Raw genomic sequence first — 55,989 nt, 5'->3', positions numbered from 1 at the left:
TGTTGACGCTCAGACACAATCTCACCCAAGAGTTGCTGGCCGACATCCACACGGTTTCCCAGGCCACCATCTCACGAGTGGTGGCGGTCTACACCCCCTTGATCGCCGAGGCCCTCCAAGCCTGGGTGCCCGGTGTGGGGGACCTCGACCGGGACCGTCAGTACATCATCGACGGCACCCTTGGTGTCCTGCTGGTCGTGGCACGACCGTCCCGAGCTGTACTCAGGCAAATACCACACCACAGGGGTGAACCTGCAGGTGGCCTGCACCCTGACCGGACAGCTCGCCTGGATCTCAAAACCATCAGCGGCTCTTCACAGAAGTGAGTGGATCAGGGGTTTGAATCCGCCCGTGTCGGGGAGGCACCGGGCGGTGTAGTTGACGATGCTGCGGAAGTCTTTGGCTGTGCCGCGGAGGTGTTCGAGTAACCCATTCACGGCCTCGGTGGGGCCGTTCGACGTGCTTGGATGGTCGAAGAACGTCAGGATGTCGTCACGGTGGTGTTTCATCGTCTGCCTCAGTGACCGTAACTCCTCGAGGCCGGCCGGGACGCCGCTTTGGATGCTGGTGATGAGCCGGGTCATGATCTTCTTCCCTTCGGCTGGCTGGTCGGCTTGGTAGGCCTCGATCACGCTCTGGTAGAGGCTCCAGGTGACCTTGAACGCGACATGCCGCTGGTCGGCGAACACCTTCGCGAGCCGGTGCTGCTGTTTGGTGGTCAACAGCACCGGCCCGGGTCCGGGCGATGTGTCGGATGCCGTAGAGCGGGTCACCGGAACGCCCCCGATGCCCCAGCGTCTCTTGCTGGACGCGCTGGACGGCAGCGGTCGAGCTTGTCCCCTACCAGGGCCACCACATGAAAGGGATCCATCACGGTGGTGACGGTGTCGATCGTTTCGAGCGCGGCGGTCTTGTAGCCGGTGAACCCGTCCATCGCGACGATCTCGACCCGGTTCCGGAACGCCTTGGTCTGGGCTTCGAGCCAGGACATCGATCGCCTGCTTCGAGTGGCCCTCGACCACGGCCAGAAGGCGTGATGGGCCGGTTCTGGTCCTTGTCGGGGTCAGGGCGATGATGACGGTGACGTACTTGTCGCCGTTTCGGGTGTGCCGCCAGACGTGCTCATCGACCCCGATCGTGGTGACACCATCAAGCCGGTCTGCGCTGTCGACCAGCTCGGCGCCGGCGGCCAGGATCGCATCCGAGGCGGTGTTCCATGCCACGCCGAGGTTGGCCGCGACCCGGGCGATCGACATCCGCATCGACCAAGATCGACTTGACCGCCAACATGATCGCCTCACGCGACAGCTTCCCCTTCGACGGCGCCGCCGCCGTGATGCTGTGACGCCAGATCCGTCGACACGGCCAGCACCGGTAGCGAGGAACCACCACCTCCAGGATCGTCGGTTTCCATCCGAGCGGCACATGCGCCAACCGGCGCAACACCGCATCGTGTCGGACCCCCGGCCTGGCGCAGCCCGGACACGGAGGCGGTGGTGTCGTGGGGCGGCAGCGCAGCACAGTGTGGTCGGGTTCGACGCGCTGGGCGGTCACGGACAGCCCGAGACGGTCCAGACGGCAGAACGTATCGAGGCAGGGTGGGGTAGCGTTTCGCACAAGGGCCCTTGGGTTTTCAGATGTGGCGTAGACACCCTCATCCTGCCAACCCGAGGGCCCGCCTCACGTCACCAGGTCCGTCCGAACTCCAGCCCCACCACCCACCGCCTTCTGTGAAGAACCGAATAAGTTTCAGTGTGAGGGTCTGGTCGCTCTGCTGGGCGTGGAGGTCGTAGAGTTGGTACAACTAAATCTACTTTTATGAGCACGGGTGCAGAAAGGTGGCACGGGATGGTGAAAGATAGTGCCAGTTTAATCGACGAGCCGCGGTGGCATTTCGGCGCCGGGGCAGATGGTAAGCCCCGCTCCTACAACCAGTGGACCGCCGACTGTCGCAACGCCAATGGTGATGAAATCTGGCCCTACGAGGGCGACGGCAACGTGCGGGATGGCATGGACTCTGGTACGGTCGAGACGTTCTGGCGGGTCGATGACTACTTGGAGAGATTTGGAGTCCGACTGGATCGAGTCGGCGATCCGCGTGGAGCATATCTCTTCGTCGTCAGCGGTCTGCGCCCTGCGGCTTTCGCGGAACACTCCATTAGCCCGAACGCTGCGAGGCTTCCTTACCACAGGTATCGTGTGGCGGGACGGGAGATGTCATCCGGCTGGCGGATCGAGACGGGCCAGGTGGTTTGCGCCCATGGAGCCCGGGGGGAGGCCAGCAGGTGCTGTTTCGTGACTCCAGCAATCAGCTGGTCAGCGTCGAGGAACTGACAGGGTTGGGTCTTCTGGAGGAGGTGCGGGAACGTGTCTGATTGTTTCGAGCGGCTGGTGTCGGTACTCAACAATGCAGGCGTGTCCGTGTTTGATGCCGGAGGCTCTCGGCTTATCGGGCGTGAGAGTAACGCGCGCACCGTCGTTTTCTGGGAGAGCGCCGGGAAGTGGCGTGTAGATCATATGGACTGGGTGGATCAAAAGCCCGTCGCAACTTTTTCCACCGCTGATCGTGACATGGCATTGCGGTGGTTGGTCTGTTGCGTTGCGAATCAGTACCGGCACCGGATGGGGTGGCCATGGTTGTTGCCGCTGCGAGCGGTGCCGGGGTTCGCGAGAGGTTGGAGTGCGAGCCGCGTTTCGGAGGATATAGCTCCCATTTAACAAGATGTCGTTGTGTTTGGTGTTTTCTGGGGTATTACCCAAGATTTTGCTGCGGGGGCGGCATGTCGTGTTGCATCATTTTTACCGGAGCGCTTGAATAAGAGTTGTGGAAGGATTCGCTGCCGGATATGAAGAACTTTTGCAGGATTATCAGGTGAATGCTGTGTATCCGTCGATGCGGAAACGAGCGATGGGGCTGTTGATGCTGCATGTCGGGATCCCGGTGGAACAGGTTTCCAGGGTGGTCGGGAAGTCCGAGAGGTCGTTGCAGCGCTGGGTCGCTGAATGGCGTGATGAACGGATGGCCTCCTTGTACACCGGGCACATCGGGAACCGGAATGCAGCGAAACTGTCCCAAGCACAGCATGACGAGGTGATGCGGGTACTGCAAACCCCTCCCACCGACCCTGACGGGCTGCCGGTGGGGTTCTGGAGTCTGCCAAGGTTGAAGGACTACATTGCCACCGAGTTCGAGGTCGTCCTCGCGTCGGACTCCTCCTACCAGGTGCTGCTCCACCATGCTGGACTGTCGTTCAAGCAGCCCGCCGCCCGGGACCAGCGCCGCCCCGCCGAGGAGGTCGTGGCAGCCCGTGTGGAACAGATCCGCGACCTGGTCGATCACGCACGTGCGCAAGGGTATCTCGTGTTCGCAGCTGACGAGGTGCGCATCGAACACGAAGCACTCACCCGACGAGCCTGGTGCCGCCGAGGGGTACCCACCGTGCTGGAAGTGGACCGGCAACGCCGCTGCCAGTCCTACATCGGGTTCCTCAACCAGGCTGACGGGAGTGTGGAACTCACAGCGCTGGACTGGCAGAACAGTCACACCATCATCGATGCCCTCACCCAACTCGTCGACAAACATCCCGGCCAGAAGATCACGATCGTGTGGGACAACGCCGGATGGCACAAATCCCGGGAACTGAAACAACACCTCGGTAAAGGAAACAGGTTTGCAGACATCACCCTCCTGTGGCTGCCACCCTACTGCCCTGACCACAACCCCATCGAGCATGTTTGGGGCGAAGCAAAAACCCACATCAGCAACCCCCAACGCCCCCACTTCACCGACACCCGAAACGCATTCGAAACCTACATACGAAAGAAGAAATTCCCGTACCGCCTATAAACGACATCCTGTTTCAAGACTGCTATAGTGAGAAACGTGGCATCCGGGCGATGGGTCAGCTGATTCGGCCTGACGGGGTGTCGGTGGAGGGGCAGATGCGTACCGCATTCCCGTCAGCTGTCGAATTGGCGGCCCTGTCGCATCTCATGGACTTGAGTCCCGACCAAGTGCTGGATTCCTATCTCGCCCCGGAGGGTGGCGCTCTGGAGTCCTTGGTGGAGTCAGAGAACCCGGTGGCGGTTATGGGAGAAGGTTTTCGACGGATGGTCGCAGCCGTTGATTTCCGGGTGGTTGCGGACGAGGATGGTTTTCACTGGTCGGTGCCGGGCATGGTGTTGCACGTCTGGATAGAGGATGGCTGCTGGTGTTTTGGTCACACCGAACGCGGTGAGGAACGTACCGTGGATCTCGTCAGCGTCGACCGCGATCTGGTGCTCCGTTGGATTGCCTATGAATGGTTGAACGGTGTGCGTCGCAGCCGCGGCTGGCCGCAGATTATGGCGGGATACTGGAAGCCGGTGATGGCGCCCGGCTGGAGTCAGCAGCAGCTGGGCGATCGACACGGAATTTTGATAGGGCCCGGAGGCGATGCGACCGAGGTTATCCTGCACGCTTACTGGGTCAATGCCTTGGATGTGTTGTCGCATCTGATGAACCTGGACTTGGAGCAGGTGGTTGATTCTTTCTTGGCCGAAGATGGCGGCCTGCTGCGCGAGGTCGTCGATTCTTGGCCGAAACGCAGTAACCAGAGCGTGTTGGACTATGTTGCTCAGTATGGGGATCGTCTCGACCGAGTGGGCGATCCCCGTGGCAGCTATTTCTGCGCAGTGCCTGGTCCTAAACCCTACTCCTTCGAGCAACGGTCACTTCCTCCGAGCGCGGTGAAAGAACCCTACTATCGGTACCGTCTGCTGGATCTACCGCCGTATGTGACCTTGGTCAGTGGCATCATTGCTCCGTGGTTCGGCCAACCGGGCGGTGCTCGTCAAGTGCTCTTTCAAGTCGGCGAGATCCTGTTGACAGCTGAAGAGTGTATTGACCTGCACATTCTGGAAGGAGATTCCTGATGTCAATCATGGATGAGCTAGTATCTTACGCATCAGAAGCCGGTGCAGAGGTGGCAGACACTCCCGACGGGCATTCCATGAGTTGGAACGGCGGGCTTTATGCGCATCATTTGTGGCGCACGGATGATGAGTGGTTCTATGGGTACAGCGAGCGAGGTCGGGAACGTGTCCCGACCATGTGGAGTCCGTACGATCAGCTCACATACAAATGGGCAGCAAGCCGGATCGCGATCGACGCCCGGGCTGCGCTGGAACTCCCAGCTATTAATCTGCCTAATACTATTGAGACTTTGGGGCCCGAATGGCAAGTTGGTCAGCTGACCTTGCTGACGGGATGTCTGATTTTGGAAGGCGAACGAATTCCTGCAGAGGTGAGGGCTATCTTTCCACAGTGCCGGCACCTCGTGGAGTATTCCTACCTGATGCGGTCGTCTTATGATGAAGTTTTGGAATCATACAGGACATCCGACGGTGCCCCGTGTCTCAGTTCATTCGTATCGTGGTGATCGTCACGTCATTCTGGAGGGTCGCGCGGTGTGCGCGCTGTACAACCCCTCAGGGATTTGGCTCGAGCATGGAGTGCAGGTGTCCGCCGTCTTCTGTCAGGAGACTGTTGATTTCTTGTGTGAGGGTGAGGGGCATGAGGTGTGAGAGTGTGTTGAGTTTTTCGTGACGGGGGAAGACTGTGCGCATGACCATTGGTAGGTGGATGTTGTCTGGGCTGATGAGGCGCCCGTAGTCGTCGTATAGTTTTTGGACCTGCCATCCGGGTAGGAGGGTTGGGTTGGTTTTGTAGATGAGGATGCTTGGCCATCCTTTGTTGAAGCGTACGATATTTAGTAGTTCGAGGGCTATCCAGCGCAGCACTATGTCGCGGTCGGTGCTCAGTATCTCTGCTGATCTCTTCTCGCCGCGCTCGGTGTGTCCAAAGCGCCAGCAGCCATCCTCGATCCAGAAATGTGGAACCCAGTCAGAGTATGTGTTTGGGAGGATGAAACCGTCCTCGCGGGGTGAGGTGCGGCCGCCCCGGACTCGGAGAATGTGTTGGAAATCCTGCCCCATGGTGGCGACGGGGTCCCCATGTTCGAGGAGGTGGTTCAGGGGGCCGCCGTCGGGGGTGAGGTAGGCGTCCAGGACCTGGTCGGGGGCCAGGTGCATGAGGTGGGAGAGGGCCGCGAGTTCCGGGGTGTGGGGGAAGGTGGTGGTCATGTCCATCTCGACCGGGGTGCCGTCGGGTCGGACGAGACGCCCGGTGGCTTTGATGGTGGTGGTGATGGTTTGTTCTGAGGTTTGCTCGGCTGTCCAGCCGTTCGCGAATCCGGGGATGTTTCGCAGGGGAAGCAGGTAGGGCCATTCCTGTTTCTCGCGATATCTGTTGGCGATGCGGCAGATCAGCCAGCGCAGGGCCACGTCCCGGTGCGGGGTGCTCAGCGTGGCGGTGGGGGTTTCGTCCCGCATGTCCCGGTATCCGATGTGCCACAGGCCGTCGGTGTTCCAGAACATGACGCCGCGGACGTTCTGTTCCCGGCTGAAGAGCAGAATGCCGTCTCGGTCATGGACGCCCATGCCCATGTCGGTGAGGGTGGTGATGAGTCGTTCAAGGCAGTCCGACAAAATCGGTGGCCCCCTTCAGAATTCCTGCGTCCAGTAGTTCGTTGACACTCAGGGCTCTCCCGGAGGGGCCGAAAATCTGAACCTGCGATGCTCCTCCTGCAGTTCCGTGCCAAGGATAGACGATACCCCTGTCTATCCTGTGTCCTTCGGGCAACTCGCCCGTGAGCTCGTACTGATAGTACGACTGCTTCACTGATTCTGGGGAAATGGCACGTTCCTCGAAGGTGGCCACTCGGCCATCGTCGATTCCGCCGAGGTAAGAGCCAAAAGGCCCTCCCACGCGATCAACCCTGGTGCCATGTTCTGATATGTAATCATCGATGTTGTCGTATCTTTCGATACCTTTTGTCTTGTCCAGCCCGTTCTCGACGGGAAGCTCTTCCGGATCTGGCCACTTGGGGCTTCCCTGTTCGTCGAGGTACTCGTTGGCCCAGTCGTTGTATGAATTGGGTTTCCCGTCCGTGGTGCCGAAAATCTCCTTGGGGTTGTCAACCAACCCGGTGCTGTCATCCATGACCTTTCCGACATCCGCATTGGGGCCGTCGTAAGGTCGTGGTTCCCGAATTACCTTCAGGGCGTCATCGATGGTTTCCGGGGGCTGGTTCCGGAGCCTGTCCAGCTCGGTGTCTGTGCCGTCATCGCCGTGGTTGTTGTGGTCGTCTCCTCCGTCGTTGTTGTGGTTGTTGTGGTCGTCTCCTCCGTCGTTGTTGTGGTTGTTGTGGTCGTCTCCTCCGTCGTTGTTGTGGTTGTTGTGGTCGTCTCCTCCGTCGTTGTTGTGGTTGTTGTGGTCGTCTCCGCCGCCGCCGCCGTGGTTGTTGTGGTCGTCTCCGCCGCCGCCGCCGTGGTTGTTGTGGTCGTCTCCGCCGCCGCCGCCGTGGTTGTTGCCGTCATCTCCGCCGCCGCTGCTGGTTTGTGGGGGTTCTTCGGCGTGGCGGGGTTCTATTGTGACGGGGTCGGTTGGGTGTGTGGTGGGGTCGTCGTCGAGGGCGCGTTTGGGGGTGTTGGGTTCTCCGGTGGTGTGTCCGGGGGTTCCGTCTGGGGTTGTGGTGTTGCCTGTGTGGGGGGTGTTGTTGTTGGTTGGGGGTGCGCTGTCGGCGGTCATTGTGGCGTGTGAGCCGTCAGCGTGGGTGGGGGTGTTTGCTCCTCCGCTGGTTGGGTTGGTGTGTCCTGTGCCGCTGTTTGTGTGAGAGGAACTGCCGTGTGGGGATGTGACGTTGTTGTCGGCGAGGTGTGTGTTGGCGTCTCCGGCAGGGTGGTGGGTGCTGTTGCCGCCCCCGAGGCTTGAGCTGCCGAGGTTTTCGCTGGAATGAGCGGAAGGTCCTTCGGGGGAAGTGGCTCCTACGGAAGAGTTTGATGTCACACCGGCGGAGGCGGTGTTGTTGGTTTTTCCGTCTGAGGGGTGGGGGGTTCCTTTGGAGTAATCGGCGCCGCTGCCCGTGAGGGTGGCGCCGCCACTGGTTGAGGTCGCGCCACCGGTGGTTCCTGTGGTGTTTGTGCCGCTGGTTGGGTTGGTGGTTCCTGTGCCGCCACCGGAACCGGCGCCCCCATTGCCGGCCGTGTGACCTGCGTCACCGGCTGCACGGCTGGTGTCGCTGAGGTTGTTTGTGTGGTGGCCGAGGTTGTGGAAGAGGTCGTCGAGTTTGTTTTTGAGGGTGTGGAATAGTGTTTTGAGGTCGCCGAGTTTCTTGACGAGGTTGCGGGCGCTGGTGACGAGGTTTTTGACGTTGCGGCCGACTTGGCCGATGAGGGATGCGATGCGGGTGGCGATTTGTTCGGCGACGATGGGCCAGGCCAGGCCGACGGTGGCGATGAGTTCTGCGGCGTAGGAGAGGATGGAGCCGACGACTTCGCTGATGGCGTCGCGGACGAAGTCGTGGACGAATTGGACGATGAAGGCGGTGACCTCGAGGGCGGTGCCGATGGCGCCGGCCCAGGTGCCGGCTGCGTTGATGACGCGTGTGATGTCGCCGGCTGCGCCACGGTAGGCGGTGATGGTGGTTCCTGTCATGTCGGCCAGGTCCGTTTGGACGGTCGAGGTCATGGCCTCAGCGGTGGCGTGGAGGTGTTGTTGGACGTTTTTCCAGGTGGTGGCGTGGGCTGTGACCTGGTCGGCGTCGCCGGTGAGTTGTTCGAGCTAGGTGGTGAAGGGTTGGACGTGGTCGAGGACCCAGCCGAGTCCCATGGCGATGAGGGTGCCGATGGGGTCGGAGGCGGCTGCGGCGGCGTCGAAGGCTCCGCCGACCACGGCGAGGCCGCCTGCTACCCAGTCTTTGTTGTTGATGGCTTGGACGAGGGCTTCACCGTCTTCGAGGAGGAAGGTGCCTGCCAGGGGGGTGGTGGTGTCTTTGCGTTCGGCGACCAGGGGGTTTGTTTCCGGCATCCTGTGATCACCCGCCCATCCGGGCTGCCAGGCCTGCGCTGTAGCCGCGACCCGCACCGCCTGTAGTAGATGGTATGGCGGTGGTGGGGGAGGCGTAGGTGGTGTGGGTGGGGATGTCGGTGTTGCGGAAATCGTGCATGGTGCCGGTTTCGGAGGCTTCGAAGTCTGCTGCGACTTCCTGGACTTGGGTGGCCAGTCTTTCTACCGTGTTTCCGGAAGACGAGATCGCTAATCTGGCTAGTTCTTCGACTAGGAGTAATGGTGGTGTGATTAAGGGGCCGATCATCATTCCCAGGCAGCCATCGGAGATACTCGCTTGTCCAGCCGCGTCGAGGGCTTGTTCTACCGCGTCGCTGACCTGCCCTAAATGGCCGGCGTGGGAACGTAAACCCTCAGGAGAAACCTGAAGCCCATCCACCACACACCCTCCCAAAAACATACAACAATCAACAAAACACCCATCCGAGAGCACAATGCTCGAGACAAGCTCCACGGATGATTATAGGTGGTCCGCAGAGGCGGGTGGGGCAGGTCCACAGAATTTCTTCAGGCACGCGGGATGGGGCGCGGCAGCGTGTGGTGAAGCCCCGTCGGGGCTGCCGGACGGGGTCTGGAAATCTGGTGGTTCCTCGCGAAGTTGCCGAATGTCGGCTCCGAGGACCTGTTCGGTGGCTAGACTCCACACCAGAAAGGCCGCGCGTGCGCGTTGCCGTGGCGGTCCCCGACGAGTACGCAGTGTTGGAGGCAGTGATGAACCTGGGCAGGATCGTACGTGGCCTGGCTGCGGCAGCTTCAGCGGTTGTGCTGAGCCTGTCCCTGTCGGCCTGCTCCTCGGGCGGACCATCGGCACCCGCGTCGCAAGGGGGAGCGGGCAACGGGGCGGCGGGAGAGGCCGATGGTCTCGTCAAGGAGTTCCTCGACAGGGACCTGGTATTGCAGGATCGGTACGAGGAACTGAAGGACAAACCCTTCCGGCTGAACTCCGACGGTACGGTCACCGGGCCGTCCGAGACCCTGCTCTACATGTCGAAGGCGACGAACTGGCGATTCCAGGACGGCACCCTTGACCTGTGCACGTCGCAGGACTGCACCCACTGGTCGGCGTGGACCGTGGCCACGGGTGAATCCTCTCCTGTCGCCACGGGAAAGGTCTACGTACTGACCTTGGCGAACGCGGAAAAGGACAATGGAGCCCCAGTGACGCGCACGCTCATCGTGGTGGGGTGATTCGACCGATGGTGGTCCCGACCGGGACGGGGACCACTGACTATCGCTCCGGGGTTTCTTCGTTCATACGCTTACTGATCGACTTGGTCTGGACGAAATAAAAGATGGGTGCGACCGCCGGGGTCGCACCCATCAATTATTCGCAGGACGCGCTACTTCTTGTGGTAGCGGGGAGAGGTGGCGTATTCGGAGATGTCGGGGTAGTTGGTGACAATGGTGTCATCCACTCCACGATACACGTAGGAGCTGTCGCCTATGAGGGTGACGGGATCTGTCAGGCCATCTTGGTAGTCCGCTAGCGTCTGCTGATTGGGCAGGGCGCCGGGTATTTTCTCCCACAGGGGGTTGGTGTCCTCCAAGGAGGTCGGATCCTCGGTGAGGAACTTTACCGGATCGATCAGTCCCCACCCGTACTCTTCATTCCATCCCTGCCCGTTGTTGTTGGCGGTGTTGATGAGGGAGCGAAGCAGCTGGTTTCCACTTGCGTTGGGCCATTTCTGCTTTCCCAATGCCAACAAGCCGGCAACCATGGGGGTGGAGTAAGACGTCCCTGCGCCTTTGCCAAGCTTCGTCAGATTGCCGCTGGAGTCCGGTATGCGTTCGGCGATACCCTCGCCAGGAGCCATGATGGTCACATGTTTCCCGCGGGAGGAAGTTTCGGCCCGCTTTCCTTCTAGATTGGTGTAGCCAACCGCTGCCACCGTGTTGAGATTGCCGAAACTCCGGTTCGTATCCCCGACGGTGTTGTCGGCGCCAGCAATGACGGGGACTCCCATCTGTGCGGCCCGAGCGATTGCCGGTGCAATGCTTTCTTCTATGGGGGAAGCTATAGACAGGCTGATGATGTCCACCCCGTCGCTGAGAGCCCGATTGATCTGCGCATACACCTTGTTGCTCTCACTCAGCCTGCTCTTGCAGTTTTCTTCGGGGATTTCTTTGGTGCCCTCGGTTGGAACCCTGTAGTTGATGATCTTGGCTTCGGGAGCCCATCCCCAGTCTTTGTTCGCCAGAATTGAGGCGACCGTGGTCGAGTGGGAGATGGTTTCGGGGACTGATTGGAAGGGACAGGCCTCGCGCACCTCGATGTTCGCCCCCTGGAGCTCGGGTGTGCTCAGATCGGGTTTGTCCTCCACGTAGGCGATGGTCACACCCTTGCCGGTGTAGCCCTTGGCGTGAAGGTCCTTGAGGCCCAGCATGTCGGCGTAGTCCTGATGGGTGATCGCATCGTCGGCCACCGCGGTGGGAACCCCTGACGGGGGGAGCGCCAGCGACACCAGGGCCGCCAGCACTCCCGCCCGCCGCAGGATTTTCCTGCGGATGGTCACCACTTGTCCTGTTCCTTGGTGTCCAAGGGCTGCAGGGAGGAGGCGTCGCCCGCGCCGAAGTGAGAGGAATCCACGGGCGTGGCGTCCTCGTCGTCGTCGATGCGCACCACCTGGTAACCCACCAGGTTGCGGGACTTCTTGTTGTCCTTGCCGCTCCCCGCGCCACCGCCGGCGCCGAAGGCACCCATCCCGGCGCCACCGCGGGCCGCGGCACCGGATGCGGCTCCACCCGCGGCTCCCGCACGGGCCGCGTTTGCGGCGGTCGTTCCCGCCAGGCCGCCGGCCGTGCCGCCAGCCCCCGTGCCGCCGACACCACCGATTCCGCCGACACCCCCGATACCTCCGATGCTGCCGACACCGCCGATGCCGCCGATTCCACCGGCGCCGAGGGCGCCCATGCCGCGGGCGGCCAGGGCTCCGGCACCGCCGCCTGCGAGGGCGCCGATGCCTGGCGTGAGCATTCCACCCGCGATTCCGGCCTTGGGCTCACCCACTGACCCGATGGCGGGATGCGAGTAGTCGGAACGCCACCGGGGATCATTGGCGTTGCCCACATCCGCGGGCAGGTAGCCGCCCACCGGGCCGTCTGCAGTCATGCGGGAGTTGATGGGGTACTTGAGCGCGTCCTGGGGCCACTGGGCGTCCTTGAAGGACCCCACCCCGCCGGAAGCGGAGGGAGATGTGGTGCGCATGATGCCATCGGCACCCGAGTGCAGGCCGGAGGCGTACTTCGCCGCGGCGGCAGCACCGGCTCCTCCCGCCCCGATTCCGGAAATCACACCCGCTCCGCCGCCGGGAATGCTGCCCCCACCAGCGCCCCCGCCTCCGGAATCTGCCTACCTGCGCCGCCGCCACCTCCGGGGATGCTGCCGCTTCCAGGTGTGCTACCGCTTCCAGGTGTGCTACCGCTTCCGGGATTGGAGCCGTTGCCACCGGTCGGATCAGGTGTATGGGGCGAATCTTCCGTGTAACGTTTGATGTCCGGGGAATTGTTTTGCAGAGCGTCTGCCATGGTGTCCAGGGCTTTTCGGGAGAGTTCCTCGCGTTTCAGGTTGTTCTGCTGGGAGACTCCCTCGAGGTACTTGTCCACGGGCATGAGAACGCCCGCCCACTCCACCTTCTCGGTGATGTTCTTGATGCCCGATTCCAAGGGGGAGAGCAGCTCCGGCGAGAGATTGCGGAAGGTCTCCCCCGCATCGGCTATGGCCTTGCGGGCGGCCTCATGGCTTTCCTTCAGGTGCTTGATGTTCTTCTCGTGCAGATCGTAGGCGCTCAGGTAGCTTCCGAGCTGCTTGTCGATCATCTCCCCGACCTTTCCGGTCAGGCCGGGATTCTTCTTGACATTCGTCACCAAAGTTCGCGCCTTCTCGAGGGCGAGTTCCACTTGACGCTGGTTTATGGTGTCGAATATGCCATCGAAGAAGCTGATCAGCTCCGAGACATTTCGCAGTCTGTCGTAGTAGGGGCTGTCTGAAGCCGTGCAGACGTTTCCTGACATGGTGTCAGCCTTCCTGGGACGTGGAGGTGTTGATCGGGGGGAGGGAAGCCGTGGGCGCGTTGTAGGAATAGGGGCCCGATCCGGTCGTGGTGGTGGAAGGCATCGCTGCCGCCTGGAGCTTTGTCTGCAGGTTCGCCTGGATGGCTTCGGCATCCTGCTCGTCGTTCTCCATGGCCTTGACGGTGTCCTGGAGGGCCTCGACGAACTTGTCGATGCGCTCCCCCAACGTCTTGAACTCGTCGCTCATGACGAGCAGGTTGGCCTGGTAGCTCTTCCTGTAGCCGACGGCGGCCATTTCGACGCCCCACTTGCTCTCGGTCTGGGCGTCGTGCATGCGTTCGAACTGCTTGGCGAGATCGTAGTTGGCGGGACTCGCCTCGTCCCGCATCGTCTTCTCGGTCTGATCCGTCTGATTCTTGTCGTAGCTGTACCCGTCGCCACCCGCGCCGTACCCATCGCTTCCCGCTTCACCGGCTGGGGCCGAGGTGGCGGAATAGGCCCCCGCGGGCGGGGCGGCGGTGCCGTTGCCGATCGGCTGGGCCGTCTGGGGCGCAGAGGCGGTGCTGTTCGATTCTTCGGCAGAGGGGGTGCTGCCAGTTCCCCCATACGTGGGATGCGACATCTGATGCTCCTGCAGGGATGAAATTTGAGGTCTCGTACATCATAGGTGCTAGACGGGTCGTGCTGAAGCGGTGAGCCCTGCACACCAAGGCCTTATTGGGACCAGCGACGAGGTCTCGAACCCCCGGCAGCCGATCACGAGGGCAGGATGACGGAGGGGCTTTCTTGGATGGTGTAACCCACCCCCACCTGCCGGTCGCGCGGGTAGAGTGATGCATCGTCGTTGGCGCCAAAATTGCGCCCGAAGCAGCCCATGAGACCGGAGCCGCCCATGCAAGTCGACTACCACAACCTGGAACTCGCACGACAGGTGCTGGACCGCCAGGCTAACGACCACCTTCCGGCCATGAAGGACCACCTGGGAACCTGGGCCAGGCTGGAATCCAGCGATCTGGGAATGATCCTCCAGGTTTTCAAACCCGCCAATGACATCCTCGTGGACGTCGGGGACACGGTGCTGGAGACCGTGCAGAAGATCTACTCGCAGGGAGCGAGCAGTCTGGACGGGGTCATCAACACCTACCTTGACGCCGACAAGCAGGCCCACGAACTCCTCTAGGGGCTGGCCGCCACGATGGGACACCACCTTCCCTCCTACCAGGATCCCCGGGACAATCCGCCATCCCTGGGGGCGGCGCGGGACGATGCCGGTCCCTACTACCGGGCGGGAAACCCGAACCTCTTCCAGCGCGCCTACGAGGACGGCTACCGGGCCGGTGACACGGTCAGGAACGACGTCATTGAGGGCGCTCCCGAACGGGTGGGCAGAATGCTCGGATCCAGCGCCAGCGTCGCCGAGGAGGATGACGTTCAGTCCTACCTGGTGACGCCCACCGGTTCGTTCAGCGAGCTGGAGAACCTGCGGTGGAGCGCAGGTCTGATTCTGGGCTCCCTGGACTGGGTGTTCGAGAAACTCTTCGGGTTCTCACTGCTCAACGAAATCGTCTACAAGCCCTTCGCAGGGGACTGGAACCGGGTGCAGTGCGCGTCGGGTGCCTGGAAGGTCGCTGGTGATGCCATGGGAGCGATCTCCAAGAACACCACGGGGATCCTCCCCGGGCTGGCGGAGTGGACCGGCAAGGGCTCCGAGGCGTTCACCTTGGCCACTGCCGCCATGGCCTACGTCGACAACGCCATCTCCGGGGTCGCCGGCACCATCTCCACGGTGCTGAAAGGATTCGCCTACCTCGTCAAGACGATCTCGAAGAAAATAGGCGAGAAGCTGAAGAAAATATCGTACAAACTGGCACGCATTGCTGCGGAAGCAGCCGTACCGGCGGTGGGGTGGGCGATTGCCGTGTTCGAGATGGCGAGCACCGTCCAGGAGATCTACGACGATTTCATGTGGGCCTACAAATGGATCGGCCGGATCTACAACTTCATCTCGAGGATCATTGCGGCGAAAGCCACCATCATCGACACCTACCGCCAAGCAGCTGATGTTGTCGAGGCGCTGGGACGAGGGGCGGTGGCCCGCGCATGAAGGACAAGGAGATGGAGGAGGACTTCCGGGTCGCCGCCAAGCAGTTCCCCGAACTCGCGTCGATGTTCGACGAACTGCACGACGTCATGGACGAACTCGAACGCTCGGACGAGGAAGACGCCCGCCGGGAGCAGGCCCGGGAGGACGCCGGCAAAGAGGCCGACGAAGAACGCGCCGAAAAGGCGCGCTCGGGAGAGCTCGGCCCGGAATGGCAGAAGATCCAGAAACGGATCGACGATGGAAAAACCACCCTGATCGATGTGTTCACGGGCGAGGATCCCTCCCCCGAGGCCCAGAAGCTGCGCGACCGGGCCAACACGAATCTGGGACGCCTCCACGACCAGTGGGCCAAGGAAGCCGAAGAAGATGACGCGGAGAACCCCCTCACCCGGATTCGCGCTGCGAGACAGGCCCAGGCCGACCACGTCCTGTCCATGCTGGAGGAAGCGCGGGGCGAACATCCTCACCGGTTCTGAACCGACCAAAAATTGTCTCGCGAGATGCCGTCCGCGAGGATCCGCGCGGTCAGCCGGACGACCCCACAACCGAGCAGGAAGAGAGAACGACCATGGTGGACCTGAAAGTTGACGACGGTGTGCTCCACACCCTTGCCGGCGACCTCCAGAAATCCGCGGGCGACATCGACTCGACGTTGTCCCACATGCAGACGGACATGGGTGCCCTGCAGGGGGAGTGGACAGGCGAGGCCTCGGACAGCGCATCCGGCTGGCATCAGAAGTGGGAGGAGGACATGCGCACCCAGGTCGGTTATCTGAAGGAACTCGCGAAGATCATTTCCGAGATCGACGACATGTACACCACGGCGGATCAGGACGCCGCGGCCTTCTGGCCGTTCTGAAACCGTTTCACGACGAAGAGGAGTTCTCGAGAATGGCTGACCGGTTCAGGATATGGGGGATGCTCGATGCCACCCCGACCGCGCGGATGGCCGTTCGGGGAATTGACCCGGTTCCTCTGGTGGAGTTCACCCGGGCGACCCTGGGCGGCCTGAAGTGGGGAGCCCGGTACCGGGACGCGAAGATCCAGTGGCAACCCGCCCTGCCCGACGACTCCCCGTGGCTGGTGCACGTCATGGGCCGGGGTGAGAAGGCTGCGTGGAAACCGAACTGGACCGATCTGCTTCCGGAGGATTTCAACCTGATTCCGGGCATCCGGGAGCACATGGGGGAGCAGCGCGTCATCCTGGCTGCTCGCTCCCTCGAGCCAGCTCTCACCGACTTCATCATCTCCATCGAACAACGCTCCGAGACCACCAACAAGACCCTCTTCGCCGAGAAGGCCCTGGAGGCCGTCGTGAAGGCCCTGGAAGCCCAGGGCCACAGGGTGGAGCAGATGCACGCGGTCAAGCCCAAGGATCTGGAACAGGCGTGCCCCCTCAACCGGAACACCCGCGTCCTGGTGGAGAAGCAGGCCAAGCGGCTGAGGAAGACCGCGAGAAAAGGTTTCTGACGGTGTGGCGAGGGGTTGTGCCGCACATGCGCGGCACAACCCCTCGGCGGATATGACGGTGCGAGACCAGGCCCGGGTGCTACCTGTTCTTGCGCTCGTCGATGATGATGGCGATGACGATGATCCCGCCCTTGACCACCATCTGCCAGTACGGCGAGACGTTCATCAAGCTGAGGCCGTTGTTGATGACGCCGATGATGAGGGTACCGACCATGACACCCCAGACGGTGCCGATGCCGCCGTTGAAGGAGGTGCCGCCGATGACGGTGGCGGTGATGACGTCGAGCTCCATCATGTTGCCGTAGGCCGGGGCGCCGGAACCGGTGCGGGCGGTCAGGATCACGCCCGCCAGGCCGGCCAGCAGGCCGATCAGGGCGTAGATCTTGAGGTGGGTCTTCGGCACCGAGATCCCGGAGACCTTCGCGGCCATCTCGTTGCCGCCGATGGCGTAGACGTGGCGTCCGAAACGGGTCCGGTTCAGCACGAACCACATCACGACGGCGGCGAGCGCCAGGATGATGATGGGTGTGACCCCCTGCCCGATGAGGTTGAAGTTCCACGCGGTCCCGGAGATCGGGCGGCCGTCGGTGTACAGGTTCGCGGCGCCGCGGGCGGCGGTCATCATGCCGAGGGTGGCGACGAACGGTGGAATCCGGAAGACCGCCACCAGGCTGCCGACGATGGCGCCGACCAGCGTGCCCACCGCCAGTGCCGCCAGCACGGACACGAAGATCGGCAGGGCGGGCAGCCCCGGGATGAAGGTGCTGGGGCCCGGGGGCTGGGCCAGGGACGCGGCGACGACGGCCGCGAGGGCGGCCGTGGCGCCGACCGACAGGTCGATGCCCTTGGTGATGATCGCCGCCATCATGCCGAGGCCGATGATGCCGATGGGAGCCACCTGCACGACGACGTTGAGGAGGTTCTGCAGCTGCAGGAACCGGCCCTCGGTGATGATGCCGAGCAGGATCACGAATCCGAGCAGGATGAACACGATCGAGTACTTCTTCAGGAACTCCCCGAAATCGAAGCTCGAACGGGTGGTGGTTGCGGTTTCAGACATTGGGGTTTCCTTCACTCGCGGCGACCTCGTCGCCGCCGGTTGCCAGGTGCATGACGGACTCCTGGTTTGCCTCCTCACGGGAAAGCTCACCGGAGATGCGTCCCTCGTGCATCACGAGGATGCGGTCACTCATGCCGAGCACCTCTGGCAGCTCGGAGGAGACCATGATGATTGCCTTGCCCTCCTGGGCCAGCATGGACATGAGACGGTGAATCTCGGACTTCGCGCCCACGTCGATGCCGCGGGTGGGTTCGTCGATCATCAGCACGTCCGGGACCGTCAGCAGCCAGCGGGAGATCAGCGCCTTCTGCTGATTGCCGCCCGAGAGGTTCTTGATCAGCTGGTTCAACGACGGGGTCTTGATGCGCAGCTTCTCGCGCTGCTCCTCGGAATCCTTCCGCATCTCGCCGACGTGGAGGAAACCGTGGGGGCTGTAGCGGGGCAGGGCCGCGGCCGTGATGTTGTCGCGCACCGACAGCACCCCCATGATCCCGTTCAGCTTGCGATCCTCCGTCAGCAGCGCCATGCCCGCCCGGATGGCGTCCGAGGGCTGCCTGATCCTCAGCGCCTTGCCGTTCAGGACGACCTCACCGGAATCGGCCTTCTCGATGCCGAAGATGGTCTCCAGCACCTCGGTGCGGCCCGCGCCCATCAGCCCCGCGAGCCCGAGGATCTCGCCGCGCCGCAGCTCGAAGCTGACATCCTTGACCAGGGTGCCCCGGTTGAGACCCTTCACCGAGAGCACCACCTCGCCGATCTCGGCCTCCTCCTTCGGGAACAGGTCCGTCAACTCGCGGCCCACCATCAGTTTGATGAGCTTGTCGCGGTCGAGTTCCTTCGCCGGGTAGGAGCCGACGTGCTTGCCGTCGCGGAAGACGGTGATGTCGTCGGAGATCCTGAAGACCTCATCCATCTTGTGGGTGATGTAGATGATGGCGACGCCGAAATCGGTCAGGCGCTTGATCATCCCGTGCAGGTGCGCCACCTCACGTTCCGGAATGGCCGAGGTGGGTTCGTCCATGATGATGATCTTCGCGTCGTAGCTGATGGCCTTGGCGATCTCGACCATCTGCTGCTTCGACACCGTCAGGTCCTTCATCCGGGCCCTCGGGTCGATGTCGATCTTCCACTCGTCGAAGAGCTCCCGGGTCTTGCGGAACATGGCGGCGGGGCTGAGCAGCCCCAACGTGCCGCGCGGCTCGCGGCCCAGCCAGATGTTCTCCGCCACCATCATCTCGGGCACGGGGGACAGCTCCTGGTGGATCATCGAGATGCCGTGCTCCAGGCCGTCCTTGGTGTCCTTGAACCTCACGATGTCGCCCGCCAGCTCGACGGTTCCCTCATCGGGGGTGTACATGCCGATCAGGCACTTCATGAGAGTGGATTTGCCGGCCCCGTTCTCGCCCATCAGCGAGTGCACGGTGCCGCTGCGGACGTCGAGATTGACGTTGTCCAACGCCACGACGCCCGGGAAGGTCTTGCGGATGTCCTGCATCCGCAGAATTACCTCTTGCATTGGTTCTCCCTGCTAGAGGGGACGGGATCCCCCGGCCCCTGCGTCGTCACTGCTGGAACTGGCTCATGTTCTCGGGTGTGACCAGCTGGTAGGGGACGTTGATGACGTCCGGCACCTCGTCGCCGTTGATCATCCTGATCGCGGTGTCGACCCCCGCCTGTCCCTGGCCCTTGGCGTCCTGGAAGACGGTGACCTCGAGTTTGCCCGCGGCCATGGCGGTCAGTGCGTCGCCGGTGGCATCCACGCCACCCACGAGCACCTTGTCGAGCATGCCGGCGTTCTCGAAGGCGTTGATGGCGCCGAGGGCCATCTCGTCGTTGTTGGCGCAGATGACGTCGACCTGCTGCCCGGACTGGATCAGGTTCTCGGCCAGTGCGAGCCCCTTGTCGCGCGCCCAGAGGCCGGTCTGGTTGAACACGACCTTCATGTTGTGCTTCGCGGCGACCTCCTCGCAGCCCTTGGTGCGCAGCTGGGCGGCCTCCTGGGTGGGATCGCCCTGCAGGATGGCGACGTTGCCCTGGTAGTTCGACAACTTCGCCAGCTGCTCCATCTCGAGTTGGCCCGCCACCAGGGAATCGGAGCCGACGTAGGGCACGCCCTTGGGCAGGTCCGCGGGGCGGCGGTTCACGTAGACCAGCGGGATGTTCGCCGCCTTGGCCTTCTGGGTGATCTGGGCGGTGGTGGCGGTGTCCTGGGGCAGGACGATGAGGGCGTCGACGCCCGAGGCGATGAAGTTCTCGATCTGGTTGAGCTGGACCTCGATCTTCTCCTCGGCGGAGGTGACGCTGACCTCGGCACCGGCGGCCTCGCCCCGCGCCTTGATGGAGTTGGCGACGTTCTGGAGGAACTGGTCCAGCAACGGGAAGGAGGCGCCGATCTTCACCTTTTTGCCGTCCTTCGGTTTGACGACCTCGGCGGGAGCGTAGTCCTGCGTGGTGACGGCCACGGGCTGGCCGTCCTCACCCGTGGTGCCCGGCAACGGGTCGCTGGTCATGCCACACCCGCTCAGCGCAAGCATCGCGCTGAGCGTGAGAACGGCGAATCTCGGTACTCGCTTCATTACTTCTCACTTCCTCGTGTCGGTGTCCCCGAACAGGACCTGGAAGTCGCCTCCCTGCGACGAGTTGATCCTGTCGCAAAAAGGCGCGGAATGTCAATACAAATGACCGGATGCCGAAGTGTGAGACGCTTCAACCGTCTCGGGGGTCACTCGTACGGAAGGTAGCCGCCGTTGCGGTGGATCTCCTCCAGGTCCATGCGGGCCCGCAGGATCCGGGCGGTCTCATCGCTGATTCTGCGTTCCCGGACGAACTGGCCCAGCAGTTCCCGTTTCCGGGCGAGCACCGCCACGTGGAGGCGTTCGAGGGCGACGATCTCCGCCACGTCCTCCTCCTCGTCATCGTCGGCGCCGATGTGGGCGGCGATGTCGTCGAGGCGTTCCTCCATGGCCTCGGCGATTCGCGGGGCAACCCCCGCCTGTTCTGCGAGGGCGGGCAGTTCAGGGCGAACGGCCTCCAGGATTGCGAGACGTCCCTCGGTGGCGAGCTGTTCCTCGGTCAGCTCGGCCTCTTCGTCGTCGCCGGTGTGACCGCCCTTCGCGGCCCACGCGATCACCTTGGGCAGCAGCGGACCCTGCACCGCCATCCCGATCACGATCGCGAGGGCGGCGACGAGAACCACCTCGTCGCGATAGGGGAACGGTGAACCGTCTTTCATGGCCAGGGGGATCGACAGCGCGATCGCCAGGGAAACCCCGCCGCGGAAAGCCGAGATCGCGCTGACGACCCGGGCCCGGTAGCTCAGGCGCCGTTGCCGCTGTTCAGGCCGGCGGTCGAGGGCGCGGATGATCATCACCGTGATCTGCAGGAACACGAAACGGGAGACCACCAGGGTCACGGCCACGCCGACCGCGATGCCCGCCAGCGTCAGGAGTTCGGAGAAACGGAAGTTGACTACCAGCAGGCGCGTCTCGATGCCGATCAGCAGGAACAGGGCGCCGTTGAGCAAGCTGGTGGCCAGCGGCCAGAAATGCTCCGCCTGGGTCCGCGACTCGGGGGTGCTGAGCTGGTTCGACAGCGTCGAGATGATCAGGCCCGCCACCACCGCCGCCAGCACCCCGGAGGCGTGCACCAGTTCCGCGGCCAGGTAGGCGGCGTACGGGGTGACCAGGAGGGCCATGTTGATGGTGATGGGTTCGTGGAGGCGACGAAAAGCCGGGTAGGCGACCGCGGCGACGGCGATCCCGATGAGGATCCCACCGAAGAACGAGACCACGGCCATGCGCGTGATGTCCCACGGGGTGTACTGTCCGCCGAGCGCCAGGCCGACGGCGATGGTGTAGACCACCAGGGCGGTGCCGTCGTTGGTGAGACTCTCGGCCTTCAACAGCATGAACTGGCGGCGCGGCAGGCCCTTGGCCAGGGCAGCCGCGGCGGTGGCGTCGGGCGGGGCGACGGCGGCACCCAGGATCAGGGACGCCTCCCACGGGATTCCCAGCGATGACGCGATCCACGCCACGGCGAAGGCGGTGGCCACCACGAACACCGTCGAGGTGATCAGGATGCCGCGCAGGTCGTGCCGGATGGCGTTCTTCGAGGTGGTGAGGCTCTCCCAGAACAGCAGGCCCGGGAGGAACAGCAGCAGCACCACCTCGGGGGGCATGTGGAGGCTCTCCATGCCGGGCACGAAGGCCAGTGCGAACCCGAGGAGGACCTGCGTCAACGGCACCGGAAGACGCAGTTTGGGGGCCAGGGCATTGCCCGCCACCACCGCAATCCCGACTCCGACCGCGATGATGAGACCCTCCATGCGTCACCCTTTCCTGGATTCCCTCGGTAAATCGCCCGGCGGTTGGAGCCGGGCCGGTTGAATTATCCCTCATGTTCCCAAAGCGCAAAGCCGGTTGAGCCGGCCTGCGAGCGGCAGCGAGTGGGCCGTGTCGAAACCAGGGCGAGGGTGGTCGGTGGTTTCGACTCGGACTGCTCCTTCGTCGCGGTCCGGCTCAACCGGCTTGTGGGGAGGGCCTGGGCTACTTCGCGAACTCCTTCTCCAGGCGTTCGCGCATCCGCACGTGGATGGCGTCGGCGTCCTCCTCCCAGCCGAAGACGCACACCGACAGCGGGCCGTCGTAGTCGATCTCCCGGAGGTATCCGAAGACCTCGTCCCACGGCACCTCGCCGTTGCCGATCTCGTTGTGCTGGTGGACGCGGGCGTCCACGCCGGGAGGGTTGATGATGTAGCGGTTCCCGACGTTCGCGAGATGGTTCCACACGTCCGCGACGTGCACGTGCCGCAGCCTCGGGCCGGCGTACTCCATCATCGCCCGCGGATCCCCCCGCCCCTCGGACAGGTGGAACATGTGCGGCAGGCAGAACTCGTAGTTCAGCCACGGCTTGTTCACCCCGCGCACGATCTGCACGGCCCGGTCGTTGGTCTCGACGAAATCGTAGGGGTGGGCCTCGATGGTGCACTCGATGCCGCGTTTCTCGAAGTCCGGGATCAGCTCCTCGATGGACCTGTAGAACTGGTGCTCGGACTTGAGGGGCTCGTTCGGGTCGCCCGAGAACTCGGTGGCGATCAGCGGCACCTCCAGCTCTTCGGCGATCTCCAAGAGACGACGGAAGTTGCGCACCTGGGCCTGGCGTTCCTGCTCGTCGGGTGACGACCAGTTGAACACCGGGTTGAAGGTCCAGATCTTCACGCCGGAGGCGGTCATGGCCTTCTTGACCTTCGCGACCTCCGCGTCATCGACCTTGGGATAGTGGTGCCACTCGTGGAAGTCGGCACGCGGCGACAGCTCGATGTACTCGTAGCCGAGATCGGCGGCCTTGAAGCATTCCTCGGCGACGCTGAGGTGGGGATGGTACATCGACGGATCCAGCAGGATTTTCACCATGGGGGTTCCTCCTCAGGCGTAGAACGCGGGCTTGGGCATCATCTCGACCGCCACCTCGCCGTCGGCCTCAAGAGCCTTGACGCCGGCGTCGCAGACACAGGCGGCCGCGTAGCCGTCCCACGCGGTGGAGCCGGTGTGACGGTCCTGCGCGACGGCGGTGATCCACTCCTGCACCTCACGCACGAAAGCCTGGCCGAAGCGCTGGTTGTGGTCCATGGTCAGCCGGTTGCGCCGCCCCTGCAGGTCGGCGCGCTGCACCAATTCCTGGTCGCTGAGCCGCACCGCACCGTTCTCGCCGACCAGCTCGCACTGGATGTCGTAGCCGTACTGGCAGTTGACGAAGATCTCGTCGTCGACGCGCACCCCGGAGGTGGTGGTGAGGATCAGCACAAGCGGGTCCTGCAGGTGCGGGAAACGGTTCCTGGTCTTCTTCGGCTTGTCGACGCGGGCCGAGACGAACTCCTCGCCGAGCAGCCAGCGCATGGTGTCGATCTCGTGGATGGCGGTGTCGTTGATCGCCATGTCCCAGGTGTAGATCTCCGGCACCGTCGGGTTGCGGTGCGCGTTGTGGACCATGAGGGCCTCACCGATCTCGCCGGCGTCCAGGATGGCCTTCATCTCCCGGTAGGAGGCATCGAAGCGACGCATGAAACCGACGGTGACGAGCTTCTTGCCCGCCTTCTGCTCGGCCTCCATGATGCGCGCACAGGCGTCGGCGGTGGGGGCGAGGGGTTTCTCGCAGAAGACGTACTTGCCGGCCTCGACGGCCGCGATCACGTCGGGTTCGTGGGCGGGGCCGAAGCTGCAGATCATGACGGCGTCGACGTCATCGGAGGCGATGAGGTCGACGGCGCTCGGGAAGGTCGTCGCGCCGATCCGGTCGGCGACCTTCCGGGCGTTCTCGGCGTTGAGGTCGGTGACGGCCACCACCCGGCCGCCCGCGATGACGCTGTGGATGCGTTCGATGTGCGCCTGCCCCATGCCGCCGGGGCCGATCATTCCGATTCGCAGGGTCATGGTGTCGCTCACTTCACTCCGAGGCCGATGGAGGCCAGGTATTCGCGGACCTTGATGGCGTTGGGCAGCGGGTAGGACGGGTCACAGCCGTACATGTCCTGCTCGCAGATGACGTAGAGCTCCTTGTCGAGGTCGGCGAGGGCCTCGACGAGGCTCGGCATGTCGGGTTCGCCCTCCGGCGGCGGCACGGAGCAGCCCGCCTTGACGGCCTTCACGAACGGCCAGTCCTCGTCGTGGGCCTGTTTGACGAGCTTCGGGTCCATGGCCTTGATGTGGACGTAGGAGATGCGCTCCGGGTAGTCGCGGATCAGGGAGGTGTTGTCGGCCATGCCGTAGACGATGTGGCCGGTGTCCAGGCAGAACCCGACGTACTCGGGGTCGGTGGCCTGGAAGATGCGGTCGATGTCCTCGCGGGTCTCGATGTGGGAGTCGCCGTGCGGGTGGAGGACCATCGTGAGGCCGTAGTCCTCCTTCATCATGCGGCCGAGCCGGTTGGCGTTGGTGATGTACAGCTCCCAGGCCTCGCCGTCGAGGTGACGCATGTCGGTGAACTCGCCGGTGTGCTCGTCGCGGAACATCGGTGGCAGGTGCACCACGTACTCGGCGCCGACGGCGGCGTGGGTCTCACCGATGGCGCGGAAGGTGCGCTCCGTGTCGGCCCAGGCCTCGGCCTTGTGGAGGATGCCCCAGCCGGTGCCGGCGACGACGCGGAAACCTCGCTTGCCCATTTCCTCGGCCAGGCGCTTGGGGTCGGTGGGGAAGTAACCGAAGGGACCGGTCTCCATCACGGAGAAACCGGCCTCGGCCATCTCGTCGAGGGCTTTCTCCCACGGGATCTGCGCCGGGTCCTCGGGGAACCAGACGCCCCACTGGTCGGGACAGACGCCGATGGTCAGCTTGTTGTATCGGGGCTCGGGGTTGCGGGACTTGTCGGCCATGAAGGTCCTTTCTGGCGCGTCGTTGGGCACGATCCAGCCTAGGTTCGGCCATATGTCCTGTCAATTGCCCGAGGGTACTAATTTTTGTGATGGAAGTGATTCTCGACACGGTTTTGTGGGGTAGCGGGCGGTGGTGCCCCGGGCCCAACGGGCGGATCGCACATCCGGTCTGCCCGGAGGTCGCGCCAGCTAGGATGCGGTCCATGGACACTGCCTTGTTCGAGGAGCGAGTCAAGGAGATCCCGAGGTTGCGAAGTTGCCTCTCCGGCGGTCGGGTCGAGCGCTGGCCACGAAAACAAGCGTTGCGTGACATGCTCTTCGACATCGTCGTCGACTGCATGCGCGAAGGACCTACGTGGACGGAGCGTGAGATCACCCAGGAGCTGGCCGCGATCACGGCGGACCCCGTGACCTTGCGGCGCGCCCTCATCGACGAGGAACGACTGGTGCGCTCACCTGACGGAAGCCAGTACCGACTGGCGCTGAAGGCTGCATCCGGGTAGCCGCTTCCGGAGGACAGGCGTGCCGGGACTCAGTCGCGGCTCACCAGGGCGCGGATGCTGAAGATCACGCCGAAGGCTGTCCATGCGCTGAGGACGAGGACGTCCTGCATGTCAACCGGGTAGGTGTCCGACAACAGCCCTGCCCGGATGAGGTCGCCGGCCGGCCGGAAGGGCAGCACGTCGTGCAGCGCCTGGAACCAACCCGGAAGCTGCGAGGCCGGGAAGGTGACCGGCGAGAACAGCATGACGAAGAAGACCAGCACCTGGCTGATGAGCTGGGCCAGCTGCGGTGACAGGAGCACTGCGAGCGCGTAGCCGACCGAGGTTGCCATGACCGTGACCAGGAGCCATCCGCCGATCAGCGGCAACCAGGCGAAGCTGTAGTCGAACCCGTAGCGCAGGTGTGCTACCAGGACGGTGACCGGGATGGCCGGCGCCGCAATCAGGGCCCAGACGACCAGGTCGGAGATGAACAGCAGCAGCCGGGGCACCGGCAGTGAACGCAGGTAGGTGAACTGGCCGCTGGTGCGTGCGTGCGCGACGCCCTGGGGACACAGGACCAGGCCGATGACCATGATCATGACCGTGGGTGCGCCCGCGGAGAGGAACTGGGCCGTGGGCACGTCGATGCTCGGGATCAGGAACCCGAACCCGACGATGACGGCGCCGGCGACCAGGGCCTGCACCAGGGTGAACAGCGGAAGCATCGCCCCGTTCTGGGCGAGATTCCAGCGGAAGAGGACGTCGTTGATGGTCCAGTGGCTGACCGGCTCGGGGACCGGTCGGACTACTCGGCTGGTTGGCTGGGCCGTCAGCTCAGACATTCGCGAACTCCTGATTCGAAGCGGTGGCAGTCACCGTGAGGTAGGCGTCTTCCAGCGTCACGGGGGTGAGGGCGTAGCCCTCGATATAGTCGCGCGAACGCAGCTCGTTGGCCCAGGACACAGCCCGTGCTGCGTCGTCGGCGGAGACGTTGAGCATCACGCGCCGCCCGATGCGGACGCGACGGCTCACGGCGAAGGGGGAGGAATCCTCGGTGGGGTCGATGCCGTCGGGATTGAGTGAGACCTCGAGGCGCAGGTCGGCGTCGATGCTGGCGCGCAGCGACGTCGGCGACCCGGCGGCCACGACACGGCCACGCTCGAGGATGTCGAGTTCGTCCGCGAGGCGCTCGGCCGCGGCGCGGGCATCCGCGCGGGACATGCCTCGAAGCTCACCGGCGATCTCGATGGCCGATTTCGGCGTGAGACCGTCGAGAGGCGCTTGGGCCTGCGCCTGGAGGGCGACACAGCGTCGCACCGTGGCCGGGTGTGCCACGGCGTCCACTCCGGCGACCCGGATGCTTCCGCTGTCCGGGCGAAGAAGGCCGACTACCTGCGAGACGAGGGTCGTCTTGCCTGCGCCGTTATGGCCCAGCAGCCCGACGACCTCGCCGGCACGAACCCGGAGGTCGACCCGGTCGTTGGCCACGACATCGCCGAAACGCCGCGTCAAGCCGTCGACCTCTAGCACTACATCGCTCATGATGACTCCCTGCATAGTGACCCGACCAACGGCCCTTCAGGATCCATACCGCCGGTATCGTGATTCCGGTGGTATGCCACATACCGCCGGTATGTCAAGGGGCCGACGACACTCACGTAGTTTCCCCCGGGAAACGGTGGGATGGGGCCACGATGGGGTGTGGAGGTTGAAGAGAGTCTGTCGATGGCAGCCAGGATCGAGATCACTGAGAAGTACGCCCGGGCCTATGCCGAGGCGCCGAAGAAGGGCAAGACCCAGATCCTGGACCAGGTGGTCGAGGTCACGGGCTGGAACCGGGACCATGCATCCTCGAACACGCGCACGGTGTTGGGGTTCCTCTTCCCCAGTTCAGTGGTGGCGAACTCGTCAAGGGCAGCCCTGGCCGCGCCCGCGTCTGAGGCCTGGTAGACCGGTTTGAGCGCGGCCGCGGTGATGCTCGAGGAACGACGCATCCGCCGACGGATCGACCTGCCCCGCTCAGTCGTGCGGCGGCTCGTCGAGCAGGTTCATGATCCGGTCCACGTCGGCCAGCGGAGTGGAGTGAGCACCATCGGGGGCCGGCCCGCTCGTGTCGAGGAGCAGCCGGCGGAGGCCGTCTCGCAGCAGCGGGCCGTCCACGTCGGAGACGCCACTCAGGAACAGGAGCGTGGCCCCCTGATCGAGAGCGGCCATGAGGTAGCCGATCTGGCGGGAGGTGAGGGTCTCGCCCTCGCTGCGGCGTCGGTCGGCGAGGCGGCCGTAGGCGTCCAGGTGGGCGCGCATTCGCTCGCCGAGGGCGCTGGTCAGGGAGGGGTCACGGGCGGCAGTTGTGATGAACTCGAGGGTTGCCAGACCGAAACCACGGACCAACTCGGCGGGGTCCATGGAGATGGACTCGTCGATCTGCGCGCCGGTGGCCCGGACGGCAGACTCGAACGGGTCCCAGTCCTCGCCGCGCAGCGCGCCCAGGTTGTAGTCCATGACCGCGAGGAACAACTCGGCCTTGCTGCCGAAGTTGGAGTATACGGCTCCCTTGGAGAAGCCCGCCTGACCAGCCACGGAGTCGAGGCTGGCGCGGTTGTAGCCGTCACGACTGAACGCGACCAGAGCGGCTGCGATCAAAGCGTCTCTGGTCTGCTGCTTCTGCTCGGCGCGGGTCCGTCGGGGGGGAGGGCAACCACTCACGCAGTTTCCTCACGTAGTACCTCACTGTCAAGTTCCCGGGAAACGAGGGCCTTACCTCACGTAGTGGAGTGCTACACGTTTTGTGGACAGTGACGAAAACCTGGCATGTGGTGTGGGTTGCCGCATCAGTTGTTTCCATTCCTGGTGGAGTTCGTTCGGGGTGCAGCAATCGGACGTGGGCAAGGGCGCGACGGCAGGAGCGGGACGATGTGGTCGTCGGCTGTCCGTCAGTACTTCACGACGGCCTTTCGGAGTCTTGGTCGGGTTTGGAGGAATCATGGGAGACAGATGCGGCACCGACCACGGGAATCGCTACGACCCGACCGGGCCGGTTTTCATCTCGTACCGGCAGAGCGACGGCACCGAGCTCGCCAAGTGCTTGGACCGTTTCCTGCGTGCCGGCGGTCTCGTGCCCTGGCGTGACCTCGTTGATCTGCCCCCCGGTGAGACCGCCCGCCGCGTTCACGAGGCCTTCGAAGAAGGTATCGCGGCCGCCGTTCTCATCGTCACGCCCGAGATCCAGCAGAGCCAGTTCGTCCCCGCTGAGGAGCTTCCGGAACTGCTCAAACTCGAGCAGGAACCCCACGACTTCAGCCTTCTCGTCCTCAACACCATCCCCAAACAGGACGAGACGGCTTCCAACGACAGCCGGTCGCAGGAAGACGGCGTGGATGCCGGGCAACCCTCAACCGACGATGCTCCCGCCGATCACCCGCTCGGCGGGTGTGGGCGATCGGATGAGGCCATCGACGTGAAGGCTCCCGGCCGGCTGCTGAAAACCACCGGCCAGCCGCTGAAGAAGCTGAAGCAGTACGGTCTCGGTGAGTGCCGTCAGCTGTACCGGGACCTTCTCCACCGCCGGCTCGGGCATCTCATGAGACCGGCGGAGCGGTACCTGCCGATCGGCCTGCCCACGGGTGTCGTCGCGGCGATCTCCAGTGCCCTCGGGTGGTTGTTCGGCGACGGCGAGGTCACCATCCAGACACAGACCCGCCCGATCCCCGACGCCCACACGCGTCGTTCCGGCACCACCCGTCTCGGTCGCGAGCACGACCTCGCCGTCCGGCTGCGCCAGGATCCGAGGACCGGCATCCCCGCCGTTGAGGACTACCGGCATCTGAAGGAGACGCTGCCGATCATGGTCGATGCCCTCTATGCGCACGGCGTGAGTGGTGTGACGCTGACCGGTGGCGGTCATTTCAGCCTCGGCTGGGCACTCGGCACCGCCCTGCCGATCACCCGCCAGGGCGGCCTGCGCGTCATCGACCTGCAGGGCAACGAGTGGACCGACGCCAGCCGCAGCGACGACCAGAAGACGTTCCACGCGGTCGCGGGGTCGTTCGCCGAGCACACACCCCAGGATCCCTCACTCCAGGAAGCCGACCGCTTGCACCGCGTCGCCGTCCTGATCCGCAACCAGAACGGCCAGAACCAACAGCCCTTCGACGAACTCAAGGCCACCTGCGACGAAAGTTTCGAGATCGTCATCGAGGGCAGCGGCGTCCACTTCTACCCGTCCAACGAGGGCGCCCGCCTGGCCACGGAGATCGCGAACGAGCTGCGCAAACGCGGCGCAGGCAGGGAACTGCACATCGCATGGTCGACTGCGACTTCACTCGCGCCGCTGGTCGCGCGTCGCACCAACACCCTCAACTGCGTGCTCTACGAGTTGACCCAGAATCCGCTCGTGGCCAGGCAGCGCTACCAGAAGGTTCTGCGTGTGGCCGCGGGCATGCCACACGGCCCCATCGTCGAGGTCTTCGACAAGGTCGCTCGACCCAGCAAAACAACACGTGTGGAAGGAGAAACGCGTGACTGATTTCGTCAACCCCTACACGTTCGTGCCGTTACCCCGGAAGGTGGTGTGCAGACAGCCACCCGGACACGACCCCGGCCCCGACGAGGCGCCGGAACGCTACGTCGGCGCGCTGGAAGTCACGTGGCACATCCAATCGCCGATCGCCATTCCGACGGAGGAGTGGGGCGGCATCGGTGGCGACGTCCGCATCCCCGGCAGCTCCATCAAGGGTGCGGTCCGCAGCACCCACGAGATGTTGTTCGGCGGCTGTCTGCGTCAGGTCGACCTGGGCTACCGCCCCACCTACCGGCAGCTGCCCAACATGGACGCGCTCAAAGACTGGCGGATGGCCGTCGTCCTCGATGACGACGAGGTCCTGCTGTGCGAGGAGGAGAAGAAGCGGTCGTCGGTCGACTCGGAGACGCTGCGCCAACGTCTTGGAGGAAAAGCTCGAACCGGTGACGTCATCGCAGTCAACTCCAAGAACGATTGGAAGGACAAGCCGGAGCGGCGGGTGGCGGAGCGGTTCCAGGTCCGTGACCGTCCCGCCGACGCGAGCGGGTACGAGGACCTGGCCGGCTGCTATGTCGTGCTGATCGCCAAGGAAGGTGCGCGTCACGAGACGGCCATGGTCAAGGGAAAGAAGGTGCGCACCAAGTGGTACTGGTCGCTGGGAAAGCTGACCCGGGAGCGCGCGACCATCTCGTCGCAGGCCACACGCGACTTCAGCTGGGCGATGATGGAGGCTCGCCCCGATGGTGAGCGGTGGATCGACGTGTTCCGCGGGAAGACGAAGCTTGGGCAGGCGCGCGGCAACAAGCATGCGCTCGAGCCCGGCAGCGTCATCTGGGTGAAGGTGCTTAACGGCAAGGTCACCGCCATCAAGCTGAGCCAGTTCTGGCGCGAGCGGTCCAAGGAGTGTCTGGGAAACCGGATCCCGCAGGAGACCCAGCCGTGCGACGACAAGAATCTGCGACTGTGCCCGTCGTGCTCGGTGTTCGGGTCGGCCGACACCCTCAACGACAAGCCCCAAACAGATGAGCGTCGCCGCGAGGGCGACCAGCGCTCCTACGCCGCGCACGTCCGGTTCGGTTCGGCGATCGGTGTCGACCTGCAGGGCGACGAGGTGACCTTGGCTCCGCTCGGGCAGCCGCACCTGGGGGCGGGTCTGACCTACCTCGAACCCACGTCGCCGGCGGCCGCCCCGGCCTCGCGCGATGAGCGCTGGAGTCGCTGGGACAGCGACGGCAAGCAGAAGCGCCAGCTGCGGGGCCGCAAGTTCTACTGGCACTCCGACCCGGAACACCAGCTGGAGCACCTGCGCCGAGACAAGGGTGTCGGGAACCTCCCCGGACGGCACCTCAAGCGCGAGCACCACGGCGACGACATGTGCACCAAGGCCCAGCTCGTCACATCCGGTACGTTCCGGCAGCGCATCACGTTCGACGGTCTGGACAGGTTCGGCGTCGCATCGCTGCTCGCGGCGCTCCAGCCGGGGCGCGTCCTCGGCGATGGCGAGTTCGCCCTGCACCTCGGGCGCGGCAAACCGCTCGGTCTGGGCTCGGTGACCGCCGAGATCACAGCGGCGAGGATCACGACGGTGGCCGCCCGTTACGGTGACAAAGCGGAGACCCCGCTGGAGGCGTTCGTCATCGATCCCGCGGAGGTGAAGGACCGCTGCGGCGACCTCGACGCCGTCCACGCCGGCGCCCGGAAGGTGCTCGATCTCAAGGGGCTGGGCGAGAACTGGTGGAAGGTCACCTACCCGACCACCCAGCCATGGAAGCAGTTCGGTTCCAAGGAGTTCGACGAGTCCTTCAACTTCTTCAAGGATTTCGGCGGCCCGGCCCAATCCGACGGCAAAAAGAACTTCAGCTGGAAGCCCGGAGCCTGGAAACCGATGCCGGAGATCACCGACCACGACCAGAGTGATTGGAGCGCGAAGTGACAACCTACGTCGTGATCGGGGCGAAACGGATCCAGCAGTGGATCGCTCGCACCTCGTGCCTGGCCCTGACCAAGGGTGCCTCCCACGCCCTCACCGATCGCACCCGCCCCGACTACCTGCGCGACAAGCTCCCCGCAGGCCTGAAACCGAGCGATGAGGTGCCCGACATCGCCGGCGTCGTCGTCCTGGAATCCGACGAACCGGTCGCCGATGACGTCGTCGACGCGGCCCTGACGGTGGTCGCCGAGGGTCTGCCCGGGTTGGAGTGGAACGCCTGGGTGCAGGAGGCCGGCAGCTACGTCGAGGCCTACCAGGCCACGGGCGGCGGGCAGCGCTGTACGCGGGTGCGGCACCGGGTGCCGTCGACGCGCCGACTGCCGATGCTCACCGAGTGCGAGGGCTGCCACGAGGAATCCGCCGAGATCTCGGTGGCCGTTCCCGAGGGCAGGGACAGCTATGGCGCCGACTGCGTCGTGCGGCGGGAGGCTTTCAACCAGTGGAAGCGCGACCTGAAGCCGCGCGAGGACGGCGTCGCGGAGCCGGAGATGTTCGAGCACCTCACGAGGATCGAAGAGCCGGGCGACGACGACCACCCCGTCCGCGCGATGGGTCGCCGCGACGCCGACAACCACCTGGCGTTGATCTGCGCCGACGGCAACCGCATGGGTGACTTCTTCAAGAAGGTCGCCCAGCTGAAGGATCCGCAGGCACACAAGGCCTTGTCAAAGGCCCTCGACGACGCCACCCGGGAGGCCGCCGAGCAGGCCCGCGAGGCCATCATCGCCACGATGGTGAATCCCAAGTTCTGTCCCGACGTCCTGCACTACATCGGAGGCGACGACGTCATGGCCAGCGTCGCCGGCCGGTTCGCCTGGATCTGGGCGGTAAACCTCGCCAAGGCTTTTGAAACCGGTTTCCAAGCTCGCGTCGGCGAGGTGTGTGCCAACCGCGGCCCACAGTTCCAGGCCGTCAGGACAGCGGCGGGCCGGGCGAGCCTCGGCGTCGGCATGGTCTTCACCCACTACAAGGCGCCGTTCGCCGGCGCCCGGGAGTTGGCCGAGGAGATGGAGAAGATCGCCAAGAAGACGGGCAAGGGCGAGAAATCGTACATCGCCTGGGCCGATACCACCGCCGACCACCGAGCCCTGAAACACCACGTCATTGACACCCCCGAGGCCGCCAGGCAGCTCGCCGAAGGCCACGTCCTGGGCGGGCTCACAACTAGCGCCCGCAGTGCCCTGAAGCAGGAGCTCGATGCGGGGCGGGAAGCCGTCGCCTGGGCCACGCGCACCAAGCGGGACAACGTCGAATACCTGAAGCAAAGCTCCGAGGGCCAGATCCGCGCCGATCTGGATCGTGCCCGCTGGTGGCCGGTCTTCGGGGAAACCAAGGAGGGTGAGAAATGAGATTGAGGTTCGACGTGGAGTTCCACACGCCGTTCGTGATCAGCTCCGGCAAGGCCATCGACGGTCTGGACCACACGATCGACGAGGAAACCCCGTTCCCCAGCTCCGCGGTCAAGGGGCTGCTGCGCGCCCATGCGTTGCACTGGCTCGGCCTGCCGAGGCCCCTCGTGGGCGAGGTGTTCGGAACCGCCCGCAGGGGCAGCGACTGGATCTTCTCCGATGTCGCCGTGGAGCGCGTCGGCACCGGGTCGCTGAAGCACGGCGTCGAGCCGTCGCTGTGGAACCGGGTGCGCGTCGACGAGCACGGCCGCGCCGAGGAACGCGCCCTCGTTGCGGGCCAACAGTGCTGGGCCGCAGCGGGCGAGTTCACCATCGCCTGGGACGGCCGGGGCGAGCCCCCGAAGCTGCTCGTCCTGGTGCTGCGGGCCGCGGCCCGTGACGTCGTGAGCATCGGGCTGAACCGGCGTCGCGGTTTCGGCTGGGTCACGATCCGCGACGCCGAACCCTGGACCGACGACGACAGTCGCGCCTTGCTGACCGTGAAGGAGGAGTCGTGAGATACCAACTGACCCTGGAGTTCCAGACGCCGTTCAGCATCGGCATCGGCAACGAGTCGCTGTTCCACACCACCACCCAGCGGGTGATCCCCGGAGCCACGCTGCGGGGCGCCCTGGCCGCCCTGTGGTGGCGCGGGTGCAATTCCGCCGACGACTTCGCCGCTCTGTTCGATCACGACCTCCTCGTCACCCAGGCCGTCCCGGACGGGGCGAGACTGCGGACCACCTCCGAGGTCATCTGCAAGTACCGCGCCACGACCGAATGCGGGGAGGTCATCTACGACCGTGCGCTGTTCGTCGCCTCGGGTGAGACCCTGGACGCCGGGGTGTGCCCGCGCTGCGAGGGCCCGCTGACGGCCAGGCCCGGGTGGATCGACCTGCCCGACCCGGTGCGGCGCGGCCGCGTGCAGCTCCGCGCTGACGAAACCGCCGAGGACGGGCGGCTCTACTCCCGCGACTACGTCGGGAAGGGCGCGCGCTACATCGCCGAGATCGAGACCAGCGCCGACGTCTCCTGGCTCCACGACGCCACCGTCCGGATCGGGCAGGGCCGGTCGCAGGACCGGGGCCGCGCCCTCGCCACCGTCGCGCCGCTGGAGGAGAAACCGTTGACGTGGCACGACCGCCCCGTCGCCATCCACCTGACCAGCCCTGCGATCATCACCGACGAGTGGGGCGCGCCGAGCCTGGACCTTGGCGACGTCGAGCGCGAGCTGCAGCGGGTCAGCGGCGACGAGAACCTGACTCTCAACCGTCGCCCCGAGTGGGTGCGCAGCGAGCTGGTCACCGGCTGGCACGGGCGCAGCAACCTGCCGAAGGTGCCGGACTGGGCGCTCGCGCCAGGGGTGAGTTTCGTCGTCGGCGGTCTCACCGCCGACGGCTGGCGGCGGCTGCGCCGATGCGGCATCGGATGGCGTCGTATCGATGGCTACGGCCAGCTTGCGCTCACCGGTTGGGAGCCGACCAGCCGGCCGTCGTTTGAGGTCACGGCCGAGTGGTGGGAACAGGAGAGCGCCGAGCTGCGGAAACACAAACGATGGAGCGACGTCAAGGGGGAACTGTTCGTGTCCTGCATCAGCCTCTCGGATACCAGCGAGGTGTCTGAGGAGAAGACCCGGCGCAACTTTCAAAGAGTGCTGGACAAGGCTCCGTCCCAGTTCCACGACAAAATCCGGGAGCTGCTCAGCATGGAGCCTCGGCAGCTGGGGCAGCTGGCCGGGCTATTGCGGTCGGGCAGCAAGAAGAAGAGCAGGAACAAGAAAGGAAGGAGGAAGTGATGCCCCGCTACGCGACCTTGATGCGGTTCGACCTCACCATCGACACCCCGTGGGCGGTCGGCGCGTTCACGCGCGCCGGGACCACTGGTGAGGATGCGGTCCAGGCGCCCATCCAGCGCAGGCCCGACGGGTCGGTGTACCTGCCGGCGACCTCCCTCGTCGGCAGCCTGCGCGACCACCTCGGCGAGGCGGCCTCCCGTTATCTGGGGGCCGAGAAGGGCGGGGAGACGTCGCCGTCGCAGCTCCGGGCCCTCGGTGCGAACGTCGTCGAGGCGAAAGCGCCCGAAGAGGCCACGGGAGTCGCCATCGACGGCCACCGGCGCGCCGCCAAAGGGGGCCACCTGTTCACCCGCGAGGTGATTCCCGGCGGCACGCGGGTGCAGTGGTGGCTGCTGTGGGACCGCGACGACGCCGAGACTGCAACGCTCGACGCCTTCCTGGACCTGGCGGCCACATGGCGGCCGGTCGTCGGGCGGCGACGGACATCCAACCAGGGCTGGGGCACCCTCCACGCCATCCACCACCGCACCATCGACCGCCGCGATCCCGCCGGCCTGACCTGGTGGCTCCAGGAGCGACGTGCCTGCCTCGCGCCCGATGCCGAACTGACCGGCTGGGAGATGCGGCAGGGCGAATCCCCGTCGCCGAAGCCATCGATCGAGTATCGCTTCGAAGTGGTTGACCCGCTGCACATCGGAGACGGCAAACCCCCGCGGGATGCGAAACCGGGCAAGAACAACGTGCTCTACACCAAGACCGAGATGCCCGCCGACTCGTGGCGCGGTGTTTTCCGGCACCGCGTCGCCCACATCCTGAAGGTGACCGGCCGGGAGGAGAAGGGAATCGACGAGCGACTGTTCGGGTCGGCGCGGACGGAGGGGGAATCCCTCGACGGCGGGAAGCGCGGGATCCTGCGGTTCGAGTCGTCGCCGGTGCGGCTGCCCGGTGGCGGCGAAGCCGGGTCGGCGGGGTTGCCGTTCCTGACGCAGGTCGCGATCGACCGCATCTCCGGCGGCAGCCTGATGAACTCGCAGACGACGGCGGATGCGTCGCACGGGTCGCTGTACTCGGTGCAGTACCTGCCGCCCGGCTCCACCCTGAGCCTGCGCATCCACGAGCTGCAGCCGCTCACCGACGAGGAACGCGACCTCCTCAGGGCCGTCGCCCGTGACCTCGACGAGCAGATCATCGGAATCGGCGGCGGCACGACCCGCGGTTTCGGCTCCCTCAAGCGGAAGGACACCGACAATGGCTGACTGGTTCGCGCGCCCCCTCACGGCACGCCCGGAAGGGGAGTTCACCGCCTACGCCTGGGCCGATCACACCGGCTGGCATTTCGCGCCCGAACCGCCCGAACACGTCATCCCGACCGGCCACGTCTGGGCCTGGGGCGGGAACGACTGGGCGGCGTGGCGGGAGGAGACCGACCGGTGCGCCGGCCTGTGGCTGCGCCGCGCCGACGTCACGCCCGGCGACGACTGGAAGCCGGCCACCGTCGATGTGCTCGGCTCGCTTGGGGAGGGAACCCTGCCGTCGCTGCACCGCGACAAGCGGTTCTTCCGCAGCGACGACGGCAACGCGAACTGGCACGGTCTGCCGGCGCACATCCTGCGGGTGACGGCCCCGGCGCGCGTGGACCTGTTCGACTGCCCTGAGGCGATGAGGCGATGAGGTGACGTCATGGCCTGCCCCTCCTGCACCGCCGAGTGGTTGAGCGCCGCCCGGCAGGAGGGGCCGGCCGATGACCTCGACGAAACAGTAGGCCAGTTCCGAGTCGTGGCGGCGCAGCAGGGCGATGGCGTCGGTGGGGCTCGTGAGGTACTTGCCCTCGGGGTCACGTCCCAGGGCCTGTTGCAGGTCCTCGACGTGGAGGCGGCGGCTGAACCCTGAGGGCATGAGCTCGCGGTCGAAACGCTCGACCACATAGGCGCTCTGGTCATCGAAGTGCGCCACGCGGGCTCGCGGGACTGCGAACCCGGCCCGTCGGACCAGGTCCATTGCCCGGGCCTCGAATGCCTCGATGTGTTTGTTCCGGGCGGCACCGGGTTTGACGATGTGGGTGGACGGGGTTTGCGCGTCGGGCCGGTACCAGCTGCCGCCGATGCGGGCCAGGGCGAACTTGGCCTGGACACCGGCCAGCGAGAACCGCAGTGGCCAGTCGCCGGCGAAGGCCGAGGCCGTGGGCCTGGCCTTGATTCCGGCGATCCATGCCCCGATATCGGCCGTGGTGGCGATCAACGGTTCGTGGTCCGGATCGCTTCTGGGCTCGCTGCCCGGTGCGGTGAGCTGCACGGCCCCGGCGACGTCACCGCCGACCTGGCGCAACAACTCGAAGGTGTCGGTGCTGGTGGCACCCGAGGCCCTCATCATGTCGCGCAGCGCCACCGGGTCCTCGGGCAGCAGGCCACGCAGGTAGTGTTCGGCCGCGCCGTCTGGGGCCGGAGCGTCGATCGGCAATGACAGCGAGACGACGCGGGTGGCGTCGGCGTCGTAGACCAGCCGGGCAGCGCGACCGGTCTGTCTTTCGAAGCGTCCGACGTGATCGCCGTGCAGCCAACACTCGAGGACCTCAAGCATCCTCACTACCTTGCACCCGGCCCACGTCCATGTGCGCGGCCCTGAGGATGAAGGCCAGCTGTCCCGGCCGCGGGGGCGCCGCGCCCTCCAGTACCCGGTTAACACTGGCGGGTGTGATCCGCTCGTGCGTACTTGGCCGGTCGAACAGGTCGTCATGATCCGCCACGCGCAGTCGTTCTGCCTCCTCGGCCAGGGCCGTTGCATCCAGGTCGAGGATCTCCATCATGTCGCGAAGCCGGCGGGCGACCTGAGGGCGGGTCAGGCTGGTGGCGGATCCCAGGTGACGCAGGCGGTCGCGGGCGTGTTCGTCGGCCACCCGGCCCCCGCGGGCGAAGGCACGCAGCAGGGTCGGCTTGTGGTCCCAGTGCTGTCCGAACCGTTCGGGGCGGCTGCCGCGGGTGAGGTGCTGGGCCACCACGCCCGGCTGGTCGCTGTTCAGCATCCGACGCAGCGCCGCGGTCACGGCCGGCCGGTGTTCGGCCGCCACCCGCTCCAGTCCATGGTCGAGCAGAGCGGTGAGCAGGGCGTCGACACCGGCCTCGTCGATCATGGAGGTCACGCCACCCACCCTACCGGCGATGTCGGCGTACGCATACATCCACGTGGCGGTCATCCATCCTCGCCCGGTCGGCGCGGGAGCCAACGGGGCGGTTGGCTTCCTGCCGTGGCCGGGGTTTGGGTTTGGCAAAGGATCCGCAACAGGAGGCTCTTGGTATGTTCGGACATGTGGGTCGCCGCAGGGGCCGGCCCCTGAACCAGGGAGAACAACATGAGCAAGCGGATCGGTGTGGGGGTCATCAGCCTCGGGTGGATGGGCAGGCTGCACGCCCGCAGCTACCGCGCCCTGGCGGAGCGCTACCGGGGCCTGGGGGTCGAGGTGCGTCTCGTCGCCGCCTGCGACCCCGTGGAGGAGGCCCGCGACGAGGCCGTCACTGCCCTCGGCTTCGAACGGGCCTACGCCGACTACCACGAGCTGCTCGCCGACCCCGAGGTCGACGTCGTGAGCATCTGCTCCCCGAACTTCCTCCACCACGAGATCGCCCTGGCCGCCGTCGCCGCCGGGAAACCGTTCTGGATCGAGAAACCCATGGGGGTCTCGGCGGCGCAGTCGCGCCAAATCGCCGAGGCCGCCGAGGCCGCCGGGCTGATCACCGCGGTTGGCTTCAACTACCGCCACACGCCCGCCATCGAACGCGCCCGGCAGCTCATCCGCGACGGCCGGATCGGGCGCGTCACCAACGTGCGCTGCTGGCTGATCGCCGACTACGGGTCGTCGCCCGACGGGCCGCTGACCTGGCGCCACAGCCGCGACAAGGGTGGCTCTGGTGTCATCGGCGACCTCCTCAGCCACGGCGCCGACCTGGTGCAGTACCTCGCCGGGCGCATCGAATCCGTGACCGCGACGTCGGCGCAGTTCATCTCCGAACGCCCCATCCCCACCAAGGCCGGCATCGGGCACTCCGGCTGGGAGGTCTCCGACGAACTCGGCCCCGTCGAGAACGAGGACTGGGTGGCGGTGCTGGCGCGCCTCGAGGGCGGGGCGGTCGCGACCATGGAGGCCAGCCGGGTGGCGGTGGGGCCGCGCGCCGAGTACGTCGTCGAGGTCTACGGGACCAACGGGTCGCTTCGGTGGAACTTCGAGCACCTCAACGACCTCCTAGTCTGCGCGGGCCGCGACCAGGAGTTCCAGGGCTACACGCGCGTGATGGCCGGACCCGACTTCCCGTCGTTCAGCATCTTCCAGCCCGGGGCGGGCACGTCCATGGGCTTCGACGACATGAAGACCGTCGAGGCGGCGCAGTTCATCGAGTCGGTGCTGACCGGCGAGCAGCTCGCCCCGTCCGTGGCCGACGGCTGGGCGGCCGCCGAGATCGACGAGGCCGCCGTCGCCTCGGCCGCCGACGGCCGCTGGCACGACGTCCCGGAGGTGACGGGTCGCACCACCTGGGGTTCGTGAGGGTCGGCCCGCCCGTGCGGCGGCCGGTCGCCCCGCGAGTCGCTGGTCCTGTCGCCGAGTGCTGGCCTTCCCTCCGGGAACGCCAGCCCTGTCGTCGTCCGCCAGCGCTACAGCGCAGGCGTTCGCCCGCAGGGCTGGCGTTTCGGTTCGGGCGGGGCGGGGCTCGTGGGGCGGGCGGTGTGGACAGGTGTGCATCTCGCGCGTTCAGAGCGAACAAAACACCAATTTGTCTAGACATTTCGTGGTGACGGGCGTAGCATCTTTCGAACCCCTGCCGGGAAGTAGCGAAGGAGCTGTGATCCCCATGACCCCGACCATCCCCGAGACGATGAGAGCCGCCGTCCTGCGAGACGTCGCCGACGGCATGAAGGTGGAAACCATCCGCACCCCGCGGCCCAGGAACGGCGAGGTACTGGTCAAGGTCTCCGCCTGCGGAATGTGTCACTCCGACCTGCACGTCATCAGCGGGGCCATCGCCTTCCCCACCCCCTGCGTCCTGGGCCACGAGGTGGCGGGCGAGGTGGTGGAGATCGGGCCCCACAACGAACACGCCGGGCTCTCCGTCGGCGACCGGGTGGCCGGGGGATTCCTGATGCCCTGCGGGCAGTGCGAATCCTGCGCCGCCGGCCGCGACGACCTGTGCGAGCCGTTCTTCTCCCTCAACCGGCTCAAGGGCCGCCTCTACGACGACACCACCCGCCTGTTCGACCTCGACGGCAACCCCATCTGGATGTACTCGATGGGCGGACTGGCCGAGTACTGCGTCATCCCCTCGACCTCCGTCGCGAAGCTGCCCGGCGACGTCGACCCCGTCGCCGGGGCGATCCTGGGTTGCGCGGCCATGACCGCCTACGGCGCGGTGCGGCGCGGCGCCGACCTGCGCTACGGCGAGACCGTCGCGGTGGTCGCCACCGGCGGCGTCGGGTCGAACGTGATCCAGATCGCCAAGGCCTTCGGGGCCCGCCGGATCATCGCGATCGACGTCGCCGACGACAAACTGGAGGCGGCCGTCGAACTGGGCGCCACCGACACGGTGAACTCGGCGAGGGTGGACGCCCGCGAGGCCGTGATGGGGCTGACGGGAGGCCGGGGCGTCGACGTCGCCTTCGAGGTGCTGGGGCGGCCGCAGACCTGGCTCACCGCGCTCGACGTGCTGCGCGACGGCGGCCGGATGGTGCCGATCGGGCTGGGCGCCGGGGTGCAGAAGGCGGAGGTGGAGATCAACCGCACGGTGCGCAGGTCGCAGTCGATCATCGGTTCCTACGGGGCCAGGACCCGCCGCGACCTGCCCGAGGTGGTGCGGATGGCCGCCGCCGGTGTCATCAACTACCGGCACATCGTCAGCCGCCGCTACGGCCTCGACGAGGTCGCCGCCGGGTACCAGCAGCTCCACGACGGCCAGATCACCGGCAGGGCGGTGGTCGACATGTCGCTGTGACGGGTGGTCGCGTGGATTCCGGGTGATCCGCGGCTCAGTGCAGCAGGTACAGCGACGAGACGATGGTCAGCGCGATGATGATGCGCGTGAACCACGTCTCGTCGATGCGGCGGATCACCACGCGACCCAACCAGGTTCCCAGCAGTACGACGGGCGCCAGGACCAGCAGCGGCACCAGCATCTCGCCGCCCAGCAGCCCGAGGCCGAGCGAGAACGGCAGCTTCGCCACGTTGATGAGGAAGAAGAACCACGCCTGGGTGCCGAGGAAACGGATCATGTCGAAACGGGCCGCCAGGAAGTACAGCGTCATGACGGGGCCGCCGGCGTTGGCGGCCATCGTCGTGAAACCCCCGAGGGCGCCGTAACCGATCCGCGCCGGCGCGCCCTGCGCGGCGTCGCCGAGGCCGCGCCGCATGCTCCACAGGGTCAGGGCCGTCAACGCCAGCAGGATGACGCCGATGGTGCGCCGCATGGTGGTGTTGTCGGCCCAGGCCAGGAACGTCGCCCCCAGCACCAGCCCGGCGATCACGGGGGGCGCCAGGCGCAGCAGGGTCCTGAAGTCGGCGTCCCGGCGGTAGACCCAGATCGCGACCAGGTCGCCGGTCATGAGCATCACCAGCAGCACCGCCGTCGACTCGCGGGCGGGCAGCACGGCGGCGAACATCGCGGCGACGAAGGTCGCGAGCCCGGGAAGCGCGGTCTTCGCCACCCCGACCAGCAGCGCCCCGGTAACCAGCACACCCCAGGTCAGCGCCGTCAACTCGATCACCGGGCCAGCTTAGGACACCCCCGCGCGGCGGTGGTCGGCGGCCGAACCCGGTTCCGCTGCACTCAACCCGGTTCGGACCGCTCCGGGCGCGATGTGGGGAGCTGAGTGCTGCGCAACCGGGTGTTCCGGGGATGGCCCGGTCCCCGGTCGCAGGGTTTGGGGCAATTCAGACCCGGACCACCCGGAGCCCATCGGGGAGGGAGGCCAGGTGGTCCTCCGGGGTGTCCCGGTCGAGGATGGCCACGTCGTAGTCGGTCAGCGGCGCCACCCGGTGGAGGGCCCGGCGCTCGAACTTGCTGTGGTCGGCGTAGAGCACCCGCAGCGACGACGAGTCCAGCATGGCGCGCTTCACCTCCGCCGCCTCTGCCGTGGGGTGGTAGACGGCGCCGTCGGTGATGGCCGACGCCGACATGAACACCGCGTCGGCCCGCATCCGCCGGATGGCGTGGACGGTCATGGGTCCGAACAGGGCATCCGCCCAGGCCAGGTACTCGCCGCCGGTCATCAACAGCCGGATGCCGGGGTGTTCCTCCAGTTCGCGGGCGATGGGCTGGTAGTTGGTGATCACCGTCAGCGGCGTGCGGCGCGGTAGTAGCCGTACCAGGGGCAGGCCCGTCGACGAGTCGTCGAGCATGATCGCCGACCCCGTCTCGACGAAATCGAGGGCGGCCTCACCGAGCCGTCGCTTGACGTCGACGTCCCGGCCCATCCGGTGGCGCGACGAGGCCTCCTGGAGGTTCGAGGCGGCGGCCGTGACCACCCCCTTGACCCGCCGCAACAGCCCCAGGTGTTCCAGCTCCCCGAGGTCGCGGTAGACGGTCATGGTGGACACCGACGCGAAGCGGGCGATCTCCTCGACGGTGCGGCTCCCGGCCTCGCTGACGAACTCCTGGATGGCGCGCTGTCGCTGCCGCTGGCCGGCGGCGCTGCCGCGTCCTCGGCGCGTGGTTGCCATGATGCCCCTCCCTCGCATCAGGGTATCGCAGGAAGCGTGGGAAACCATGCCCCAAGCCACGTATTTTGTGATATTCTCCACGCATCATTGGTTGTGAATCACACAAAGGGGTTTTGATGAGCACCATCACGATTCTCGGCGCAGGGGCAATGGGATCGGCCATCGCCACTCCACTGGTCGACGCCGGACACCGGGTCCGGCTGTGGGGCACCCACCTGGACGACCACCTCGTCGCCGCCGTGCGGGCCGGCGAGCCGCACCCCCGCACCGGGGTGGTGGTGCCGCCCGAGGTCACCCCTCACCCCTCCTCCGACATCGACGTCGCGCTGGCCGGCGCCGACGTCGTCGTGCTGGCCGTCTCCTCCCCCGGGGTGGTGGACATCACCCGGCTGGCGGCGCCCTTCCTAACAGGGGTACGCGCCATCTGGCTCACCTCCAAGGGATTCGCGCCCGACGCGGAGGGCCGCGTCCAGCTGCTGCCCCAGATGATGGAGGAGGTGCTCACCCAGGAGGCGGTCCCCGCCCCGCCGGTCGTCGCGATAGGCGGCCCCTGCACGGCCAACGAGGTGGCCTCCCGCCACCCCACCGCCCCGATCTTCGCCGCCGCCGAGTCCCCCGAACGCTGGGCCCGGATGGCCACCACCCGCCAGTACCGGGTCGCCCACAGCACCGACCGCGACGGCGTCGAGCTATGCGCGGCCCTCAAGAACGTCTACGCCATCGCCCTCGGAGTCGCGGACGGGATGGGCGAGCTGGGTGACCAGCCCTTCCACGACCTCAAGGCCGCCGCCTTCGCCCGGGCCCTGGCGGAACTGCGGCTGCTCCTCGACGCCGAGGGGGCCGACCCGTGGACCGCCCTCGGGCTGGCGGGCGCGGGCGACCTGGAGGTCACCGGGCTGTCCGGGCGCAACAAGGTCTACGGGATGCGGATCGGCGGCGGCGAACGGGCCGACGAGGCCCTCGCCGCGATGACCGCCGCCGAGCAGACAGTGGAGGGCGTGCCCGCCGTCGAGTTCGCCCTGCGATTCGTCCAGCAGCGCCACCCGCGGCTGATCGACGACCTCCCGCTGCTGGTGGCGGTGCACGCCGTCGTGCACCAGGGGCGGACCACCGACGAGATCAGGGAAGCCGCGCTCTCCCTCTGAGACCCAATACCCAGGCAGGTGCCACATGTCCGATTCCCCCGTCATACTCGCCCTCGACTCCTCCACCACCGCGACCAAGGCCATCGCCTTCGACCTGGACGGGTGCGCCGTCGCCCAGGCCCGCCGCGAATATCCCCGCAACACCCCCAGGCCCGGCTGGCAGGAGCAGGACGCCGGGGACTGGTGGCGGGCCACGTCCGAGGCCATCCGGGAGGTCACCGGGAAACTGGAGGGCAGCGGGCGGGAGATCCTGTCGCTGTGCATGACCCACCAGCGGGAGTCCTTCGTCCTGCTCGACGAGAACGACGCCCCGATCCGGCCCGCCGTGCTGTGGCTGGACACCCGTGCCGGCGACCAGATCGCGCGGTTCGGCAGCGACCAGGTGCACGCGCTGTCCGGGAAACCCCCGTCCACGACCCCCAGCCTCTACAAGCTGATCTGGCTGGCCGAACACGAACCGGATGCGATGCGCGCGGCCCGGCGGGTCGTGGAGGTGCACGCCTACCTCACCCACGAACTGACCGGGCAGTGGGTGACCAGCTGGGCCACCGCCGACCCGATGGCGGTGCTCGACATGAACTCCTTCGGGTACTCCGAGGAGCTGCTGGCCCTGGCCGGCCTCGGCCTCGACCGGATGGCCGCGCTGCGGCCGCCCGGCAGCGTCATGGCCACCGTCACCGACGAGGTGGCCGACTCGCTGGGCCTGCCGCGCGACCTGCCCGTCGTCGCGGGCGCGGGGGACGGGCAGTCCGCCGGGCTGGGCGCCAACGTCACCACGGCGTCGCGGGCCTACCTGAGCCTCGGCACCTCCATGACGATGGGAATCCACTCGGAGCAGTACCTGTACTCGCGGGCCTTCCGCACCCTGTCGAGCCCCATCGCGGGCAGCTACACCCTGGAGGCGCTGCTCAGCTCCGGCGGGCTGTGCATCGCGTGGTTCCGGGACCGGCTCTCGGGGATGGACCCCGCCGACGGGCCGATCGAGCCGCGCCTGGAGGAGCTCGCCGCAGGGGTCCCCGCCGGTGCGCGCGGGGTGCAGTTCCTGCCCTACCTGACCAGCGCGGAAACCCCCTACTGGGACGCGAACGCGCGCGGGGCCTTCGTCGGTTTCTCCGACACCCACGGCGTCCCGGAGCTGTACCGGGCGCTGCTGGAGGGCCTGGCCCTGGAGGAACGGGTGTCGCTGAAACGGGTGGAGAAGGCGACGGGAACGCCGGTGGAGCGCCTCGTGGTGATGGGCGGCGCCACGAAGTCGTCGCTGTTCAACCAGATCCTCGCCGACGCACTGCAACGCCCCATCGACGTGTGCGCCGAGACGGAGACCACCTGCCTCGGGGCCGCGATCCTGGGGGCGGCCGCCGTCGGGGCGGGCGGGGTCACGGACGTGAAGGAGACGGCGGCGAGGATGAGCCGGGTATCGCACACCGTCGCTCCGCAACCCCACCTGAAGAAGCTCTACAAGAAGGCCGCGAAGGCCCACGCGGCCCTGTACCCGGCGCTGCGCAAGGTGTTCCCCGTCATCGCGGAACTGCGCGAAAAAGCGAGCTGAACGCCCGGTCGCTCAGGAAACGCCACTCGGGATGTCGGTGTGCGTGAAATCGTTGCCCTTGAAGAGCAACGGTTCGCCCGTCACCTTGGCGGCCGCGTAGCTGAAGCAGTCGCCGAAGTTGAGTTTCGCCGGCGAGCCCGAACCGCGGCAGAACCGCTCGTGGGCCCGGATGGCCTCGTGCAGGTGCTCGGCATTGATGTCGAGCACCTCGATGCCAGTTCTGGCGATGAACTTCTCGGCAAGCCCCGGGCGCTCTCTGAACACGATCGCGAGTTCCAGCACAGAAGCAGCCGACATCCTGATGTTGTCCGTTGCGGTGAGAATTCTCTTGAAGGTCTCCGCCTCGGGCTCCTCATTGAGGATTGCGACACCTACAGATGTGTCGACTATCACTTCGGTAGTCCATTCTCGTCGTAGATGTCGTCGTCGGTCAGGAAAAGATGCCGGTACGGTGCAGCTTCGGCCTGGAGCTCCTCGATGGCGGCCAGCCGGTCGAGTCGTCGTTGTTCCTTCTCGGTGAGCTGCTGCTCGACCGCGTCCCGGACCACCTCCGTGGCCGTGACTCCGCGTTGCTTCGCGAGATGGTCGACCATGGCCCGTACGCGGGGATCGTCGATGATGAGGCTCGTCATGAAGCAAGTTTAAGAGGTCGCCAACGTGTGGGAGCTGGCGAGCAGGGAGCGGGTCAGGTCGGGTTGAAGGTGGCGACCGGCTGGTTCGTGAAGCGGGAGTAGTGGCCCTGGAAGAGGGCGTCGATCTTGTCGAGCTGGCCGTTGCGGTGCTTGAGGATGTGGAAGGCGGCCTGGCCGCGTTCCTCGTCGGTGGGGTTCTGGGTGTAGAGCTCGGGGCGGTGCAGCATGATCACGATGTCGGCGTCCTGTTCGAGGGACCCGGATTCGCGCAGGTCGGCGAGCTGCGGCACCCCGTCCTTGCGCTGCTCGGCGTTGCGGCTGAGCTGCGACAACGCGATCACCGGCACTTCGAGCTCCTTGGCGAGGAGCTTGATCTGGCGCGAGAACTCCGAGACCTCCAGCTGCCGGGATTCCACCTTCTTCCCCGAGGTCATCAGCTGGATGTAGTCGATGCAGATCAGCTGGAGGTTGTTGCGCTGCTTGAGGCGACGGGCCTTGGCGCGGATCTCCATCATCGTCAGGTTGGGGGAGTCGTCGATGAACAGCGGTTTCCCGGAGAGGGTGACGGAGCGGTCGGTGATGCGCTGCCAGTCGTTCTCGTCCATGCGGCCGCCGCGGATCTTCTGCAGCGGCACCGAGGCCTCCGCGCTCAGGATCTTCATCACGATCTCGGTGCGGCTCATCTCCAGGGAGAAGAAGACCGTGGCTAGGTCGTTGTGGATGGCGGCGGCGCGGCAGACGTCGAGGGCGAAGGTGGACTTCCCCACGCCGGGACGTGCGGCGACGATGACCATCTGGCCGGGGTGGAGGCCGTTGGTGAGGGTGTCGAGCTCGGTGAAACCGGTGGGCACCCCGGACAGGGCGTCACCGGAGTTCGCGATGGCCTCCATCTCGTCGAAGGTGGGTTCCATGAGTTCGTTGAGCGACTTGTAGTCCTCGCTGGCCCTGGAGCCCGTCACCTCGAACAGCGTCTGCTGGGCCTCGTCGACGATCTTGTCCACGTCGCCCTGCCCCTGGTAGCCGAGCTGCGAGATCCGGATCGACGCGGTGACGAGGCGTCGCAGGATGGCCTTCTCGCGCACGATCTCCGCGTAGTAGGAGGCGTTGGCGGCGATGGAAATGGATGCGAGGAGGTCGTGGAGGTAGATGGCCCCGCCGACGCGCTGGAGGTCGCCACCGCGGCCGAGTTCGGCGGCAACGGTGATGGGGTCGGCGGGCTCCCCGCGGCCGTAGAGGCTGATGATCGACTCGAAGATGGTTTCGTGCCTGGGCTGGTAGAAGTCGCTGCCGCGCAGCACCTCGACCACGTCGGAAATGGCGTCCTTGCTCATCAACATGGCCCCGAGAACGCTCTTCTCGGCCTGCGGATCCTGCGGGGGAGCATGCCCCACCGGCTCCTCGGCGTATTGCTCCGACATGCATCCCCTTTCCGACCCCCGCCGACGCACACACGGCAGGGCTAATCAATGTAACCCGACGGACTCCTGGTCCGCCGGCTCTCCCGCCCCGAGACCGCCCGACCTGTGGAAAACTCTGTGGACAGCTGTGGAAGACCGGTGGGGAAGCGACGACAACGCTGGCCGGAACCGGGGGAAAACCATCCGGAATTGTTATAAAACCGTTATCTTTGTGGATGGGGGTCGCCCTCCGGTGGGGTTTCCGCGCGTTTCGCCTGCCTTGCCGTCGTGTGCTTGCGCTGTAGCGCTGGCGTTTGCCCGCAAGGCAGGCGTTCCCGCCGGGAGGGCAGGCGTTCGGCGGGAAGGCAAGCGGGCCGGGGGCGGGTGAGCGCTTGAACCGGCTACCCCTGGGGGGTATAGTCCCCGGTGTGGAGAACGGGCACGACGGCTGCCGGGCGCAGCACGGATACACCGCCGACAAGCAGGCCTACCTGCGGCGGCTCCGGTTGATCGAGGGGCAGGCCCGCGGGATCGCCCGCATGGTGGAGCAGGACGAGTACTGCATCGACATCATGACCCAGATCTCCGCCGTTACCAGCGCCCTCAAGGCGGTGTCCATGGCCCTGCTCAAGGACCACCTCGAACACTGCGTGGCGGCCGCCGTGCGTGAGGGCGGGGACGCCGCCCAGGAGAAGTTCGACGAGGCCATGACCGCCATCTCCAGGCTGGCCCGCTGAGCGTGGAACCCCCTCCGGCAAGGGCCGGAGAAAAATGTCAGACCCCCGGAGCACACTGGGGACCGGAAAGGAAACAACCATGAAGACCGACTACGCCGTCGCCGGGATGACCTGCGGACACTGCGCCGCCCACGTCACCGAGGAGATCCAGACGATCAAGGGCGTCACGGGCGTCGACGTCGACTGGGAATCGGGCCGGATGGTCATCGAATCCGACGAGAAGATCCCCTTCGACGCGGTCACCGCGGCCGTCGCCGAGGCCGGCGACTACACCGTCACCGAGGCCTGAGACGCGGCGACGAACCGAACAGGACGAGCAGGAGGTGAACAGCAGATGACCAGCACTGGAGTCACGCAGCGGGGCCCGTCCGGGGCCGCCAGGAACTCGGTGGCGATCTCCCTCGACCTGACGGGCATGACCTGCGCCTCCTGCGCCAACCGCATCGAGAAGAAACTCAACAAGGTCGACGGGGTGCAGGCCACCGTCAACTACGCCACCGAGAAGGCCAGGGTGCAGGCCCCGAAGGGCACCACCGCCCAGGACCTGATCGCGGTGGTGGAGGCCGCAGGCTACGGGGCCCGCGAGACCACCGTCGAACCCCGGGAGGAACGTGCCGACGTGCTCCTGCCGCGGGTGCAGCTGGCCTTCGCGCTGGCGGTCCCCGTGATCGCGGTCTCGATGGTGCCCGCCCTGCAGTTCCCCGGCTGGCAGTGGCTGGCGCTGCTGCTGACCACCATCGTCGTGTTCTGGTGCGGACGCAGCTTCCACAGGGCCGCGCTCGCCAACGTCCGGCACGGCGCCACCACCATGGACACCCTGGTCAGCCTCGGCACCTCGGTGGCGTGGCTGTGGTCGGTGGTGGCCATGTTCCTCGGGCACGCCGGTGCCATCGGCATGACCCACGAGTTCACGCTGACCCTCGGCCACGCCGACCCGATGGGCAGCGTCTACTTCGAGGCCGCCGCGGGCGTGGTCGCCTTCCTGCTGCTGGGCCGCTGGATCGAGGCCCGCTCCAAGCGGGAGGCCGGATCGGCGGTGCGGGCGCTGCTGGAGGTCGGGGCGAAGGAGGCGACGATCCTGCGCGACGGCGCCGAGGTCGCGATCCCCGCGGGTGAACTGTCGCTCAACGACCTCATCGTGGTGCGGCCCGGCGAGAAGGTGGCCGCCGACGGGGTGGTGGTTGAGGGCAGCTCCGCCGTCGACGCCGCCATCATCACGGGCGAGTCGCTGCCCGTCGAGGTCGAACCGGGCTCGGCGGTGGTGGGCGGCTCCGTCAACACCACGGGCCGCCTGGTGGTCAAGGCCACTGCGGTCGGGTCGGCCACCCAGGTGGCGCAGATCGCGCGGCTCGTCGAGGAGGCTCAGACCGGCAAGGCCCGGGCCCAGCGCCTGGCCGACCGGATCACGGAGTTCTTCGTGCCCGCCGTGCTGGTGCTGTCCATGCTCACCTTCGTGGTGCAGCTGCTCGTCGGCGCCGGCCCCACCTTCGCGCTCACCGCCGGCATGGCGGTGCTCATCATCGCCTGCCCGTGTGCGCTCGGGCTCGCCACCCCCTCGGCGCTGCTGGTGGGCACCGGTCGCGGCGCCGAGTTGGGCGTGATCATCCGCGGCGCCCAGGCCCTGGAGAAGGCCCGGTCCGTGCAGGCGGTGGTGCTGGACAAGACCGGCACGCTCACCACGGGGAGGATGTCGGTGCTGGAGGTCGCACCCGCCGACGGCGTCGACGAGGCCGAGCTGCTGGCCGTCGCCGCTGCCGTGGAGGCCGGCTCCGAGCATCCCATCGCCCGCGCCGTCGTGGAGCGCGCCGGGGACGCGCCCGCGGCGGAACGTTTCGAGGCCCTGCCCGGCATCGGGGTGCGGGCCCTGCTCGACGGGGTGCCCGTGGCGGTCGGATCCCGCCGGCTGCTGGCCGAGCAGGGGATCGAGGCCCCGGGCGAGGCCAGCCGGCTCGGCAGCGAGGTGTTCGTCATCCGCGACGGCGCGCTGCTGGGGCGGATCGTGGTCGGCGACCAGCTCAAACCCGGGGCCGCCGAGGCCGTGGCCGGGCTGAGGAACCTGGGATTGCGACCGGTGCTGCTGACCGGCGACTCGTGGGCCGTGGCCCGGGATGTGGCCTCCCAGGTGGGCATCGAGGACGTGCACGCCGAGGTCCTGCCGCAGGGCAAGGCCGAGGTGATCACCGGGCTGCAGGCCGACGGGATGCGGGTGGCGATGGTCGGCGACGGGGTGAACGACGCCGCGGCACTGGTCATCTCCGATCTCGGCATCGCCATGGGCGCCGGCACCGACGCGGCCATGGCCGCCAGCGACCTCACCCTGATGCGCGACGACCTGATGGGCGTGGTGGACGCCATCCGGCTCTCCCGCGCCACGGAACGCACCATCCGCGGCAACCTGCTGTGGGCCTTCTTCTACAACGTCGCGGCCATCCCGGTGGCGGCCCTCGGGTTGCTGACCCCGATGATCGCGGGCGCGGCCATGGCCTGCTCCAGCGTGTTCGTGGTGCTGAACTCTCTCAGGTTGCGTAACTTCCGTTACCCATTCCCCGTGGTTCCCCATTTCGCCTCCACCCTCCCGGTCAGAGGTCGTGGAACCCGTGGTCACACGAGGGTTCACGCCCCGGGGTGCGGAAGCTGACGAGGACTCTTTCCCGGTTGGGAGGGGTGAGGGTTACAATCGAACTGCGCGGTCCTGAGAGATTCTCAGGTTTCGTTTGGAATTAAATCGGTGCTCGGCTAGGCTGGCCCCGCCGGTAAGGTCCGGGAAGTCTTAGACCAGGAAGAGATCTATGGCCAAGAAACACGTGGTTATTGCCGCAGTGGCAGGCGGTGTGGCGCTCACCATCGCCGGTGGCGTCGCCGTCGCCATGGCACTGCACAAGAACGATGTGGTCCTTTCCGTGGACGGGGAAACCCACAACGTCTCGGTTCGCGAGGACACGGTGAAGCAGGTGCTCGAGAAGGACGGGATCACCGTCGGTGAGCACGACGTGGTGGCCCCGTCGCTGGACACCAAGATCACCAACGGCATGGAGATCAGCGTCCTCTACGGACGCCAGCTCCAGCTGACCGTCGACGGTGAGGCCCGCACCGTGTGGACCACCGCCCGCACCGTCGAGGACGCGCTGACGCAGCTCGACCTCAACGACCCCGACTCCAAGCTGTCCGCGTCCCGGTCGGCGGCCATCGGTCGCGAGGGACTTTCCTTCGACATCAGCACACCCAAGAACGTGACCATCGACGCCGCGGGCACTCCTGTCGAGCTGCGGGTTGCAGGGACCGTCGGTGACGCCCTGACCGCAGCCAAGGTGACCCCCGACGAGGACGATGTCGTCACCCCCGCCGCGGACACCTCCCTCACCGATGGCCTGGCCATCGCCTACACCAACGTCGAACAGCGCACCACCACCAAGGAGGAGGAGGTTCCCTTCGAGAAGAAGGAGGAGAAGTCCTCCGATCTGGAGGAGGGCAAGACTAAGGTCACCACCGAGGGCGTCAACGGCGTCAAGACCCAGAACTTCGTCGAGGTCTACCACAACGGCACGCTGGTGTCCTCCGAACTCCAGAACGAGCAGGTCACCAAGGAGCCCGTCGCCCAGGTGACCCAGGTCGGCACCAAGAAGAAGGCCAGCAAGTCCTCCGATGACTCCTCCGAGTCCTCGAAGTCCTCCGACTCCGGTTCCGGATCGGGTGGTGGCGACCTCAGCCCCGCCAGCGGCAGCTCCTGCCAGGCCTCCTACTACTGGCAAGAGCAGACGACGGCCTCCGGTGAGCGGTTCAACCCGAGCGACCTCACCGCCGCCCACAAGACCCTTCCCCTCGGTAGCAAGGTCAAGGTGACCAACCCGAGCAACGGCAAGACCGTCGTGGTCCGCATCAACGACCGCGGCCCCTACGTCGGTGGACGCTGCCTGGACCTCTCCAAGGCCGCCATGGAAACCATCGGCGGCACCTCCGCCGGTGTCATCACCGTCAACTACGAGGCCCTCTGACAAATAAAACGTGGCTTCATGCCCTTCCTCAATTCCCGCTGAACCCCTGCACCCAACCTCCGTGCAGGGGTTCAGTGGGTTCTGAGGACCGGTTCTCCCTGTCTCCTGTCTCCCAAGCTGGTTGGGCCGAGCATCACGAGCGTCAGCGAGTGGGGTGTGCCGGAGCCACGTCGTACATGTCTGGGGTGTTGCGGTCGGCTCTTGCTGTCGACTGCGGGGTGGTTTCGACTCGGGTCTCTCCTTCGTCGCGCCCCGGCTCAACCGGCCTGGGGGAGGGGACGGCGCTGGGCCATCCGCTGGTAGATGCGCAGCATCTCCTGGGCCTGCGATTCGACCGTCCACTGACCGGCCAGGCGGCGCGAGGTCTCGGATGCGTGGGCCCGCCACTGGGGGTCGGGCAGTTTCTCGATGATCCGCATGATCGCGGCGGCCAGGGACGCCGGGGTGGGGCTGGCGAGTTCGGCGTTCACACCCGGCTCCAGCACCAGTTGCAGCTCCGGATCCACCGAGACGATGGGCAGGCCCGCCAGCGCGGCCTCGTGCAGGACCAGGGCCTGGGTGTCGGTCTGGCTGGGGAAGGCGTACAGATCCCCCATCTCGTAGAACGCCCCCAGCGACTCGCGTTTCTGCTCACCCGGCAGGATGATGTGGCCGCGTCGCCTGCCCGCGTCGAGAACCTTCGCGATCCTCGGGTAGCGCTGCCAGTCACCGACCACCATGAGCTGAGCATCCGGGCGCTGGGCGACGACCAGCTCGAACGCCTCGCACAACAGCGGCAGCCCCTTCTCCGGGGCGATGCGACCGACGTAGATCACCAGCGGACCCGGGCCGCGCGGCACCGGCGGGGGGCCCGACGGTAGCGGGTCGACGCCGTTCGGCACCACGATCAGGTTCGCATCCGGCGCCAGGGAACGACACCGGGCCGCGGTCTTCGGCGACGGGGAGGTCACCAGGTCCGCCGAGTCCAGCATCTTCTTGCACAAACCCAGCAGAGTCGCGGTGGAGCGTCCCCGGTCGGCGAACCGGACCGCCGCGTCGCGCAGGTCGGCGGAGTCGAGGATCTCCCCGTGGGTCAGTCTCGCGAACGCTCGCACCACCCCGTGCAGCAGCGGCAGGACCGCGGCGTAGTGGTCGGCGTAGGCGTCGAAGTCGGTGTGCCAGGTCATCAGCATCGGCTTGTTCAGCCTCTTGGCCGCCCAGGTGCCGAGCACCCCGACGGTGCCCAGCCCGTGGACGTGGATCACGTCGGGGTCGAGCTCCCCGACCTGCTCGATGGTGCGCTCGAAGTGCCTGCCGTTCGCGACCCGCGTGGGCATGTTCGGCACCCGCACCGACGGCAGCCGCAGCTCGACGCGACCCTCCCGGCCCAAGTGCGGGTTCGGCCCCTTGGCCTTCGGCGCGACGACCACGACCTCGTGGCCGGCGTCGAGCAGGTTGCCCTCCAGCTGCTGGACGGCGAACATCAGACCGTTGCTACCGGGACCGTAGTTGTCGGTGAACTGCGCAACCTTCAGGCGACGGGATGAGTGCTCAGGCTCTTCAGTCACGCCCGACACTCTAGCCGAACCGCTCCCCACGCGGGTTTTCGCGCCGAAAATGCCCTGGTGATGAAGGTCCGGGATCGGAACCGGGTCGTCGACCGTCACGCCCCGTACTGCGGTCGGAGCTGATGTCGGTGGGGTCAAGCGCGTGCGCGGGACCCGGGTTGCCGGGGCATTCGGAGTGAAATTTGGGGCCTCGGTGTGCTCCCGGGCCGGCCAACCGTGGTCAGCGGGTTTCCGGACCTGTCGTGACCCCGGATCACGGTGAGGAACCGACCGAGGGATTACCACGAAAGCACTTGACCTTGACGTAGCGTCAATGTGTTCCCTAGATGCGGAAGCGCTCAACAGGGCGTGTCGCGACCTGATGGAGGCGAAATGATTGAGACGCAGCTACTGACCAAGGACTACGGGAAGAAACGGGCCGTTGACAACCTGACGATTCAGGTTCGGCCTGGTGAGGTCACGGGCTTTCTTGGCCCGAATGGGGCGGGGAAGACCACCACCATGAAGATGATCATGGGACTGCAAGCCCCTTCCAGCGGCGATGCGACGATCAATGGCCGCCCGTTGTGCCGCCATCGTGCCCCGATGCGCGAGGTAGGGGCCTCGCTCAACCAAGGGATTTCCACCCGGGGCGTACGGCCCGGGCTCATCTGAGTTCCCTCGCGGCGACGCACGGCATCGGCCGTCGCCGCGTCGACGAGGTGCTGGGACTCACGGGTCTGGAAGCCGTGGCCAACAAGCGCGCGGGGACGTTTTCACTGGGTATGGCCCAGCGACTCGGAATCGCGGCGGCTCTGCTCGGGGACCCCGCGACGCTGATCCTGGATGAACCCGTCAACGGCCTCGACCCCGAGGGAGTTGTCTGGGTGCGAGACCTCGTCAAGCAGCTCGCGGCGGAGGGGAGAACCATTTTCCTCTCAAGCCATCTGATGAACGAGATGGCCGTCACCGCGGATCACCTGATCGTCATTGGGCGGGGCAAGCTCCTTGCCGAGGGATCGATGGAGTCCATCTTGAAGGCGGACTCCGAGGTGACTACGACGGTGCGGTCGCCGCAGATCGTACAGCTGCGCGACGTTCTCGTTCCTCAGGGCGCCTTTGTGGAACTCACGGGTTCTGACGAGGCCGTCGTGAAGAAGATCGAGACCACCGTCATTGGTGAGATCGCTGCGAAGAACGGCCTCGTCCTGCACGAACTCACTCCGGTTAGGACGTCGCTCGAGCAAGTGTTTATGAACCTGACCGGAGACGCCGTCGAATACCGGTCGACGAGTGCTCACGAATCACGAAAGGGACAGAAATGATTGATGTGCAAGAGACGGCCATCCGAACAGGCGGCCCGCTCATCCAAAGCGCGCTACCCACTAAGACGAACAAGGCCGACGTACGAGCAGCCACCTCCCAGCCGAGATGCTCGCTGCTTGGGGTTCTGAAGTCGGAGTGGATCAAGCTCTGGTCGCTGCGTGCGGTGCAGGTAACGGCAGTTTTCATGCTGGTTCCAATGACCATCATTAACTTGCTGGTTCTCCTGTTCGCGGATGTCAGCGGCGGTACACAGCTGTTGGCGGTCGACGCCACGGTTCGCATGTTCACCACCATCGACTTGGTCTTCATCATCGTTTTGGGCGGCATGTTTGCGGCAGGTGAGTTCTCGACGGGATCCATCCGGCCCAGCCTCGGCGCGGTCCCCAATCGTGGGCTGCTCGTGGTGGCGAAGATCGTGGTGCTCGCGATTTCTGTGCTGATCCTATCGATATTCGCAGTCGGCATCAGCGTGGTCCTTGGCCTGATCGTGCTGCCGGCGCGGGGCGTCGAGCAATCACTGGAATCCCCTGCGGTCCGCATGATCGTCGGTCTGTGCCTGTACTCCATGTTGATGGAGCTGTTTTCGTTCTGCATCGGATTCCTCGGCCGCTCGAGCGTTGGCGCCATCTCGGTGACGCTCGGGATCCTGTGGATTCTGCCGTCGGTCGTCGGGATGCTGGGTGACGGTGAGATGGCCCAGGCGATCATGGCCCGCCTGCCGGGCGTGGCTGGTTCGCAGGCATTCGCGCTGGAGCCGGCGTCGTCGACGGGCGGTGCCTGGGGCGGCCTGGCCATCCTCGCCGCAAACGTGGTCGTGATGTCGGTGATCGCGGTGGGTCAGTTCAAGAGGCTCG

General features: G+C 66.0%; 53 protein-coding genes and 4 pseudogenes (2 of these 57 only partly in view). 29 read left to right on the top strand and 28 right to left on the bottom strand.

Features of this window, described 5'->3' with window-relative positions; translation table 11 throughout:
* A protein-coding gene (locus tag E0E39_RS13815; protein WP_207302511.1) for a transposase family protein crosses the window boundary here: on the top strand, positions 1-326 show its 3' portion. Its footprint begins 133 nt before the window's first position; 326 of the gene's 459 nt are visible here — the last part of the coding sequence; its start codon lies beyond the left edge, outside the window; it ends in the stop codon at positions 324-326.
* Here E0E39_RS13815 and E0E39_RS16650 read toward each other — a convergent pair.
* A pseudogene (locus tag E0E39_RS16650) lies at positions 315-1,617 on the bottom strand (ISL3 family transposase). The gene E0E39_RS13815 and the pseudogene E0E39_RS16650 overlap by 12 nt on opposite strands.
* Positions 1,618-1,818: 201 nt before the next feature.
* On the opposite strand from E0E39_RS16650, the pseudogene E0E39_RS16835 reads away from it, so the two are divergent.
* From E0E39_RS16835 to E0E39_RS13795, 4 genes and pseudogenes are all read left to right on the top strand, one after another.
* Positions 1,819-2,256 (top strand): annotated as a pseudogene (locus E0E39_RS16835) (hypothetical protein); the annotation flags it as partial.
* 616 nt (positions 2,257-2,872) lie between these two features.
* Positions 2,873-3,847, top strand: a complete 975-nt coding sequence (locus E0E39_RS13805) for an IS630 family transposase (protein ID WP_130873696.1) — start codon at positions 2,873-2,875, stop codon at positions 3,845-3,847.
* Positions 3,848-3,942: 95 nt separating this feature from the next.
* Positions 3,943-4,914: a glycohydrolase toxin TNT-related protein gene (locus tag E0E39_RS13800; protein ID WP_165444810.1), complete on the top strand. Its 972-nt coding sequence runs from the start codon at positions 3,943-3,945 to the stop codon at positions 4,912-4,914.
* Positions 4,914-5,420: an Imm61 family immunity protein gene (locus tag E0E39_RS13795; RefSeq protein ID WP_130875267.1), complete on the top strand. Its 507-nt coding sequence runs from the start codon at positions 4,914-4,916 to the stop codon at positions 5,418-5,420. The genes E0E39_RS13800 and E0E39_RS13795 overlap by 1 nt, the downstream gene beginning before the upstream one ends.
* A 49-nt stretch (positions 5,421-5,469) precedes the next feature.
* On the opposite strand, the gene E0E39_RS13790 is transcribed toward E0E39_RS13795, so the two are convergent.
* From E0E39_RS13790 to E0E39_RS16645, 4 genes are all read right to left on the bottom strand, one after another.
* Positions 5,470-6,528 (bottom strand): hypothetical protein, encoded by a 1,059-nt coding sequence (locus E0E39_RS13790; protein WP_130875266.1) that lies wholly within the window; start codon positions 6,526-6,528, stop codon positions 5,470-5,472.
* Positions 6,512-8,569 carry a TNT domain-containing protein gene (locus tag E0E39_RS16180; RefSeq protein ID WP_207302510.1) on the bottom strand — a complete coding sequence of 686 codons (2,058 nt, stop codon included), beginning with the start codon at positions 8,567-8,569 and terminating at the stop codon, positions 6,512-6,514. Before E0E39_RS16180 ends, E0E39_RS13790 begins: the two co-directional genes overlap by 17 nt.
* Positions 8,570-8,662: 93 nt before the next feature.
* Positions 8,663-8,908, bottom strand: a complete 246-nt coding sequence (locus E0E39_RS13775) for a hypothetical protein (protein ID WP_130875265.1) — start codon at positions 8,906-8,908, stop codon at positions 8,663-8,665.
* A 7-nt stretch (positions 8,909-8,915) separates the two neighbouring features.
* Positions 8,916-9,047, bottom strand: a complete 132-nt coding sequence (locus E0E39_RS16645) for a hypothetical protein (protein ID WP_281275600.1) — start codon at positions 9,045-9,047, stop codon at positions 8,916-8,918.
* 560 nt (positions 9,048-9,607) lie between these two features.
* Here E0E39_RS16645 and E0E39_RS13770 point away from each other — a divergent pair.
* Positions 9,608-10,135, top strand: a complete 528-nt coding sequence (locus E0E39_RS13770; protein ID WP_130875264.1) for a hypothetical protein — start codon at positions 9,608-9,610, stop codon at positions 10,133-10,135.
* Positions 10,136-10,287: 152 nt separating this feature from the next.
* On the opposite strand, the gene E0E39_RS13765 is transcribed toward E0E39_RS13770, so the two are convergent.
* The 4 genes from E0E39_RS13765 to E0E39_RS13750 are packed head-to-tail and all read right to left on the bottom strand — an operon-like array spanning position 10,288 to position 13,580.
* Complete coding sequence (locus E0E39_RS13765) at positions 10,288-11,424, bottom strand: S8 family peptidase (RefSeq protein ID WP_130875263.1); 1,137 nt, start codon at positions 11,422-11,424, stop codon at positions 10,288-10,290.
* 32 nt (positions 11,425-11,456) lie between these two features.
* Entirely contained in the window at positions 11,457-12,239 is a 783-nt protein-coding gene (locus tag E0E39_RS13760; protein WP_130875262.1) for a hypothetical protein, read from the bottom strand.
* Complete coding sequence (locus E0E39_RS13755; RefSeq protein WP_130875261.1) at positions 12,236-12,958, bottom strand: hypothetical protein; 723 nt, start codon at positions 12,956-12,958, stop codon at positions 12,236-12,238. The genes E0E39_RS13760 and E0E39_RS13755 overlap by 4 nt, the downstream gene beginning before the upstream one ends.
* A 4-nt stretch (positions 12,959-12,962) precedes the next feature.
* Complete coding sequence (locus tag E0E39_RS13750; protein ID WP_130875260.1) at positions 12,963-13,580, bottom strand: hypothetical protein; 618 nt, start codon at positions 13,578-13,580, stop codon at positions 12,963-12,965.
* A gap of 270 nt (positions 13,581-13,850) precedes the next feature.
* Here E0E39_RS13750 and E0E39_RS13745 point away from each other — a divergent pair, with 270 nt between their 5' ends.
* The 5 genes from E0E39_RS13745 (at position 13,851) to E0E39_RS13725 (ending at position 16,532) form a co-directional block, all read left to right on the top strand.
* Positions 13,851-14,138: a hypothetical protein gene (locus E0E39_RS13745; protein WP_130875259.1), complete on the top strand. Its 288-nt coding sequence runs from the start codon at positions 13,851-13,853 to the stop codon at positions 14,136-14,138.
* A gap of 15 nt (positions 14,139-14,153) precedes the next feature.
* Positions 14,154-15,062, top strand: coding sequence for a hypothetical protein (locus E0E39_RS13740; protein ID WP_130875258.1), 909 nt, complete (start codon positions 14,154-14,156; stop codon positions 15,060-15,062).
* Positions 15,059-15,538: a hypothetical protein gene (locus E0E39_RS13735; protein ID WP_130875257.1), complete on the top strand. Its 480-nt coding sequence runs from the start codon at positions 15,059-15,061 to the stop codon at positions 15,536-15,538. The genes E0E39_RS13740 and E0E39_RS13735 overlap by 4 nt, the downstream gene beginning before the upstream one ends.
* Before the next feature lie 92 nt (positions 15,539-15,630).
* Complete coding sequence (locus tag E0E39_RS13730; RefSeq protein ID WP_130875256.1) at positions 15,631-15,921, top strand: WXG100 family type VII secretion target; 291 nt, start codon at positions 15,631-15,633, stop codon at positions 15,919-15,921.
* A gap of 59 nt (positions 15,922-15,980) precedes the next feature.
* Positions 15,981-16,532 carry a hypothetical protein gene (locus E0E39_RS13725; protein ID WP_130875255.1) on the top strand — a complete coding sequence of 184 codons (552 nt, stop codon included), beginning with the start codon at positions 15,981-15,983 and terminating at the stop codon, positions 16,530-16,532.
* A 79-nt stretch (positions 16,533-16,611) separates the two neighbouring features.
* On the opposite strand, the gene E0E39_RS13720 is transcribed toward E0E39_RS13725, so the two are convergent.
* The 7 genes from E0E39_RS13720 to E0E39_RS13690 all read right to left on the bottom strand — a co-directional run bounded on the left by E0E39_RS13720 (position 16,612) and on the right by E0E39_RS13690 (position 24,958).
* The gene (locus E0E39_RS13720) at positions 16,612-17,592 is read right to left on the bottom strand and encodes an ABC transporter permease (protein WP_130875254.1); all 981 of its coding nucleotides are present in this window, start codon (positions 17,590-17,592) and stop codon (positions 16,612-16,614) included.
* Positions 17,585-19,108, bottom strand: a complete 1,524-nt coding sequence (locus E0E39_RS13715; protein WP_130875253.1) for a sugar ABC transporter ATP-binding protein — start codon at positions 19,106-19,108, stop codon at positions 17,585-17,587. The genes E0E39_RS13720 and E0E39_RS13715 overlap by 8 nt, the downstream gene beginning before the upstream one ends.
* A 46-nt stretch (positions 19,109-19,154) precedes the next feature.
* On the bottom strand, positions 19,155-20,126 hold the full coding sequence (locus tag E0E39_RS13710) for a sugar ABC transporter substrate-binding protein (protein WP_165444809.1): 972 nt from the start codon (positions 20,124-20,126) through the stop codon (positions 19,155-19,157).
* A 188-nt stretch (positions 20,127-20,314) separates the two neighbouring features.
* On the bottom strand, positions 20,315-21,916 hold the full coding sequence (locus tag E0E39_RS13705) for a Na+/H+ antiporter (protein ID WP_130875251.1): 1,602 nt from the start codon (positions 21,914-21,916) through the stop codon (positions 20,315-20,317).
* A gap of 220 nt (positions 21,917-22,136) precedes the next feature.
* Complete coding sequence (locus tag E0E39_RS13700; protein WP_130875250.1) at positions 22,137-23,003, bottom strand: sugar phosphate isomerase/epimerase family protein; 867 nt, start codon at positions 23,001-23,003, stop codon at positions 22,137-22,139.
* 12 nt (positions 23,004-23,015) lie between these two features.
* Positions 23,016-24,020 (bottom strand): Gfo/Idh/MocA family protein, encoded by a 1,005-nt coding sequence (locus E0E39_RS13695; RefSeq protein ID WP_130875249.1) that lies wholly within the window; start codon positions 24,018-24,020, stop codon positions 23,016-23,018.
* Positions 24,021-24,028: 8 nt separating this feature from the next.
* Positions 24,029-24,958, bottom strand: a complete 930-nt coding sequence (locus tag E0E39_RS13690) for a TIM barrel protein (protein ID WP_130875248.1) — start codon at positions 24,956-24,958, stop codon at positions 24,029-24,031.
* 203 nt (positions 24,959-25,161) lie between these two features.
* On the opposite strand from E0E39_RS13690, the gene E0E39_RS13685 reads away from it, so the two are divergent.
* Positions 25,162-25,461: a DUF2087 domain-containing protein gene (locus E0E39_RS13685; RefSeq protein ID WP_165444808.1), complete on the top strand. Its 300-nt coding sequence runs from the start codon at positions 25,162-25,164 to the stop codon at positions 25,459-25,461.
* Between the two features lie 29 nt (positions 25,462-25,490).
* Here E0E39_RS13685 and E0E39_RS13680 read toward each other — a convergent pair whose 3' ends face one another.
* From E0E39_RS13680 to E0E39_RS13665, 4 genes and pseudogenes are all read right to left on the bottom strand, one after another.
* Entirely contained in the window at positions 25,491-26,285 is a 795-nt protein-coding gene (locus E0E39_RS13680) for an ABC transporter permease (RefSeq protein WP_130875246.1), read from the bottom strand.
* The gene (locus tag E0E39_RS13675; RefSeq protein WP_130875245.1) at positions 26,278-26,985 is read right to left on the bottom strand and encodes an ATP-binding cassette domain-containing protein; all 708 of its coding nucleotides are present in this window, start codon (positions 26,983-26,985) and stop codon (positions 26,278-26,280) included. Before E0E39_RS13675 ends, E0E39_RS13680 begins: the two co-directional genes overlap by 8 nt.
* Positions 26,986-27,269: 284 nt before the next feature.
* Positions 27,270-27,413: pseudogene (locus tag E0E39_RS16465) on the bottom strand (IS256 family transposase); the annotation flags it as partial.
* A 49-nt stretch (positions 27,414-27,462) separates the two neighbouring features.
* Positions 27,463-28,086, bottom strand: coding sequence for a TetR/AcrR family transcriptional regulator (locus E0E39_RS13665; protein ID WP_342770216.1), 624 nt, complete (start codon positions 28,084-28,086; stop codon positions 27,463-27,465).
* 340 nt (positions 28,087-28,426) lie between these two features.
* Here E0E39_RS13665 and E0E39_RS13660 point away from each other — a divergent pair, with 340 nt between their 5' ends.
* The 6 genes from E0E39_RS13660 to E0E39_RS13635 are packed head-to-tail and all read left to right on the top strand — an operon-like array spanning position 28,427 to position 36,391.
* Complete coding sequence (locus E0E39_RS13660; protein WP_130875243.1) at positions 28,427-29,968, top strand: SAVED domain-containing protein; 1,542 nt, start codon at positions 28,427-28,429, stop codon at positions 29,966-29,968.
* Positions 29,961-31,895 (top strand): TIGR03986 family type III CRISPR-associated RAMP protein, encoded by a 1,935-nt coding sequence (locus E0E39_RS13655; RefSeq protein WP_130875242.1) that lies wholly within the window; start codon positions 29,961-29,963, stop codon positions 31,893-31,895. The genes E0E39_RS13660 and E0E39_RS13655 overlap by 8 nt, the downstream gene beginning before the upstream one ends.
* The gene (locus E0E39_RS13650) at positions 31,892-33,301 is read left to right on the top strand and encodes a Cas10/Cmr2 second palm domain-containing protein (RefSeq protein WP_130875241.1); all 1,410 of its coding nucleotides are present in this window, start codon (positions 31,892-31,894) and stop codon (positions 33,299-33,301) included. The genes E0E39_RS13655 and E0E39_RS13650 overlap by 4 nt, the downstream gene beginning before the upstream one ends.
* Positions 33,298-33,858, top strand: a complete 561-nt coding sequence (locus E0E39_RS13645) for an RAMP superfamily CRISPR-associated protein (protein ID WP_130875240.1) — start codon at positions 33,298-33,300, stop codon at positions 33,856-33,858. Before E0E39_RS13650 ends, E0E39_RS13645 begins: the two co-directional genes overlap by 4 nt.
* Positions 33,855-35,135: a hypothetical protein gene (locus tag E0E39_RS13640; protein ID WP_130875239.1), complete on the top strand. Its 1,281-nt coding sequence runs from the start codon at positions 33,855-33,857 to the stop codon at positions 35,133-35,135. The genes E0E39_RS13645 and E0E39_RS13640 overlap by 4 nt, the downstream gene beginning before the upstream one ends.
* Complete coding sequence (locus E0E39_RS13635; protein WP_130875238.1) at positions 35,135-36,391, top strand: RAMP superfamily CRISPR-associated protein; 1,257 nt, start codon at positions 35,135-35,137, stop codon at positions 36,389-36,391. The genes E0E39_RS13640 and E0E39_RS13635 overlap by 1 nt, the downstream gene beginning before the upstream one ends.
* On the opposite strand, the gene E0E39_RS15880 is transcribed toward E0E39_RS13635, so the two are convergent.
* Entirely contained in the window at positions 36,363-37,712 is a 1,350-nt protein-coding gene (locus tag E0E39_RS15880; RefSeq protein WP_165444806.1) for a HipA domain-containing protein, read from the bottom strand. The genes E0E39_RS13635 and E0E39_RS15880 overlap by 29 nt on opposite strands.
* Positions 37,705-38,325 (bottom strand): hypothetical protein, encoded by a 621-nt coding sequence (locus tag E0E39_RS13615; protein WP_130875235.1) that lies wholly within the window; start codon positions 38,323-38,325, stop codon positions 37,705-37,707. The genes E0E39_RS15880 and E0E39_RS13615 overlap by 8 nt, the downstream gene beginning before the upstream one ends.
* A 156-nt stretch (positions 38,326-38,481) precedes the next feature.
* Here E0E39_RS13615 and E0E39_RS13610 point away from each other — a divergent pair, with 156 nt between their 5' ends.
* Both E0E39_RS13610 and E0E39_RS13605 read left to right on the top strand, forming a co-directional pair.
* Positions 38,482-39,669 (top strand): Gfo/Idh/MocA family protein, encoded by a 1,188-nt coding sequence (locus tag E0E39_RS13610; RefSeq protein WP_130875234.1) that lies wholly within the window; start codon positions 38,482-38,484, stop codon positions 39,667-39,669.
* Positions 39,670-39,973: 304 nt separating this feature from the next.
* Positions 39,974-41,107: a zinc-binding dehydrogenase gene (locus tag E0E39_RS13605; RefSeq protein WP_207302509.1), complete on the top strand. Its 1,134-nt coding sequence runs from the start codon at positions 39,974-39,976 to the stop codon at positions 41,105-41,107.
* Positions 41,108-41,141: 34 nt separating this feature from the next.
* Here E0E39_RS13605 and E0E39_RS13600 read toward each other — a convergent pair whose 3' ends face one another.
* Together E0E39_RS13600 and E0E39_RS13595 are read right to left on the bottom strand one after the other, a co-directional pair.
* Positions 41,142-41,876, bottom strand: coding sequence for a sulfite exporter TauE/SafE family protein (locus E0E39_RS13600; protein WP_130875233.1), 735 nt, complete (start codon positions 41,874-41,876; stop codon positions 41,142-41,144).
* 166 nt (positions 41,877-42,042) lie between these two features.
* The gene (locus E0E39_RS13595; RefSeq protein WP_165444805.1) at positions 42,043-42,831 is read right to left on the bottom strand and encodes a DeoR/GlpR family DNA-binding transcription regulator; all 789 of its coding nucleotides are present in this window, start codon (positions 42,829-42,831) and stop codon (positions 42,043-42,045) included.
* Positions 42,832-42,947: 116 nt separating this feature from the next.
* On the opposite strand from E0E39_RS13595, the gene E0E39_RS13590 reads away from it, so the two are divergent.
* Positions 42,948-43,976, top strand: coding sequence for an NAD(P)H-dependent glycerol-3-phosphate dehydrogenase (locus E0E39_RS13590; RefSeq protein ID WP_130875231.1), 1,029 nt, complete (start codon positions 42,948-42,950; stop codon positions 43,974-43,976).
* A 25-nt stretch (positions 43,977-44,001) separates the two neighbouring features.
* Positions 44,002-45,525 carry a xylulokinase gene (locus tag E0E39_RS13585; RefSeq protein WP_130875230.1) on the top strand — a complete coding sequence of 508 codons (1,524 nt, stop codon included), beginning with the start codon at positions 44,002-44,004 and terminating at the stop codon, positions 45,523-45,525.
* Between the two features lie 12 nt (positions 45,526-45,537).
* Here E0E39_RS13585 and E0E39_RS13580 read toward each other — a convergent pair whose 3' ends face one another.
* From E0E39_RS13580 to dnaB, 3 genes are read right to left on the bottom strand one after another with little or no spacing between them, the layout of a single operon-like run.
* Positions 45,538-45,918 carry a type II toxin-antitoxin system VapC family toxin gene (locus E0E39_RS13580; RefSeq protein WP_130875229.1) on the bottom strand — a complete coding sequence of 127 codons (381 nt, stop codon included), beginning with the start codon at positions 45,916-45,918 and terminating at the stop codon, positions 45,538-45,540.
* On the bottom strand, positions 45,915-46,157 hold the full coding sequence (locus E0E39_RS13575; protein ID WP_130875228.1) for a type II toxin-antitoxin system VapB family antitoxin: 243 nt from the start codon (positions 46,155-46,157) through the stop codon (positions 45,915-45,917). Before E0E39_RS13575 ends, E0E39_RS13580 begins: the two co-directional genes overlap by 4 nt.
* A 53-nt stretch (positions 46,158-46,210) precedes the next feature.
* Positions 46,211-47,575, bottom strand: a complete 1,365-nt coding sequence (gene dnaB / locus E0E39_RS13570; protein ID WP_130875227.1) for a replicative DNA helicase — start codon at positions 47,573-47,575, stop codon at positions 46,211-46,213.
* Between the two features lie 407 nt (positions 47,576-47,982).
* On the opposite strand from dnaB, the gene E0E39_RS13565 reads away from it, so the two are divergent.
* From E0E39_RS13565 to E0E39_RS16640, 4 genes and pseudogenes are all read left to right on the top strand, one after another.
* On the top strand, positions 47,983-48,291 hold the full coding sequence (locus tag E0E39_RS13565; RefSeq protein WP_130875226.1) for a metal-sensitive transcriptional regulator: 309 nt from the start codon (positions 47,983-47,985) through the stop codon (positions 48,289-48,291).
* 79 nt (positions 48,292-48,370) lie between these two features.
* Positions 48,371-48,580 carry a heavy-metal-associated domain-containing protein gene (locus E0E39_RS13560; protein WP_130875225.1) on the top strand — a complete coding sequence of 70 codons (210 nt, stop codon included), beginning with the start codon at positions 48,371-48,373 and terminating at the stop codon, positions 48,578-48,580.
* Between the two features lie 45 nt (positions 48,581-48,625).
* A pseudogene (locus tag E0E39_RS13555) lies at positions 48,626-50,815 on the top strand (heavy metal translocating P-type ATPase); the annotation flags it as partial.
* Positions 50,816-51,080: 265 nt separating this feature from the next.
* Positions 51,081-52,283 (top strand): septal ring lytic transglycosylase RlpA family protein, encoded by a 1,203-nt coding sequence (locus E0E39_RS16640; RefSeq protein ID WP_130875224.1) that lies wholly within the window; start codon positions 51,081-51,083, stop codon positions 52,281-52,283.
* A gap of 257 nt (positions 52,284-52,540) precedes the next feature.
* Here E0E39_RS16640 and E0E39_RS13545 read toward each other — a convergent pair whose 3' ends face one another.
* Positions 52,541-53,830: a glycosyltransferase gene (locus E0E39_RS13545; protein ID WP_130875223.1), complete on the bottom strand. Its 1,290-nt coding sequence runs from the start codon at positions 53,828-53,830 to the stop codon at positions 52,541-52,543.
* A 372-nt stretch (positions 53,831-54,202) separates the two neighbouring features.
* On the opposite strand from E0E39_RS13545, the gene E0E39_RS16700 reads away from it, so the two are divergent.
* The 3 genes in view from E0E39_RS16700 to E0E39_RS13535 are tightly spaced (at most 47 nt apart) and all read left to right on the top strand, a layout consistent with a single transcriptional unit that may run on beyond the window.
* A complete protein-coding gene (locus E0E39_RS16700; protein WP_342770205.1) occupies positions 54,203-54,484 on the top strand; it encodes an ATP-binding cassette domain-containing protein in 282 nt (93 codons plus the stop codon).
* Positions 54,485-54,531: 47 nt separating this feature from the next.
* Positions 54,532-55,134: an AAA family ATPase gene (locus E0E39_RS16695; RefSeq protein WP_342770204.1), complete on the top strand. Its 603-nt coding sequence runs from the start codon at positions 54,532-54,534 to the stop codon at positions 55,132-55,134.
* On the top strand, positions 55,131-55,989 hold the 5' portion of the coding sequence (locus E0E39_RS13535; protein WP_130875222.1) for an ABC transporter permease. Its footprint extends 8 nt past the window's final position; 859 of the gene's 867 nt are visible here — the first part of the coding sequence; it begins with the start codon at positions 55,131-55,133; the stop codon falls past the right edge of the window. Before E0E39_RS16695 ends, E0E39_RS13535 begins: the two co-directional genes overlap by 4 nt.

This window comes from [Pseudopropionibacterium] massiliense (genome assembly GCF_900607225.1).
In the GTDB taxonomy this organism is placed as follows: Bacteria; Actinomycetota; Actinomycetes; order Propionibacteriales; family Propionibacteriaceae; genus Arachnia; species Arachnia massiliensis.
This window is presented reverse-complemented; position numbering and strand designations above follow the sequence as displayed.

What these genes read in the sequence shown, in the direction of transcription:
- E0E39_RS13795 (WP_130875267.1), top strand. Translation starts at nt 4,914, where the DNA reads ATGTCAATCATGGATGAGCTAGTATCTTACGCATCAGAAGCCGGTGCA.
- E0E39_RS13745 (WP_130875259.1), top strand. Translation starts at nt 13,851, where the DNA reads ATGCAAGTCGACTACCACAACCTGGAACTCGCACGACAGGTGCTGGAC.
- E0E39_RS13605 (WP_207302509.1), top strand. Translation starts at nt 39,974, where the DNA reads ATGACCCCGACCATCCCCGAGACGATGAGAGCCGCCGTCCTGCGAGAC.
- E0E39_RS13690 (WP_130875248.1), bottom strand. Translation starts at nt 24,958, where the DNA reads ATGGCCGACAAGTCCCGCAACCCCGAGCCCCGATACAACAAGCTGACC.
- E0E39_RS13575 (WP_130875228.1), bottom strand. Translation starts at nt 46,157, where the DNA reads ATGACGAGCCTCATCATCGACGATCCCCGCGTACGGGCCATGGTCGAC.
- E0E39_RS13560 (WP_130875225.1), top strand. Translation starts at nt 48,371, where the DNA reads ATGAAGACCGACTACGCCGTCGCCGGGATGACCTGCGGACACTGCGCC.
- E0E39_RS13635 (WP_130875238.1), top strand. Translation starts at nt 35,135, where the DNA reads ATGCCCCGCTACGCGACCTTGATGCGGTTCGACCTCACCATCGACACC.
- E0E39_RS16645 (WP_281275600.1), bottom strand. Translation starts at nt 9,047, where the DNA reads ATGCACGATTTCCGCAACACCGACATCCCCACCCACACCACCTACGCC.
- E0E39_RS13725 (WP_130875255.1), top strand. Translation starts at nt 15,981, where the DNA reads ATGCTCGATGCCACCCCGACCGCGCGGATGGCCGTTCGGGGAATTGAC.
- E0E39_RS16700 (WP_342770205.1), top strand. Translation starts at nt 54,203, where the DNA reads ATGATTGAGACGCAGCTACTGACCAAGGACTACGGGAAGAAACGGGCC.
- E0E39_RS13700 (WP_130875250.1), bottom strand. Translation starts at nt 23,003, where the DNA reads ATGGTGAAAATCCTGCTGGATCCGTCGATGTACCATCCCCACCTCAGC.
- E0E39_RS13680 (WP_130875246.1), bottom strand. Translation starts at nt 26,285, where the DNA reads ATGTCTGAGCTGACGGCCCAGCCAACCAGCCGAGTAGTCCGACCGGTC.
- E0E39_RS13705 (WP_130875251.1), bottom strand. Translation starts at nt 21,916, where the DNA reads ATGGAGGGTCTCATCATCGCGGTCGGAGTCGGGATTGCGGTGGTGGCG.
- E0E39_RS13585 (WP_130875230.1), top strand. Translation starts at nt 44,002, where the DNA reads ATGTCCGATTCCCCCGTCATACTCGCCCTCGACTCCTCCACCACCGCG.
- E0E39_RS13775 (WP_130875265.1), bottom strand. Translation starts at nt 8,908, where the DNA reads ATGCCGGAAACAAACCCCCTGGTCGCCGAACGCAAAGACACCACCACC.
- E0E39_RS13590 (WP_130875231.1), top strand. Translation starts at nt 42,948, where the DNA reads ATGAGCACCATCACGATTCTCGGCGCAGGGGCAATGGGATCGGCCATC.
- E0E39_RS16180 (WP_207302510.1), bottom strand. Translation starts at nt 8,569, where the DNA reads ATGACCTCGACCGTCCAAACGGACCTGGCCGACATGACAGGAACCACC.
- E0E39_RS13710 (WP_165444809.1), bottom strand. Translation starts at nt 20,126, where the DNA reads ATGCTTGCGCTGAGCGGGTGTGGCATGACCAGCGACCCGTTGCCGGGC.
- E0E39_RS13730 (WP_130875256.1), top strand. Translation starts at nt 15,631, where the DNA reads ATGGTGGACCTGAAAGTTGACGACGGTGTGCTCCACACCCTTGCCGGC.
- dnaB (WP_130875227.1), bottom strand. Translation starts at nt 47,575, where the DNA reads ATGTCGGAGCAATACGCCGAGGAGCCGGTGGGGCATGCTCCCCCGCAG.
- E0E39_RS13610 (WP_130875234.1), top strand. Translation starts at nt 38,482, where the DNA reads ATGAGCAAGCGGATCGGTGTGGGGGTCATCAGCCTCGGGTGGATGGGC.
- E0E39_RS13750 (WP_130875260.1), bottom strand. Translation starts at nt 13,580, where the DNA reads ATGTCGCATCCCACGTATGGGGGAACTGGCAGCACCCCCTCTGCCGAA.
- E0E39_RS13720 (WP_130875254.1), bottom strand. Translation starts at nt 17,592, where the DNA reads ATGTCTGAAACCGCAACCACCACCCGTTCGAGCTTCGATTTCGGGGAG.
- E0E39_RS13800 (WP_165444810.1), top strand. Translation starts at nt 3,943, where the DNA reads ATGCGTACCGCATTCCCGTCAGCTGTCGAATTGGCGGCCCTGTCGCAT.
- E0E39_RS13755 (WP_130875261.1), bottom strand. Translation starts at nt 12,958, where the DNA reads ATGTCAGGAAACGTCTGCACGGCTTCAGACAGCCCCTACTACGACAGA.
- E0E39_RS13695 (WP_130875249.1), bottom strand. Translation starts at nt 24,020, where the DNA reads ATGACCCTGCGAATCGGAATGATCGGCCCCGGCGGCATGGGGCAGGCG.
- E0E39_RS13660 (WP_130875243.1), top strand. Translation starts at nt 28,427, where the DNA reads ATGGGAGACAGATGCGGCACCGACCACGGGAATCGCTACGACCCGACC.
- E0E39_RS13675 (WP_130875245.1), bottom strand. Translation starts at nt 26,985, where the DNA reads ATGAGCGATGTAGTGCTAGAGGTCGACGGCTTGACGCGGCGTTTCGGC.
- E0E39_RS13615 (WP_130875235.1), bottom strand. Translation starts at nt 38,325, where the DNA reads ATGACCGCCACGTGGATGTATGCGTACGCCGACATCGCCGGTAGGGTG.
- E0E39_RS13595 (WP_165444805.1), bottom strand. Translation starts at nt 42,831, where the DNA reads ATGGCAACCACGCGCCGAGGACGCGGCAGCGCCGCCGGCCAGCGGCAG.
- E0E39_RS13735 (WP_130875257.1), top strand. Translation starts at nt 15,059, where the DNA reads ATGAAGGACAAGGAGATGGAGGAGGACTTCCGGGTCGCCGCCAAGCAG.
- E0E39_RS13685 (WP_165444808.1), top strand. Translation starts at nt 25,162, where the DNA reads ATGGACACTGCCTTGTTCGAGGAGCGAGTCAAGGAGATCCCGAGGTTG.
- E0E39_RS16640 (WP_130875224.1), top strand. Translation starts at nt 51,081, where the DNA reads ATGGCCAAGAAACACGTGGTTATTGCCGCAGTGGCAGGCGGTGTGGCG.
- E0E39_RS13740 (WP_130875258.1), top strand. Translation starts at nt 14,154, where the DNA reads ATGGGACACCACCTTCCCTCCTACCAGGATCCCCGGGACAATCCGCCA.
- E0E39_RS15880 (WP_165444806.1), bottom strand. Translation starts at nt 37,712, where the DNA reads ATGCTTGAGGTCCTCGAGTGTTGGCTGCACGGCGATCACGTCGGACGC.
- E0E39_RS13715 (WP_130875253.1), bottom strand. Translation starts at nt 19,108, where the DNA reads ATGCAAGAGGTAATTCTGCGGATGCAGGACATCCGCAAGACCTTCCCG.
- E0E39_RS13645 (WP_130875240.1), top strand. Translation starts at nt 33,298, where the DNA reads ATGAGATTGAGGTTCGACGTGGAGTTCCACACGCCGTTCGTGATCAGC.